Here is a 57,671-nt window from a genome sequence, read left to right on the forward strand (position 1 = left end):
ATGTAATCGTTAATGTACTATTTCTATTTTTGCCTGATAAAACCGCATTTGTTTTCTTCATATTGGGAACCATTATTTCGGTATTCTATTTATTCTATCAAGCGTGGCTTTACTTATGGAGTACATCAGATCAATGGGAGTACATTATTACTCACTTCCTGATGGTAGCAAACTTCTTCATTGTTTATATCTCAACACATCTATTAAAGAAAGTTATTCATGAGAATAAAGAATTAACTGAGCGTGTGAGAACGCTAGAACAATACATTGGAGAATCAAAATTATTAACGAGACAAGAATTCGAAAGAAGACAAGCATTATTAATAACTGCAATGAATCGTCGCAATGAATCAGGTATTATCATATACTTCGATTTCGCTTCCTTTAGTAAATACACGAAAGAAAGCGTCATGGACCGTGTAGCTTCATTATTAGTTGAAACGGTAAGAAATGACTTTGACCTTGCTGCTGAATACGATAGCAATACACTGGTTATTTTACTACAAAACACAAATGAAGCCGGTGCTAACATTGTAATGAACCGCCTACAGCCAAAAATGGGGCAATGGCTTGCTGCTGAAGCAATTCAAGATATAAAAATTTCGCGAGAGCAAATCGGAAGTAAAGGACCGACATTATTATGATGACGCTTGTTATACTCCTTTTATTTCTTTTATTCTGTGTACTCGTTTTTTGGATTAGCATCGCATTTTCAATTAAATACGTACTTATTTTTACAGCCTTTCTATTCTCTGGCTTACTCGTTTATTATTCTTTCTTAACACTCGCAGGCTTAATTCACCGAAATAGTAAACGAAAAGATCGTACGCTAGAACATTATCCGAGCGTTGATATTTTAATACCCGCCCATAATGAAGGGGTCGTTATTAAAGATACATTAGAGGCGATGGCAAAGATTGAATATCCAGGCAAACTAACTGTTTATTTATTAAACGATAATTCTCAGGATGAAACACCTGAAATTGGTGATGACTTTGACAAAGCTTATGCTCATATCCGTCACATTCTTGTCCCGCCTGGTGAACCAAAAGGAAAATCACGTGTATTAAACTATGGGCTTAGTATTTCGAATGGTGAATATTTCTGCGTTTACGATGCGGACAATCAACCTGAACCACATGCTCTGCGAATGCTTGTCGAACATGCTGAAACAACCAAAGATGCCGTTGGGGCTGTTGGACACGTTCGTACAGTCAATGAAAACAGAAACTGGCTGACACGAATGATTTCACTAGAGTTTCAAATCTTCCAGCTCCTTATGCAATCTGGACGCTGGTTACTATTCCAAACAGGTTCACTAACAGGAACGAACATGCTTCTTCGTCGCTCTGCCTTAGAAGAGCTTGGTGGCTATGATCCTTATGCAATTGCAGAAGACGCTGAATTAACATTACGAATTACACAAAAAGGCTATCTCTTACCAATCGTTCCAGAATCGATTACATGGGAACAAGAACCTGAGCATTTAAAAATTCTTATTAAACAACGTACACGTTGGCTCCAAGGAAATCTCTATATTTTAGAAAAGATGTTTTCTTCATTAAGTTTCTTTAAAGGGAAACTTCTTGTCCATTCCTTACAGCAAGTGTTAGTGTATGTCGTATTTTGGCTATTTTTAATCATTTCAAACGTTTGGTTTGTCATTGGACTACTCGGGATATTCCAGATTCAATATAGTATTCCGTTACTATTTATGTGGTATGTTGCATATATTACATATGTTTCGCAATTATTTAGTGCCCAGAGCGTCGAACGAACCTTTACACCGACGAATATTTTTATTAGCGTCATCATGTACTTTACGTACGCACAGCTCTTCACGTATTTATTTATTCGCAGTCTAATCTTATACTTACGTGCAAAGAGCAAGAAACAAGTCATCGGCTGGGATAAAACCGTTCGATTCAAAAAAGATAAATAATAAAAATAAGCACAGAGCGCCGTATGCTCTGTGCTTATTTATTGCCGTATAAATTATATATCAGACAATACCCCTTAGCTGAAAGTAATTTCACGTCCATCCCCCAACGAACGATCGACCTTCATTTATATACGAAAAAGTGATTGCTATTTTTGTAGAACCAATTGCTTCTCTTGCTGATCTTTGCGCGTTTCAGTCTTAGGTTCCGTGCTTTCTTGCACATTTCGATGTGCCACACGTTTCAAACAAATATGCTTCCACTTTCTTTCGTAACGTTTCATTATTCTAGATGTCCCCCTTGAATGCGCTTTAAAACTATTTGAAATCGCTTACAGGAAATAATATAGCACATATACATAAAAGTGACAACACATTTCCGACATATTTTTGACAAAAATATGAATAGAATTCATAAAATATCGAATGTTGTCGAAAGTTATCATTTTTTCTTCGTATAAAAGGCATACTACTTATATAGTACAGTATTTTATTTCCCTGATTTGTATTTAAAATCTCTTCTATATAAAATGAAACTTTAATCAGTGGGGCTTTATTCATCCCCCACTTAACTTCTTTGCTTTTGCTGAATTTTGAGGTGGGTGTCTTACTGCCACAAATAGAGGGATAAAAAAGGGCTGATATGAAATCAGCCCTTTTCCTTCTATTATTTATGTTGCTTCATACGTCCTTCTTTTTGCAATTCTTTAAATAATGCTGCCATCATAAAGAAAATAACAAAGACGAATGGGAATGCCGCAATAATAGCTGCCGTTTGCAATGCTTCTAATCCACCAACATATAATAAGGTAGAAGCTATCGCGGCTAGAACGATACCCCAAACCATTTTAATGCGGTTCGGTGGATTTAAACTACCATGCGTCGTTAACATTCCTAAAACAAACGTCGCAGAATCTGCTGATGTAATAAAGAATGTTGCAATAAGTAGAATACCTAAAACTGATAAAGCTGATCCAAAGCTACCCATCTGATCGAACATAGCGAATAATCCTACTTCTGTTCCCATCTCTTTCACTTTGTCGAAGATATGCGCATCACCAAACAGCTCCATATGAATACCAGTCCCGCCGAAAACAGAGAACCAAAGTGCACCAATTACGGTCGGAACAAGTAACACACCAATAACAAACTCACGAATCGTACGCCCTCGTGACACACGAGCAATAAATGTACCTACGAATGGTGACCATGCAATCCACCATGCCCAATAGAAAATTGTCCAAGACTGGATCCATTGATTTCCGCCTTCATCCAATGGACTTAAACGGAAACTCATGCCTGGCAATTCCTGAATGTAAGAACCAATCGTTGAAGTGAAGTAATTCATAATAAAGTTTGTTGGACCTGCAAATAATACAATTATCATAAGTGCAAATGCCAAAATAATGTTCGTATTACTTAAATATTTAATTCCTTTATCAAGACCGGTTTGCGCAGATAACATGAAAAGAACTGTTACGATTGCGATAATAACTAACTGTGTCGTTAATGAATTAGGGATAGATGTTAAATAGCTAACACCACCTGCAATTTGTTTTGCCCCAAGACCTAATGATGTCGCAACACCAAACACAGTCGCGAACACAGCTAACACATCAAATGAATGAGCAATACGCCCATGTTCCCCGCCCTTAAATAACGGACCTACTGTCGCACTAATTGTACTTGCTTTTCCTTTTCTAAAAGTGAAGTACGCAATACATAACGCTACAAACGCATATAGTCCCCAAGGATGTAATCCCCAATGGAAAAATGAAAAACGCAGTGCAAGACGCGCACTTTCCTCAGTTGCACCATCTCCAAACGGAGGTGCGTATAAATGGTTTAATGGTTCCGCAACACCCCAGAAAACTAAACCGATACCCATACCAGCACTAAATAACATAGCAAACCATGTCATATAACTATAATCAGGTTCGTCATCATCTTTACCTAAACGAATAGAACCGTATTTCGAGACAATTAAAAAGATGGACACACCTAAAACGATAGAAACAGAAATAATATAAAACCATCCAAACTTACTAACTAGTGCAGTTTGAATTGCAGTTGTTACATTTCCTAGGCTACCTTGTCCAATAATAGATTCGGGAATAATCCCCCAAATTGTAAATGCAATACATAATGTTAATGAAACGATGAATGTCTTTGTCAGTTTCCTCATCAAATCCCCCTTCGTAGGTTTCACTTTTGTAAATAACATAAATTCCGATATGTTAAATCGGATAGAAAACTATAATTTTTGCGGTGATTTTCTTTCAAATCTCTTACTTTCACCTTCACCAATTAGAATTCTTATAGACAGCCTTACCTTCCGTATAACCTTTTCACTCTGCAAGAGCTACAAGGTAGAAATACTGCTGCCAAATTGTGCGAGAAAAATGCGGATGGGAATGTATTTTCCCAAAAAAGGATGTGTTACATATGTAAAAAAGGGCAAATTCCTTCCTTGCAACCTTTTCTTCTTGTAACAATTATGCGGTTTTTTTACTAGTATATAGCACATGTTTATAGCTTCACAAACGAAATGTTTATGTTTATATAACTATATTACCCATAAAACGGTAAAATACTCAAGGAATGTAACTGTATAGTAAACGTTTTGTAATACTGTCGTAACATTTTTATTTACGACGAAAAAAATATGTTGTATTAAATATTTTGAATATAACTAGAAACCTACTAATCATATAGAATGAAAAACGCTTTCCTATATTTTTTGTTATATTACAGGATGTTAACGACTGATTACGAATGGTTTGTAATTGTGTGTTTTCCCCAAATCCGAAAAAATCTGTTGCTATAATGAGGACACGAAAACAAACGCAATGGAGGCTATCATGAAAAAATTAATTGGTATAGCAACAGCAGCAGTTTTTGGTCTTGGGATTTTCACATCATCTGCCAATGCAGAAACTGTTGTAACAACAGACGTACTAAACGTACGCGAAAACCCTACTACTGAATCAAAAGTTGTCGGTAAATTACTAAACGGTAATAAAATAGATGTTCTAAATACAGAGAACGGATGGTCAAAAATCACTTTAGATGGTAAAGACGCATTCGTAAGTGCAGAGTTCACAAAAAGCATCTACTACGTAACAGCTAACGTATTAAACGTACGTGCTGAAGCGAACACAAACTCAGAAATTCTTGGAACGTTGAAGAAGGACGATATGATCGAAACAACGAACCAAGTACAAAATGAGTGGTTACAATTTGAATATAACGGGAAAACAGCTTATGTTCATGTTCCTTTCTTAACAGGTACAGCACCTGTTATTGAGAAACAAGAAACACCAGCTCCTGCTAAAGCTGCAGCACCAGCTCAAGCTCAAGCACCTGTAGCACAAGCAAAACCAGCTGCTAAGCCTGCTGTGAAAGCTGCTGAAACTAGCGAACCTTCTGGTGGTCGTGAGTTAACAGTTGTAGCTACAGCATATACAGCTCACCCGAGCGAAAACGGTGGCACATATGGCGGCCGTGTATTAACTGCAATGGGTCATGATTTAACTGCGAATCCAAACATGAAAATGATCGCTGTTGATCCGAAAGTAATCCCATTAGGATCTAAAGTATGGGTTGAAGGTTATGGAGAAGCTATCGCTGGAGATACTGGCGGTGCAATTAAAGGTAACCGTATCGACATTCTACTTGGATCAGATAGCGCTGCCCAAAAATGGGGACGCAAAACTGTTAAAGTGAAAATTTTAAAATAACCAATGACTGCTAAATAAAAGCCGGTTCTCTTTGTTGAGAGCTGGCTTTTATTTATTTATAATAGCTATGAGGAGGCTATTATCATGAATGTACAAGTAAAAGTAGACTGGATTGGTACACCAAAACCTTATATATATAAAGACGAAGTAACATATGATGCTACTTCCATTGATTTTTCACTCGCCGGCGATGACAATCGCTATAAATTAATTGTGCTCGGCCATGAAGGAAATATACATTACAAAATTGTACAATACGGGATAAAACCAGGCTCACAAAAGCCATTTCCTATCGATATTCCATTCGAACAAGCAATGCTACCGCTAGTCGAACAAATAGTAAAGGATCCGTATGTACAAGCGACATTAAAGCAGACACGCTTCTGACCGCAAAAAGACTATCTCAATTACAAGAGATAGTCTTTCTTACGTTAACGAGTCGGACCAGATACTTCCCCTGGTTTCAACGTATTATTTGTACCAAGAGAATGATACAGCATCTTCCCATTCACAGTTACGATATGATAATCTAAATTTCATTTTTTCTGTTTTGAGCATTTTTTGTTTATAATGGTAAAGGAAAGAAATATGTGTACGGAGGAATATTATGCTGCAACACTCAATTACGAAAGATGAAATTATGATGATTGCGAATGAGTTCGTTCAAGGACTAGATCCACAGCAAACAGCTGATCAGGAACATGTCGCTACAGCTCGGCACCTATATCGTAGTGGTGTTGTCTACAACGTTGACTTTGATGGTTACACGCTATCAGGAACTGTAGATGCTGAAGGCAGCGTATATAGCGTTCATATCCCGATTCGTAACGTCGCTGAAAGCTATTGCGATTGCTTCGCACCAACGCAATGTGAGCATATGCTCGCTGTGTTACTATCTGCAGCGTCTAGTTTCGGGCAAGTAGGAGATGTATTAACTTTATTTAAAAATAATACGAAACCTTCTCTTCCTCCTATTCGAACTGCAAGACAAGTATTGCAATCATCAGCTTTTGAAGAAACGGATTATAAAAGTTGGCAATCATATTTTGACAACGAATATGAATCATTTAAAAAAGAACAAGCTCGGCTTACTTATAAACAAATGTATTTTCTTATGAGTATTTTTACAGACTTCTATACGAAACTCGAGCGGAAAGCTCCGCGTATCATTGCGATACATGAATTGTTCAGACTACACGCGGCACTTTATTGCTTTCAAAAATTATTAGAAGAAATTCAGGCATTCGAAGTAAATAAAACGTATTCTTATCACCAACCTGTTAACGTCGTTCGCCTATTTGTGGATAAAGTGGAATCCATCGTTCGGGACCTACAATCAGAAGCGATTCCTTTAGAGTCTGAATCAATTTTACAAGAAACTGCTCGTCTCGTTCACGAAGTATTCTTCTCCACTGATGCCTATACACAGGAGAGATTTTTTATTTATCGTCACATATGGAGTGAACTGTTAAACAATAAAAATCAACTGCAAGAAGAAGAAAAACGAATTGTCACGAAAATAAATCCACTTTCCAAAGCATTAGCATCTTCTCATCTATTCTTTTTAAATGACGAAGACCTACTAGCAATGGACTTACTAAAAAAACAGCCTGCTTCTGTTGTAAGTCTTTATTTCTATTGGTTAGAAGAGCTATTAAGCGCCATGCAGTGGGATCGCGGAAAAAACTGGCTTTCGTTTACGTATAAACAAGTAAAGAAAACCATACATGAGCACGAGGATACAATCTTCATAAAAGATATCGTTCGGTTATTTGTAATCATGTACGAAACATATGCAACGCATACAAATGAACAAGCTGGATTCGAAATGATTTTACAAGAACTATTACCGTATAGTTTCACAAACTACGAACAATACGTACTCGCGAAGAAGCAGTATCGTACATGGTCCGAACTTCATCTCTTATATGGATTTGAAGCAATTGAACTATTGAAAGAGCCATTGAAAGATATTGAAAAAGAAGCGCCAGAAGCGGTACTTCCTCTTTATCATCTTGCTGCTGTAGAGGCCATTGAAGAACGAAACCGTAAATCATATAGACGTGCAGTTCGCTACTTAAAGAAATTACGTACATTATATAAACGTTTAAAACGCACCGATGAATGGGATGCTTTCATTATTCATATCGCCAATCTACATTCACGCCTTCGTGCACTACAAGAGGAATTACGGAAAGGAAAATTAATCGATGATCAATCAAACTGAAGTAACAATTAGGCTCCAGCATGTTAGTCAAGGTTGGTTCCTTTGGGGCGAAGATGACAGCGGTACTCCATTATCCGTAACTAGTTGGAAACGAAATGCATTTACATGGCACGCCACTTCCTTCTATGGCACGTTTCTAAAAGAAGCAACCTTTGAAGGGAAACAAGGTGTTATGCTAACAAACGCACAAGCATTTGAATACATCGCAAACAAACCGATGAACTCCTTTGCACATATTCAAATGAACGATCCTATTACAGCACTTACGAAAGATGCAAATGAATTATGGGATGCCTTCGTAAGCGGTAGCTTCGTACCCGATATGGAACATTGGTCCAAACAACCATCTTGGAAAGTTCAAAATACACCAATCGAAGATGACACATTAGCAACGCTTTTCTCAACCTCGGTAAATGAAAGTATATTGCAAGATAACCGATCAAATGACGGATGGGAAGATGCAAAGAGACTATACGAACATTACGACTTTACGAAAAGACAGCTGGAAACAGCGCTACATGAAGAAGATTGGCTTCGAAAAATCGGTTACATTGAAGATGACCTTCCCTTTACAATTGGACTAAGACTGCAAGAACCACAAGAGGAATTTGAAATGTGGAAGCTTGAAACGATTGTGGCACCAAAGCGCGGGGCACATCGCATATATGTATATGAAAACATTGATTCCTTACCGAAAAGATGGCACGATTACGAAGAGCGTATTACGGAAACGCAAGAAGGCTTTAGTAAGCTCGTACCGTGGCTAAAAGAAGGGGATACGTTCAGAAAAGAACTGTTTGAAACGGAAGCTTGGAATTTCTTAACAGAAGCAAGTGACGAGTTACTTGCAGCTGGTATTACAATTTTATTACCATCATGGTGGCAAAATTTAAAAGCAGCAAAACCGAAGCTGCGTGTACAGCTGAAGCAAAGCACAGCACAAACACAATCTTTCTTCGGCATGAATACGCTCGTTAACTTTGATTGGCGCATTTCAACGAACGGAATTGATTTATCGGAAAGCGAATTTTTCGAACTCATTGAACAAAACAAACGATTATTCAATATAAATGGTCAATGGATGCGACTGGATCCAGCCTTTATTGAAGAAGTAAGAAAACTAATGAACCGTGCCGATAAATACGGACTAGAAATGAAAGATGTCCTCCAGCAACATTTATCAAACACTGCTGAAACAGAAATTGTGGAAGAAGATAGTCCGTTTACTGATATTGAAATCGAACTAGACGGATATTATGAAGAGCTATTCCAAAAGCTACTCCATATTGGAGATATTCCAAAAGTAGATGTCCCTACTTCACTAAACGCAACACTTCGTCCGTATCAGCAACACGGCATTGAATGGTTATTATATTTACGACAACTTGGATTTGGGGCATTATTAGCGGACGATATGGGACTTGGGAAAAGTATTCAAACGATCTCTTACTTACTATATGTAAAAGAAAACAAGCTCAAAACAGGTCCTGCATTAATCGTGGCGCCGACATCCGTTCTTGGAAATTGGCAAAAAGAATTTGAGCGTTTCGCACCAAATTTACGCGTTCAATTACATTATGGAAGTAACCGCGATAAGGGAGATTCATTTAAAGATTTTCTTCAATCAGCAGATGTTGTATTAACGTCTTATGCGTTAGCTCAACTTGACGAGGAAGAACTTACTTCGTTATGCTGGGACGCTGTTATTTTGGATGAAGCACAAAATATTAAGAACCCACATACGAAACAGTCGAAAGCAGTACGCAACTTGCAGGCAAATCATAAAATTGCTTTAACTGGTACACCGATGGAAAACCGACTTGCCGAGCTTTGGTCCATTTTCGACTTTATTAATCATGGATATCTTGGCAGTTTAGGACAATTCCAGCGCCGCTTCGTCACACCGATTGAAAAAGACCGTGATGAAAGAAAAATCCAACAAGTCCAACGCTTTATCTCACCATTTTTACTGCGTCGAACGAAGAAAGATCAAACAGTCGCATTAAACTTACCAGATAAACAGGAACAGAAAGCTTACTGCCCACTAACTGGTGAACAGGCTTCCTTATACGAGCAACTTGTTCAAGATACATTACAAAATGTTGAAGGGCTAAGCGGGATTGAACGTCGCGGGTTCATATTACTAATGTTGAATAAACTAAAACAAATTTGCAATCACCCTGCTCTTTATTTAAAAGAAACAGAACCGAAAGATATCGTTGAACGTTCTATGAAAACAAAAACGGTAATGGAACTAATCGAAAATATTAAAGATCAGAATGAGAGCTGTTTAATCTTTACCCAATACATCAGCATGGGAAACATGCTAAAGAGCATATTAGAGGAAACATTTGGTCAGCGCGTCCTCTTCTTAAACGGCAGTGTGCCGAAGAAAGAGCGTGATAAGATGATCGAACAGTTCCAAAACGGAACGTATGACATTTTCATCTTATCCTTAAAAGCTGGCGGAACAGGCTTAAACTTAACTGCCGCTAATCATGTCATTCACTACGATCGTTGGTGGAATCCAGCTGTAGAAAATCAAGCAACGGACCGTGCATATCGTATTGGTCAAAAACGATTCGTTCATGTTCACAAACTTATTACAACAGGAACATTAGAAGAGAAAATTGATGAAATGTTAGAACGAAAACAATCTCTAAACAATGCGGTCATTACAAGTGATAGTTGGATGACTGAACTATCAACAGACGAATTAAAAGAATTACTTGGTGTATAAACAAAAGGAGCAAATCTCGAAATGAGATTAGCTCCTTTTTCTATTCCAAAACCAATTACTTATTATAATTCCTGTCAATCCGCCGCACGTATCAAGTAATGTATCTTGCCACATCGGTGTACGGTCTCCCGTAAACCATTGATGGATTTCATCCAATGTTGCATACCCTGCAACGAAAAGAAGGGCATATATAAAGCATCTTTTTCTCGAACAACCCGATCGATGAAAAGCATAATACGTCAAAGAACCGAGCATGAAGAACACCATAAAATGAGCACCTTTACGAAGGAAAAATTCAACAAATCCGCCCACACCTTTATTTGCAATACTAACAGGTGTACCTCCACCATAATCGATAGATACCCATGAAAAATGCTCTTTCACAAACTCAACATTTACATATTGTTCAATATCCGAGCGCATATCCTGTTTTTTATATGGTTGTGCTGAGGAATAAAAGATAAGCCCCATCCATAGTAATACAGGAATCCAAAATAACCATTTACGATTCATTCTTCCGAAACCCCTCTCTTAGTCTTTTAAGAGTACCAAAAAAAAGAAAAAATTTCACGCCAAAACATGACATTTGCCCCCTATTTATAAAGTGAAAGGGGGTGATAAACATGGCAGTTGAAACAATCGTAATGGATTTAACTCTACGTCTTGTATTAAACAATGGATTAGATAAGAATGGAAAAACAACTTTGAAGAACAAACAATTTAAACGCGTTAAAACAAATGCAAACTTAGAGCAAGTACACAACGTAGCCCGTGCCCTTGCTTCCTTACAAGAATCATCACTTCACGCTGTACAACTTGTAAGTACTTCAGATCTTGCTAACGTATAAATAATAAGGAGGGAATAAAGCATGCAAGTACTCGAATTGATTTTCACGAAAGAAGATGGAAAAACAGTTGTTTTTTCTATCGATAAGCCCATCACACCCGTCGATGCACAAGTCGTAAATCAAGTAATGGATACCATTCTTGCGTCATCTATATTTTCATCAATTGATGAAAATACCCGAAAAAAAGGAGCCCGTCTCGTAGAAAAAAATGTATCCGAAGTTCCAATTACTCTATAAAGTAAAACTTTAATCAGTGGGGATTTTGTTCATCCCTACTGATTATTAACCTTCACCAATCGGGCATTTACAGGCAGTAAGGCTCCCAACTAACTTCTTCTCTCCAGCCGAATTTTGAGATAGGAGTCTGACTGCCCACAAACAGCGGAATAAACGAAAAAGACGAATCTGCATTATTTTGCAGATTCGTCTTTTTTCTTCGGCATTTCAATCGGAATAAAAATCTTTGAAAAACCGACGCATACATATTTATAATTTTCTCCACCTAAATCGAAATCAGTCGTATATGTTGAGAAGAAAATATAATCATTTCGCTTTGTATAATGGTCGATTAATAATCCAACTTGTGGCTCAACATACTTTTTCGCCAACTTCTTACCTGCCGATGCTAAATCGCCAAGAAGACCCTCTTCATTTTCTTTTTGAACCTCATCTAGCTTCTTACTTACATCATTACGTTTCATAAACTGCTTCGCTGCCCAATCCGTATATTCTCCTTTACTCGGATTACTATTCGCTAAATAAACTAGGAGAACAACAGCTAGAACTATAATAATATACTTTTTCTTCATGCTATATCACCGCCTATTCTTTTCTATTTTCATATATATGTACAAGCGATGCAAATTAGAAAGACTATCATCTGTTGATTGTAAACGAATAACTAAAATTTACAATATAAAACAGAATATTAATAGTGACTTTACAAAATTTATATATAATTATATTCAGAATAAAAATTACAAGGGAGGCATTATACTAATGAACAATGAAAATGATATTTTTATTTCTAGTTCTACAATGATGTTAGAGCCATGTAAGCACCCCTCTTACCGTACAAAAATTATCGACAGTAGCGGGAAGCACCTTTACTCCCGCCAAACCGCTCTCCAGCTCATACAGAAATCTTGTCTAACAGATGTTTATTCTACTTATCAGGGCAGACGTAATGCAGTCCAAGCAAACTTTAAATTCAAACAAAACGTTCCGATTTCAATTAATCATAAGGAATATATTTGCGCTTTTCCAACAGAATCTCCTGCTTCTCCAAACTGTATTTGGTTGTTCTACAAGCATATCCATACAATAGAGTTTTTCAAAAAACTAAAAAAGCTAAAATTTTTTTCTCAAACGGATTTACCGTAACGATACAAATTAGTTCCCATAAGTTAAGTCAGCAATTATGGAAAGCTGGATATGTTTTATCCCAAATGAACATGCAAGATTCACTACACTCATAAAACCTCATGCCACATTTACTATCTTAAAACAAATAGAATGGAAGGTGATCTTTCTCTTATCTTCCATTCTATTTATTCTCTTTATCCCTTTACACTATCTCGCATTTTCTCAAGTGCCTGCCGGTATATCCACCTCACTTGATAATATGTCATTCCCATTTCACAGGCTATCTCACCCATCTTTTTCCCTACAAAAAATCGTTCCGAAATAATGTGTCTCTCCCTCTTATTTAACACACTCATAAAATCCTGTGCTCTCATTCCCGTTTCTTCAGACTCAAATTGTTCATCGTACTCTCCGACGCACACATACCTCTCCTGCATTACACATTCTTTCTTTAGTCTTTCCAATATATAACCACGTACCGTTATCACCGCATAAGCAGGAAAACTTCCTTTCCCCTCCTCATATCTTTCATACGCATACCAAAGACCAATTAAACCACATTGATAATACTCTTCATGATCTTGATAAATACTTAACTTTTTTATTTGATTTACAATCATTCCCTCATACAAAACAACCGTCTCTGTAAAAGTCGCTGGCTTCACATAGTACCTATTTCTAAAAGGTATACCCCTTTGTTATTCCGCGGTACCTTTACAATATAAAAATAAAGAAGAGACTTCACTGTGAGTAATTTCAAATACTACCGAAGGAATTTGAAATTACACTAGGCAGTATTTGAAACTTTGTTGGTGGTATTTGAAGTAAGGGTAAAAATAAAAAAGGTGACTCTAGAGAGCCACCTTTTTTATTTTATTTTATTATTATTGGAACATGCCTTTTACTGCGCCAAATCCAATAGTTAAGATAAAGAAGACAACCATAAGAATTGTTGCTTTCTTTTTACTTAAATCAGCCGTAATTTGAAGACCTAACCATGTAATAACAAATCCCCAAATTGTGAACACTTCAATGTTATTTGCAATACCTTTTGCAACACCACCACTTGAAGCGAAAATCGGTCCTAAGCCAGTATACATTTCTTGTCCTGATCCGCCTAAAACAAGTGCTAAAACTGTATTAATTAATAAACCAAGTAATGAAATAATGCTTGAATACACACTAATTGTTAATAATTTCTTATAAGAAGTATCATTGCTCATTAACATCATTAATACTTTATACACTGCTGCGCTAATAAAGAAACCTATCGCCATACCAATAGCACCGAATACTGCACCCGTACCAAACGACATTACAGGCGTAACAGTAATACCTAAATCCTTATTAACCTTAATCGCCTCCGGAGTTAAAGAGTAAACATAAGAAGCAAGTCCTCCTATGATCCCCGCTAATAAAACCAGTAACCAAAAAGCACCCCAAACCGCATTACTAGTCTTCATTCTCTCAAACTGCACACCAGGAGAAGTAATCATTCCAAATAATGATGGCTTCTCTCCGCCAACCTTTTGCGTATTCAAATTCGCTTCCATTATAACGCCTCCTTCTATTTATATAACCCGTTCTAACGGGCGGTTCACTTCCTCATTGTAAGAGGCTACGAACCGCCCACTAGAACGGTAATGTGTAGTTCTACTACACTATTAATTACTCATAACGTAATGCTTCAATTGGATCTAATTTCGCAGCTTTGTTTGCTGGAATTAATCCAAAAACAATACCAAGTGTCATAGAGAATAGCACTCCTCCAACGACAACTTCCCATGAAACGAGCGGTGGCCACTTCGCAAATGTGGAAACGATATATGCCCCGCCATATCCAAGACCAATTCCGATTAAACCACCTAGAAGCGTTAACATAACTGCTTCAATTAAAAACTGTAATAAAATTTTACTACGCGTCGCTCCAAGTGCTTTACGTACTCCAATTTCGCGCGTACGTTCTGTTACAGATACGAGCATAATGTTCATAACACCAATACCACCAACGACTAGTGAAATACCAGCGATACCGCCGATGATCATCGTCATAATGCCGGTCATCTTTGAAATACCTTCTTGAAGTTCTTTTAAATTCATAACTTCGTATTTACCAGTTGCATCACTCGGTTTACGACTGTTTAAGACATCTGCAGCTTTTTTACCTGCTTTTTCTAAGTTATCTACATTTTTTGCTTGAACAGAAATATTTTGAATTTCATCTTTTCCATACAGTGTCGGCCATAATGAAATTGGAATTAATGCTTCTGATGGTCCCATTCCCATAAACTCGTTATCTGATTTGTAGACACCAATAATTTGCATCGGTTGACCCTTCATTTCAATAATTTTACCGACTGGATTGGCATCCTTAAATACCTTTTCCTCCATTTGTTTACTAATCATGACAACGTTATTACCTTGATCCACATCTGATTCTTGTAAAGAACGTCCCTTTAACAACTTTACTTTATTTACTGAAAAATACTCACTGTCTAATCCAGTAATACTCACCATTTCTACTTTATCTTCAATATCAAGTGGTTCCATACTTGAATTTGTTGTTACAACATGTGAGATTTCTGGGATTTTTTTAATTTCAAAAATATCTTCTTCAGTTATTTTCGGTGCTTCTACCATCCCCATACCGAAAGGATCATTCATATCAGCACTATAATGAATCGGAACCGTTTGATTACCTGATCCAACAAATTGAGATTTCAATGCAGCTTCCCCACCTTGCCCAATCGCAACGACGGTAATAATAGAGCCTACACCGATAATAATCCCAAGCATCGTCAAAGCCGAGCGTAGTTTATGAGCTAAAATAGACGATAAGGCAATTTTCATACTATCTAGTAAACTCATACTGCACACCTTCTATCTTCTGTAACTTTCCCGTCTCGCAGTACAATGCGGCGAGACGAATAAGCCGCTACTTCCTCTTCATGCGTAACCATAACAATTGTCGTACCTTCTGCATTAAGCTTCGTAAAAATATCCATAACTTGCTCACCAGACTTCGTATCTAGCGCACCAGTCGGCTCATCGGCCATAATGAACGTTGGGTTATTCGCAATTGCCCTTGCAATCGCTACACGTTGCTTCTGTCCACCTGATAATTCATTCGGTAAATGATGTACGCGGTCTGCTAATCCAACTTTACCTAACGCCTCTAAGGCACGCTTACGACGTTCTGCTTTCTTCACGCCACCGTATACGAGCGGAAGTTCAACATTTTCCACTGCAGAGAGACGCGGCAGTAAATTAAAATGCTGGAATACAAAGCCGATATATTCATTACGAATTAAAGCGAGCTTTGACTCGTCTGCTGTTAAGATATTCACATCATTCAGCATATATTCGCCTTCTGTTGGACGATCTAAACAACCGATAATATTCATAAGCGTGGATTTACCAGAACCAGACGGCCCCATAATAGAAACAAACTCACCACTTTGAATCGTTAAACTAATACCATGTAAAATCGGCACTGCCAATTTCCCTTGATAATAAGTTTTAGAAATATTATTTAACGTAATCATTTCTCTTTCACTTCCATTCCGTCATACACGTTGTCGGAAGGATTTTTAACCACCTTTTGCCCCACTGTTACGCCTTCAACAACCTCTGTCCAGTCTCCATCAGTAGAACCTTTTTTCACATTTTGTTTACGAAGTTTTCCTTTGTCTTCAATATAAACAAATGCATCTTCGCCTTTTTCTACAATGCTCTTACTTGGAACAGCAATCATCGTCTTATTCTCTAAGTTTACTTGTAATGAAACATGGTAACCTGGAGATAAACCGTCTTGGCTATCAAGACTTGCTTTATATGTATATTGGGACATATTTTGAGTTGCTTCACCTACACCACCAGCTTGACCCATCTCTGCACTCGTTGGGAATTCACTTACCTCTGTAATCTTACCTGTCCACTTCTTCTTATTATTTGCTTTCGCAGTTACAGTGAATGTTTGATCCTTTTGGATTTGTGACTTCTGAAGCTCTGTTAAAGTCCCTTGAACTTGGAACGGGTCTTTAGAAGCAACTTGTAAAAATGCCTTCCCTTGTCCACCTAACGCTTGAGATGAACTTTGCGCCGCATCTTTATCTAACTTTTGAACAACACCAGCAAAATTACTATAAATCGTAAGCTCTTTCTGCTTTTTATTTAACTCTTCTTTCTGTAACTTCCCTTTCTCTTTCTCAAGGTCAGTTGTTTTTTGCGCTATTTCTAACTCACTTACTTGCTCTTCCATAGGATCTGTTACTTCTTTCCCAGCTCCGCTATCTTTCACCTTCTTAATTTCTTTCTTGAGCGAATCAATCTTCTTTTTCCCTTGATCATAACGCATATCTGCCATCTTCTGATCAAGCTCAGCTTGCTTCATTTGAAGATTAATCTCTTCATTATCATAAGAGAATAATTTCGTACCTTTCTCTACCTCTTGTCCCTCTTTTACCTCAATATCTTTCACTTTTCCTTTGGCCGGATCCGCATAGAAACTTTCAATATTCCCAGGCTTCACCTGACCAGAAACTAACTTCGTATTATTCAGCTTACGCTCTGTCACTTTCTCGAAACTTACAGCATCAGCCGTTGTTGATGCGCCCTTCTTCTTACCTTGCATAATAAAAATATTAACTGCTGCTACAATAACAATTAGTGCAATAACTCCGATAATAATCCATTTTTTCTTCTTATTTGGAGTACGAACCGTATTTGGTAACATATTCTCTCTCCCTTTATAACTTAATAGTTTAATATAAAAAAATTGTATAAAACTTTCTGAAAATACATTACATATTATTACATTATTTTTACAAAGTTTTACACATCCATTTATATTGTAACAAAAATTCCAATGATTAGAAATATGACATCTTGTCTTTTAAGATAGATTTAAGGAAATATTATATTATATAGAAAAAGCTATCCAATATAAAAATTGAATAGCTTTTCAAACAAAATATTACGCCGCTTTAGGATCTTTTCTCTCATGTCCACGTTGAACGATGAACAAGAAGACTGTTGATAAAATCGCACCTGTTAATAGTAAGATAAAGCAACCATCCCAGCCAGAACGATCAACAATAACACCAATTGCTGCGTTTGCTACAAGACTTCCACCCACATAACCGAACAGACCACACATACCAACTGTCGTACCTACCGCAAATTTCGGTACTAATTCCATTGCACTTAAACCGATTAAGAACTGTGGTACGTAAATTAAACATCCGATAATAGAAACTGCAATACTTACAACAAGTACGCTAGTTGCTTGCCAATATACAAACGTACCAATAACAACTCCAACCATACTAATAATACACAATGGCATACGTTTCCCTTTAAATAATTTATCACTTAAAAGACCAACGATTAATGAACTTGGAATTGCCATACCTTCAAAGATTGCGTATGCTGCATGTGCTTCATTTTTTGAAAAACCTTTAACTGTCGTTAAATAAAGTGGAACCCAGTTAATAACACCGAAACGAATTAAATAAACAAATGCATTCGCAATACATAAGAACCATACAAATTTATTTTTTACTACATATTTCATTAAAATCTCTTTTGGTGACATCTTGTTAGCATTATCTGCTTTTTCAAGATTTTCATAGTCATTACGATACTCATCAATTGGAGGAAGACCTTCAGACTCTGGTGTATCCTTCGCATTGATCCAAACAAGAACTGAAATTACCATTGCGATAATCGCTGGGAAAATAAATACGCCGCCTTGCCAATGACTTTCACCGAAAATACCTACACCAATTCCGACAAGTGGTGGCACAAGCATTCCGCCAACGTTATGTGAAATATTCCAAATACCTGTTTTCGTACCGCGTTCTTTCTTTGAGAACCATTTCGTCATAACGATACTACAAGGTGGTGCTCCCATACCTTGTACAATACCGTTCAGGACAAGTAATGTAACAATCATTCCAAATGAAGATGCAAACCCGAAACAAATATTTACAAGCCCTGATAAGAATAATCCGACTGCGATAAAGCGCTGGGCAAAAGCTTTATCTGATAAATTCCCCATAAAGAACTTACTAAATCCATAAACAATCGCCATTACTGAACCTAGTAGTCCAATTTCAGCTGTACTAAAACCATATTCTTGTACTAAATACGTACTTGATAACGTAAAATTACTGCGCACTAAATAATAAGCAGCATATCCAACAGAGATTCCGATTAGCACACGAATACGTAGTAACGTATATACTTTCGCGATCATATCCGCTGGTAATCTCTCAATTGCAGGTGCTGGCTTAAGCCATTTAAACATATACACTCGTCTCCTTTTCTCACTTTTGAGAGAGACGCTGTCTATTCCATATCTCGATTATTCCACTATTTGATATATTTTGGTTCGTCCTTCTAACCGGCTGTCCTTCTATTTCTTTCTCATTCTTCGCAAACATCGTTGGTACGCCAAACGAAACTTTTTCTAAAATGTGACCCGCTTCTTCTGATAAACAATAATCAATAAATAAATCCGCAATAATACCACTCGGTGCACGTTTTAGTTTCGAAATCGCATTGACAGACAAACCTGTTTGCTCAGGTTCGTTACTTAAAATAGGAAAGCCTCGTTTTTGAAGCATTCTCTGATCTCCCATAAAATTGATGCCTATCATATATTCACCACTTGCCACAAGTTCTGCTGGTATGTAACCATTCACCGTTACTTCTCCAACCTGTCCTGCAAGATGCTTCACATACGCCTTCGCTTCCTCTTCACCTAAAGTATCAATAAGTGATTGAAAAAACGTATATGCAGTACCCGAAACATTTGGATCTGGCATAACAATCTTTCCTGTGTACGCAGAGTTTAATAAATCTTGCCACCTGGATGGATACGGTAGGCCAAGCGGTGCTATTTCTTCGTTCCACCGCTCTTTATTAATTGCGATTGCCAATTTCTCTACTTCGTAACCGTACCAATAACCATCTTTATCTTTAACAGTTTTTGAAATACGATTCGCATGCTGGCTCGTCACAGGAATAGACAGATCTTTTTGCTTCATCATTTGATGTGCATCTACTGTACCGCCAATAATAATATCCGCTTTCGGATTTCCAGATTCTTCTTCCACTCTTCGAAGAAGTTCTTCTGTCGAAAGACGAATAAATTCATACGTACATCCACGCGGTTTACAAAATGATGAAAGCAATGCCTCACCAACTTCCTCACGGGCCGCTACATATGCAACAAGATGACGATCATCCAAAATAGGGAGACCACTTTTATTATATTTAATAGAGGTTGTATCTCGAGAGCAACTAGACATCGCTCCTCCAATTACTAGCAAAAAGAAGAAAAAGGCTATCTTTCTCATGACGCATTCTCCTTTACGAATAACTCTGCTAGAGAGCCTTTCATATACATGACATTCCCGTTATTATCACCGAGGTATTGCACAACAAAGTACGATGGATACACAGAAATCGTAAGAATATCTTCACGCTCATTCTTTACATGCTTACCTGATTTATAAGCTGTAATATAAGCAATCGGTTCATTCTGTGATTGTAATAATTTCTGAATTTCTCCGTAATCTGTAATTTGTTTTGCGTACCGAATAGAATCAAGCATGTGCGTAAGATTGATAGTACGTACTACATTCCCTTGACGTACTATGACATCCTTTGCTGAAGCGAAGAAATCACTAATACGCTCTGGCGTGTAATACAGGCTTAACAAATACGTTTGAAATGCCGAGATCATCGGATCAGTGCCCTTCTTCCCGTATACGTTCGCCTCATACTGGAACAAGTCACCTACTGCAAAAGTACGCTTATGTCCATTCAAGTACGTTACTTCTCCAGTAAATACTTGTTCTTGTCTCTCTGCCTCTCTCGGCTCTATTCGAATTCGGTCAAAGAATGAAACAATTGTATGTAAACGAACTTCATCCGTTACAACAATTTCTCCCCACTTTTCATGTCTTACTTTCACTTCAATTGGAAGAGATTCGTTCACTCTTTGTAAAACGGCTTGTTTGTCATTCACAATTGTGATTCGATTATATGTTTGTTTCTCCACAACATAAAACAAAACAAGAGAAACAATGATACAAAAGACAAACATAAGAATTTGAAATGATAGCCTTTTCATTTCTGCCTACCTCCAAGATAAAAAAACGTTGTTTCGAAAATACCGCATAATTGTTTCATAAATGTATCATTTAACCGCTTTCAAGTTTTTTATGTCTTCCATTCGTCTTGGAAGCAAAAATGTAATAAATATCGTAGTACCAATCTCTTCACTGCTCTCAATTCGCACACTTCCGCCTTGCTTATTCATAATCTCCTGACAAATATACAAACCATAGCCGTTCCCATAACTAGAAGGAAGCATTTTCCCTCCTGGAGACCCATTCCACTCGGCAAGTACATCCTCATCTATACCGATACCATCATCATGAACAAAAACCTTCGCCTCATGCTCACTTACAATTACATTCATGCGAATTTGCGTAGCATCACTATATTTAATTGCATTATCAAGTACATTTAAAAAGATTTGCTTCGTCTTATCAAAATCCGCAACGACATGTACATCCGTTAACTCATTTATCACTTCAATCTCAAATTGCTGCAGACGAGGTTTCACAATTGAAACTGCTTCTTCTGCTAATTCTTTTATATTCACAACTGTAGGTGACACTTCAAACGTACTCGTCCCGTACTTTGAAGACTTAAGTAATTCCTCTACAAGTGATAATAGACGCTCACTTTCTACAGCTACATACCGGAGACTCTCTTGCACATCTTCCTTCGAGTGTAACTTCGGAATTAAATCAACATAACCGATAATTGCCGTAAGTGGTGTCTTCAACTCATGCGTAATACGGTCCAAGAAATCTTTCTGTTTCTCTTTTTCTTCCTTCAATTGCTTAATATGCAGTTCAATTCCATCAGCCATCGCATTAAAGGATGCTGAAAGCTGTGCAATTTCCACATACTCATTTAGCTCAATCTTACTTTCATAATCGCCATTCGCAAGCCGCTTTGCCATTTGTCTCAACTGATCAATTGGCCTATGAAGAGACCTAGCTAAACGAACCGCAAAGAAAATACCTGCAGCCACTAAACAAAGAGATGTCATTAAAAAAGTCCAGCTCACATTTGTTAAAACTTCCTTCTCACCCGTTAACTCATCTATAAAACGAATACTCCCAATGACATCGTTTCCATAATAAACCGGGCTTGAAAACAAAATAATGGGTGCTGGCTCTCCTTCCGCAAAAACATAAGCTTTCTTACCCTTCAAAGAACTCTCAATATCAATATTTCGATGAAGTAACGCTCCTTTTTGTGTATCTGCAACAACATCTCCATTCTTTCCTATCATCTGTACACGGACATCCATCCGCTTCGCTAAGTACGAAGCAATTAAAAGCGAATTCGGACCTAACGTCTCGATTTCTGCTTCTTTCTCTAAATAATTCATCGTATAAATTTGTGCCTCTACACTTAACTTCTCAAGAGAATCTGCTGCATTATGATACATATTCTTCTCTAGTGAAATATAAACAACCGTATACAAAAGAAAAAGAATTGGAATCAACAATCCAACTATTCCAAATACCATATTCCGTTTTAACGACATATCATCACCACTTAACAATCCAGCTTATAGCCCACGCCATAAATTGTTTTAATATATTCTCCGCTCGTACCAAGCTTCTTACGTAATCTTTGCACCATAATATCAACCGCTCTCGTATTTCCGATATACTCAAAGCCCCACACTTTCTCGAGTAACTCATCTCTCATAAATACACGCTGTGGATTTGAAACAAACAGCTGACATAAATTAAATTCTCGGTACGTTAACTGAATCTCTTGTCCACTAACATGTAATTTTCTTTCCTTAGGACAAATTATTAACTCTCCAGCTCGAATTACTTCGTGGCTTGTAATGACCTCCTCCTTCTTCACACGCCGACTCATATTCTTCACACGAAGAATGAGCTCCGCATAATTGAAAGGCTTCGTTACATAATCATCCGCACCGAGCTGCAAGCCGAGCAATTTATCATTCATCTGACTCTTTGCAGTTAACATGAGTACTGGAATATCCCTATCCTTCTCACGGAACAAGCGAAGTAACTCATACCCATCTGTATCTGGAAGCATAACATCCAAAATCAATACATCCGGCCCTTCCTTCCACTTCTCTAGCGCTTCTCTACCATCAGCCGCTACTAATACTTCATATCCTTCCATCTCTAACTGCATTCGAATCAAATTACGAATACTCGATTCATCATCAACTACAAGTATTTTCATCCTTATCCTCCTTCCATCCTGTATTATAGTACAGTTTAGTATAGCAAAAATCATACAAAAAAAGAGAGGATATTGTCGAACATATGTTGAACGACAATACCCTCTCTTTCACTTATTATATTTACTTAGCATATCCATTCGGTTGTTTTTGATGCCAATTCCAAGCATGCTCAATGATTGTTTTCACATTTACATACTTAGGATCCCATCCTAACTTCTCTTTTGCCTTCTGAGAAGAAGCAACTAAACGTGCTGGATCTCCCGCACGACGCGGTGCTACCTCAGCAGGAATTTCATGATTTGTAACTTCACGAACTGCATCAACGATTTCTTTTACACTGAAACCATTACCGTTTCCTAAGTTATAGAAATCACTTTCTCCGCCGTTTTGTAGGTCTTTAAGTCCTAAGAAATGAGCTGCTACTAAATCTTCAACATGAATATAATCACGAATACAAGTACCATCTGGTGTATTATAATCTTCACCAAACATCATAATCTTCTCACGTTGACCTAACGCTACTTGCAATACAAGAGGAATTAAATGTGTCTCTGGACGATGATCTTCCCCAATAATACCATTTGGAGTTGCACCAGCTACGTTAAAGTATCTGAAGACCTTATATTTTAAGTTTGACGCTTGGCTATACCAATGAAGCATTTTTTCAATTGCTAATTTTGTCTCGCCATACGTATTCGTTGGATTTGTTACAGTTTCCTCAGTAATAAGATCCACATCTACTTCGCCATAAGTCGCCGCAGTAGAAGAGAAAATGAACTTATCTACTTTAAACTCGTCCATTACTTCTAATAAGCAAAGTGCGCCATACACGTTGTTGTTATAATATTGAAGAGGTTTCTCCATACTAACACCAACTAAAGAATCAGCCGCGAAATGCATAACCGCGTCAATATTTTCTTGTGTAAAGACGTCTCTTAAGAAACTTTTATCACGAAGGTCTCCGTTATAAAACTTTGCGCCTTCTGTAATGGCATCTTCATGACCTGTTTGTAAGTTATCCACTACTACTACAGATAAACCTTCATCTACTAATTTTTTCACAGCGTGTGAACCGATGTAGCCAGCTCCGCCACAAACCAAAATTGAACTCATGTTATTCCTCCTACTATACTCAATACAACAAATATATAGTTTCTCTCATACATTTTATGCTTACCTATATTTTACCATAAACATTCATTTAAAATAATATAATGTGAACCGTAACGACAACTAACTTCTTAAAGCGGCAAGCTTCTCTTCAACCTTCTCTAAATCCTCGACAGAATCTATTTCAAAGCTGGCATTGCTATCAATTTCATATAAATGAACATTCAGATGACCAATATTATCTTTCACAATATTATCCCAATACAGCTCACTAAAGTCTTCTTGCTCCACTGCTTTTTCTAACTCTTTTACGATATAATCCGCATCGTCCTTACACCAATAGGAAAGGCCACATAAAATGTAATCATCATGACCGTCACCAATTTCAATATCGTACACTTTCTTGCTCTCATCGTGCTTAATAATCCATTCATTGCGGAAGTCTTCTTTTCTTGCACTAAAGTATAAAGATGACTCTGGTTTTTCAATAAATATATTACGATGTAAATACACATCAGCATCTACCACATACGCATCTGCCAAATATTCACGCACTACATACATCGTATAAATATTGTTATACACATTATATTTATCGTTATATACAAGACGTATATTTTCATATTTATCAACAAGATAATTGAATTTTTCCGATAAATATCCAGTAACAACAATAATTTCATCTATACCAATCTCTTGTAAATATTCAATTTGTCGTTCTAGCATCGGTTTCCCGTTTACCTCTACTAATGACTTTGGTTTCGTTAATGTTAATGGGCGCAAGCGTGTCCCCATACCAGCTGCTAATAAAATCGCTCTCATGCTACCTCTCCTCTATATTTCTTTCTCTTAATAAATTCATTTGCATCCGCGACTGTTAAAACAGCCCCTACAATAATGAATAAACAACAAATAATTAATTTCCAAGAAAATGGTGTTCCCATTACTAATATAGAAATCCAAATCGCCCAAGCTGAATATGTAATATTCAGCCCCATAGCTTTCGTTGGGCCCAGTTCATGGATTGCTTTATAGTAAAAAATGTACGAAGCTGTCCCAATTAACGCCACAAATATAATTAAGATAAATTCACTACTTACCATAACTTCTTTCGTTAAAAAATGCCCGCCTAATGTCGGTAAAATGATTAATCCATATGTTACAGACGATACAAGTTGGCGAATTTGCAACGCCTCTTCTGGTGAAACTTCCCCATCCTTCATACCGTAGGCACAAATAACACATTCTAATCCCCAACCTATAATACAAATCAAAACAAAAATAAAACCTAACATATAATTTTGTGTTGCAAATCCATCACCGGTAAAGCCAAGAATAATAATACTACTAATGCTTATTACAAGTCCTAACCAATTCCAAGAGCGTAAACGTTCTTTTAAAAACATAAATGCAAAAAATGCTCCAACGGCTGGATATATGGCTGAAATTGCTGCCGTATACGAAGCCCCTATATACTTTACGGCTAATACATAAAACGTCATCCCTAAAGGTCCGCCCATTAAAGCACCTAACATTACGAAACGACCACTTCTTGTTTTTAATTTAGAAAGTGCTGTTCGTAATTGACCTTTAAGTCCCATATAGACCATCATCCACAATGTCGACATAAAATCATGTAAAAATGTGCTAACAAGCGGCGCAAGGAATATAACTTGCTCCGTTTCCAACATAACTGTCGAGGATAATATAATCCCAATTAAAACCGTATCTATAGCCCAAGCAAATCCGGAGAACACACCATAAAAAATCCCTCTACTTTGCTTTCGATTCATACTGGTATCCTCCATAGTACTCTAAAAATAACTGTAAATTTTCTTTTGCCCGCGTATAACGATCCATTCCATATGTTCCGAAATCACTACCCGCTGCTTCTTTAATCTTTGTCCAAATACTCCATAAAAAGTCTTGGAAAATTTTATTTAATAAGATTCTTTGTCGATGCATTTCTTCTACTTTTCCATTAAAATAGTAATCTAAAAATAACTCTTCATCTTCAGCTGAGAATTCACACTCTAAACTATGCGCTGCAATATCCCACATAGGATCATTCAAGCCGCCATACTCCCAGTCGATTAAATACATCTTGTTTTCTCCGTTTTTCACAAAGTTTTCAGCAACAGTATCATTATGGCAAGGTGTTAACTGAACATCCATTTTCTCATACATTGCTTTTAATCGCATAACTTGCTTCTTTACCTTTTTATAATCAGCAAAGTTTGAACCATTTGATTTACTTAATAAACCTTCATAATGCTCAATTTTCTCAAATACATTAAACGTATTACTCATCGCTGCACTTGATTCATGTAATTCCTTCAAAATAGCTGCCGTTAACTGCATGTTATCACTACGTCGCGCCGTTTTCGGATTCAATGTTTCTGCATTTGAAATAAGCTCTGCTAACTTAACACCTGTTTCTTCATTAAAGTATAGAAGCTCAGCGTCAATTCCTAGCTCACTTGCCAAATTAGAATTCACCATTTCATCATGACGACTAATCATTTCTTCCGTACCGCTTCCTGGAATACGAAGTACATATTCTGAATCCCCGACACTTACCTTGAAATTCGTATTTGTCATACCACCAAATGGTTGAATATTTGTAATAGCATCTTCTGGAATATTTAAAGCCTCCATAACGTGGCCTTTAATTTGTTTTTCTTTAAACTCTGCTTCTTTTCTCAATAAACGAGGGTAAATTTTATTCCTCACAACTTCATATTGCTGTTTTGTATCAATTTCTGCCCACACAATATTTTGTAATTTGATATGCCCAATATCATATGTTCTTGCAACATCAAGAAGTAAATATTCATAATTCACATACGGATTTTGATTATGATTAAACAACTCCAACATATTAAGAAAAACATCATAAGAAAGTTTTGAAATTCCAATCATCTCGCCATCAATACGATTTAATTGATGAACATCTTTCGAGATTTTATACAAATTCCCGTTTTGAATCTCTACAAATGCCTCATCACCAGAACCACTTTCATTCGTAATCAATACACAGTCCCGTTCCGGATATTGTAGCAATTGAGAAATCGCATCTTCTTCTATTAAAATATCATCTTCAATTAATAGAAAATCATCTGTAATTAAACTTTGAACACTTGAAAGTGAAGCCATAGAGCCTGTCCATTTATATTTCGGATTTTCTACAAAGTATACTCCTTGCTCTTTATTCCAAGAAGCAAATTTTTCTTTTTTATATCCAGAAACAATAACAACTTTTTCAATTCCGTTATTGTGTAATATCTCTAAATTTCGATTTAAAAGTATTTTATCACCAATGGATAATAACCCAGATGGTTTACCTAATTCCTTACGATTTCCTGCCGCAAGAATAACAGCTTGCTTAACTTTTTTATACTCTCGCTGATGAATACGAATCTTTTTTTTCTGCATTGTAGCTAACTCGCTCTGCAAAAATTTAAGACCCTGTTCTTTCACATAATAGCTTATATGTTTTCCATTTTTTTCACTAACAACATAATTTTTTTTCGTCAAATCATTTATAATATAATTCACTTTTCCGGTAGATATCCCACTACGTTCTGCAATTTTCTTCTGACTTAAATGTGGTTCTTTATTAATAATTTCTAATATATCAAGCATATGTTGCATATGTGGTCCCCCATAACATCGATAATACATTCAAAATTTGAACGCAACATTAATATTATCACTAATAAGGCGGAATGTAAATTTGTTGTAAATTTTTAGTAAATACAGCTTTACATTTCTCCTATCATCTAAAATAAAAAGAAGTGCCCCTGCTTATTTTGCACAGGGGCACTTCTTTTTATTTATAAATAGCCTCAACGTTATTGGCTGAAACAACCTTAATATTACTAGCAGAATTTGCAAAATCCCAATTCTCATCCTTAATCATATAATTAGGACCATAGTTTTCAATAAGGTACTCTTCAACATTTGAAGGAACAGGGAATTCTTCGCCCTTGAATGGCATTAATTTCGTTCCTAACAATGTAGAACTTGCTGTTTTCGTTTTCCACCCTGTAAGGATCTTGTCAGTTCCTCTTTCCTGCGTCGACATCTCATCCGTTCCTTCAAAGAAGTAACACCATACTTTATTAGGATCTTCCGAAAAATAATAGAAAAGATCGATATGAGTTCCTTTATAAGTGAAAGTTTGCTCTACAACATGACCATCAACTGTGAACTCCCTAAACGTCTTAACACCTTTATCATTTAACGTTTTCTCTAGTGCTCTTTTCTTCTCTTCACTTATATTAAAAGTACCAATATCCATATCTAAATCATGGCTTATGAAATCTTTTTCTCGCACAGCGCCAAGTAACGTGCCATAATCTAACCAAAATTCTTGATCATGCTCTTTAAAAGCTTCTTGCACTAATAGTAAACACTCTACTCCATATTGTTTAATATTGTTTCGTACTAATTGCAATTGCTTATTCGCACGATATTCTAAAGGCTTTTTTAACAATGTACGAACTAGCTTATTTCCTTCAATAAATTTTCTAATTTCTTGTTTAAATCCCATATGAAAATCCTCGCAATAACATCTATTTAAGGTAATATAACGGAATAAAATCACTCACATATCTCCGTTATTTTCTCCGTTTCCTACACCATCATACTATTTGACACCAAATTTTTCAAAGGGAAAGTCAGATTTTTGGAGTGATCGTGTTGTATAAATGAAAGCAAATTACTTATGCTATAACAAATAACCACCAAACTTGAACAGTAACTTACCACATATTATAAATAAAAGGCATACGATTTCTCGTATACCTTTTGTGTATCTTTCATTACTTAGCCACGAAATAATCCGTTACATATTGTGCCCAAACTTCATGTCCTTTAGCACTTGGGAAACCAAACTCTTCTTGTAGGTACGGTAAAATTGCCTTTGTTGCTGCATCAGGCCATGCTCCCCAATGATCAACATATGTATAACCATTTTGCGTCGCAAATTGCTTTAATGCCTCAATTGCTTTCGGATAATTCTTCGCACCATACACTGGGTTTGATGGTTGAATCATAATTGTAGCGCCTTTTGCACTAGTAGAAAGTGCTTGAACAAACTTCTGTGTACTCGCAACAGAGTTCCCATTACCAGTTTTACCGTTATCAGTAATAAATGGTGGCTCAAATAAAATCACATCTGGCTTGTCTTTCGCAATCTCTTTATCACGCTTATTCGCGATTAACTCTTCTGTGCTTTCACCCTTATATTCCTTTACTGTCACATTCCATAAACCTTTACCGTAAGCAGTTTCTAAATTAGCTGTTAACTTAGCTGCCCAAGCATCTTTTTCAGATGAAGAAGCCTCATCACCAACAATAACAAGATTCACTGCCTTTTTCTCTTTAGCAGCTTTCTTCAACTTTTCTTTCACTTCATCTGGCAAATTCTTCGCATATGCTTCATTAAAAGATGACTTCGCATCTTGCTTTTTCTCTGCTTTTTTCTCTTCTTTCTTCGCTCCGCTATCTTTCACTTCAGCCTTTGTCTTCGTTACTTCACTCGTCTGTCCCGTTGCATTTGCAACTTTCTTATTCCAGTACAATTTACCGCTCACAATCGAAGCAATAAACAATACAAAAACAACAAGAACAAGTACTGCTTTCTTATTCATCGATTCACCTCATCTATTAATCTCACAACATATAATATTAATATAAATCCATGCAAAAATAAACCCAACTCCTTCCAAAGGAGTTGGGTTATTACATATTACTTAGTCACTTCAAGATGCGCTCTTAACTTATTCGTTATATCTTGTTTCGCTGCATCTGGAACATAGTAATACCAAATGCCATCAGCGGCTTTGTGACCGTCACCTGGGATTTGAATCTCTTCACTATTCTGCATGCAATCTTTATAGTTCTTTTGAATATCAAACATTTGATCTTGCGTTAAACTTGTTTTTACGTTTTTCTCAATTGCTTTTAATACGTCACCGTAACTTGCTAGAGAAGAAACTGTAGCGCCTTGTTTAATTACCCCTTGGATTACTTGACGTTGACGCATCTGACGTCCGAAATCACCACGTGGGTCAAGTTTTCTCATCCTAGAATAATGTAATGCCTTTCTACCATCTAAATGAATATTTCCTTTTTCAAAATGAATTCCTTCATATGTGAAATCTAAATCATTATTTACATCTACGCCACCAACAGCATCTACAATATCTTTAAATCCATCCATGTTTACTTCAATATAATGATCAACTGGCACATTAAGAAAATTCTCTACTGTTTTGACAGCCATATCAATCCCGCCAAATGCGTAAGCATGGTTAATTTTGTCCTTTGTACCTTTCCCAACAATTTCTGTATAAGAATCACGCGGAATACTAATAATTTTCATAGATTTTGTCTTGGGATTTAATGTGAATAGCATTAACGAATCTGATCTTCCCTGATCTTCACCACGTTGGTCCACACCCATCATTAAAATAGATATTGGCTTCTTATCCGAAATATCTACTTTTTGTTCCCGTTTTTCAGATTTCTCGCGATTTAATGGTTTATGGACAGCATCTAATGTATTAGATACATTAGAATAAACAGTATATGCATATACTCCACCACCAACAACAATAATTCCAATAATACCCAGAACCCAGAATAAAATTTTCTTTTTCATCTTTTTAACCTTCTTTCGAAAATCGAAATCTTTTCTCAAAAAACATAGTTACAATTATAACTTAAATACATACTAAATATCTAATCTAACTTTTCATTTAATAAAACATATTCTTGATCAGTTATTTACAATTGGTTCATTATACTTGTACGTTTTCTAAACTTCTTAGTTCATATAGATTGTTAAAATTGTAATAAGAAATTTGTTTACTACTTATGTTCATACAATTACGTGTATCAAATATAATAGCCTTTCTTGCATTATCAATAATTATTTTTTCGTCTATTTGTTTAAATTCATTATGGTCTGTTAGTACCAAAATACATTCTGCATTTTTTACAGCATTCTCTAGACTATATAAATTAAAATGCACCTGATTTTCATGAACATGGGGATCATGTACAGCAATCTGGTAACCCTGGTCTTTAAGTAAATCTACAATTGTCATAGCTGGGCTTTCTCTGACATCATCAATATTACCCTTGTATGTAATTCCTAAGACTGCAACTTTTGCATTCTTATCTGGAATAATCTTTTCTAATTGTTCTACAACAAATACAGGCATAGAATTATTTATAAAGCGTGCATTAGAAATTAATTGAGACTCTTCAGGTGCCTTTTCAATAATAAAATACGGGTCTACTGCTAAACAATGCCCTCCAACACCTGGTCCCGGAAGATGTAAATTTACTCGAGGATGGTGATTAGCTAGTTTAATAACCTCTAAAGCATTTACGCCAAGTTTTTCAGATATTTTTGCCAATTCATTTGCTAATGCAATATTTACATCACGGAATGTATTTTCCATCAGCTTAGACATTTCTGCTGTTACAGCAGTAGTTTCAAGGATTTCTCCTTTTACAAAACTACCGTAAACTTCGGCTGCTTTTTGCGTAGATTTTTTATTAATCCCACCAACTATTCTTGTATTCTCTACTAATTCAATTAAAATACGTCCAGGTAACACACGTTCCGGACAATGTGCAAGGTAAATTTCTTCTCCTACTTCCCATCCCTGTTCCTCAATAATTGGAGCCACTGTATCATCAATAGTTCTTGGCGGAATCGTAGATTCTACAATTACAATACTTTCCTTCTGTAAGAATGGTAAAATAGACTTAGTAGCTTCTACGACATAGTCTAAATTTGCAGTATGATCAGCATTGTGTGGTGTAGGAACAGCAATAATAAAAACATCAGCCTTGGTTGGTTCTACACTGGCGATCAATTTCCCCTTTTCTACTACATCTTTAACTAATTCTCCTAATCCAACCTCTTCAATATGAACTTTACCTTGGTTAATCATTTCAATTGCAACTGGGTTAACATCTACCCCTATAACATCATATCCCGCTTTTGCAAATATAGCTGAAGTGGGTAAACCAATATAACCTAAACCTACTACACAAACCTTCTTATTCATTTTCACCAATCCTTATCTTTTTTATTATTTAGCTCATATATCAAAATTATAATAAATATAAAATCACACAAAGTTATACTTACTCAAATAATTTCATATAGATATACTATATTTTATTATTCTTTCAATTAATTAAATCCTATTATTACGTATCAATGATTATTATCTCTCTAATTATAAAGCCTCTTTGCACTACTTATAATTTTTATTTGGAATATAACCCTTCTATTGAAGATAGCATTTTTTCAATTGTAAAGGTTTCTTCAAATGTCCTAAAACTATTTTCGGAGAGCTTGTCATATAGAATAGGATTTTTTATAATATCTAATATTTTTTGTGTTCCTTCTTCAGCATTATCTTTATCAAAAAGATAACCATTATAATTATCAACAACAATTTCATTATTACCTACAACATCCGTCGCAATAATAGGTTTTTTATATGATAATGCCTCTATTAATGAATATGGCATACCTTCGTATAAGGAAGTAGATAAAAATATATCAAAATACATTAATTCTATATCTGGGTTTGAATGAAATCCTTTTAATTTAATAAATTCACTTAAATTATTTTTTTTAACATAATCAGAAACTTCTTTAAAATACTCTCCATCTCCAATGTATACAAACTCAACGTTTTGATTTTCCTTAATTACTTGTTCAGCTATACGAATAAATAACCATGGATTTTTTTGATAATCCATTCTCGCAATTGTTCCCACTACCAATTTCTCTTTACAACCTTTTACAGGCAATTTGCTATCTGTAGAGGATGAAGAAATACCATTATATACTACCATTGATTTATTTAACGAAATGACTTTATGCTCCAAAGCAAATGTTTCTTCACCTTTGGAAACATGAAGAACCTTTGTTGTTAAAAAACCTAGTAATTTTTCGATATTTTTATATACGAATTTTTTCTTTGAAGATAAATTCGGGTTTTGAAATACGTATGCATGTGGTGTATAGTATATCTTTTTCACCCCACATATTTTTGCCGCTATCCTACCTATTGCACCCGCTTTAGAGCTATGGCAATGGACAATTTGCGGCTTGATTTCTCTTAGTATTTTTATAATTGATTTTGTAGCCCCTATGTCATTTTTAGCTGATAATTCCCTCACCATTTCTGGGACTTCGTAAAAATAAATCCCTTTAAGCTTATTTTTTGCCAATAGGAATATATCATCTACTCGCTTAGTACCATGTACAACATGTACCTCATATTTATCTAGATCTAAATTGGAGAGTACGTCTACTAAATGTCTCCTAACTCCTCCACCTAACGCCTCACATATAAAAACAACCTTTTTCATTACTCATGACCCCTTTTATCATTAGTTAGAAGATCTACTTAGTAAAGACTTAATACCAATAATTAGTTTATTAGGAGCTATTAGCAAGATAAAAGACTTTACTATTCCCACATAACTTTCTAAAACTAGGGGGTTAAAATATTTTCTTTGAATTTTTATTCTGCTATACAACTGTCTTTTTCGCCTACTTAATGAGATGCTATTTGGATTGATTTCCTTACAAATAAGAACTTCATCTAAATTTGAAACCTCATATTTATTCATTATCCTGAAGAAAAACTCGTAATCTTCTGCTGCTGGAAAATTAGTGTGATATACACCAATCTCTTCAATAATCACCGTTCTAAACATAACGGATGGGTGTGGAAAACAACTATTAATATGCATCTTCTTTTTTATCTCATCTGTTGAAAGTGGCACACGCTCTATAAACACTTCTTTACCATTCATATCCGTATGCCTCACGTTTGATCCTATCAACATATAATTCGGATTATCTAACATATATTTTTTTTGCTTATAAAATCGATTAGGTTCAATTGTATCCCCTGCATCTATCCTGGCAACAAATTTATAGCCATTATCGCAAATATACTTTAATCCTAAATTTAAGACATGCTCAATTCCTTTATTAACTTCAGACTTTATAAAAATAATATGATGAATTCCAATAATCTTAGGGACACGAATCGGTTCCTTACTACCGTCATCAACAACTACTACATCTACTTTTTCTTTTGTTTCCTTCAATAAAGATTCTAAGGTTTGATTTAAACCAACTTGATCGTTATATACAGGAATTAATAACGCTATTTCTGCCATAAGACCTCTCCAATTCATACTTCGTATAATAAAAAACATAGATAATCATTACATAAAACACATGTAATAATTATCTATGTGTGAGCATTTTAAATTTTTATATAAATAAACATTTTAATTGTATTTAACAAATAGATTATTTAACTAAAAAAACCGTCAATATAACAATAAGACCAAAACTAACTAATCCCAAGAACAATAACTTCTCCCTAAATCTATTGATTACGACTCCTATTAACAGGCAATTTAACCATATCCACATATTATATAATCTAGGTATTGGAAGTCCGTATACACTTGTAATTAAAAAGATAAACAAAATAGGCATTATACAGCATAACAGCCAAATCCAAGTATCCTTTTGTTTTTTTCCAATAACCATAAGAATCATAATAGCTACAAAGCTGAACATTAAAATAAAATTTTGATAATAAAAGGAAGATAGATTCAAAAACTCCGAAAATGCAGATAAATCATAATTCTTTAAAACTGTTGTTTGTCCCAAAAAGCTATACAGTACACTATATATAGCTAAGTTCCACCCTTTAGAACGCTCTGCTATCCATGGCTGAGTTCCATCATTCAGTGTGAATTTATTTTGTACATTTTCGAATCCATAAACATAGCATCCTATAACCACAACAATCATCAAAATTGTTACCAATAAATAATTTTTAACAGGCTGTTTCTTTGAGAAGAAATACGCACAACTCAGCGAAATAATAGTAATGGGAGCGGCATATGACCTAAATAAAAACAGAAATATTAATGTAATTAAAATTTTAATAGTATACTTTACTTTATTTTCAAAGTTATTTCCAACAAAATATATACAGTAATAACATACTAGTATCACTAAAAAAGAGTTTATATTGTCTCTAGAAAGAGTGGATATGACCAGCAAATTGGCTGGGTATAATTCATATAACATTATTGAGAAAATAGCCCATTTATCATTTAAGTAGTTAATTACTATCTTATACAATACGTAATAACTCAAAATACTTACTTTTAATTTTAATAATATCAAAGTTAAAAGATTCGGACCAAATATACTAATTAAGACAGCATTAAGTATATTATAGGCATTATACGGGCCGTAAAATCCAAAATGCGGAAAATCTCCTGCTAACCAATATTTAAAGTTCTGACTAAAAAGTATCTGTACAAGTTGTTGGGATTCATCATAATAATTTTTTGTATCGGCGTAATAATTCTCCCCGATTTTCCCCAATAAATTTCCATCACTAAATCCTAAGTTGATGGCATTATAGTACTGAATATACACTATAATTACAAATATACTCGTCAACAATATCCCTAATAAACAAATTATTGGTTTATTCAAGTTCAAACGCCTGTATACCAGTATATTCAAAACAACTAGACTAAAGATTATTGTTATATTCTGTATTGCACCACTTACAAAAATTGCCAAAAATAATACTGCTATATACACTAGTAATAAATTATTGATTTTTACATTCATATTTTCTCAAACACCTTATATAAAATTGATAAATTCTTCATAAATCAAGAATTTTCCTTTTGAAGAATCCTATTATATTTACTTGAATTAACATTATAGCTATAAAACCCCTTCAATTCAGAGTAATCAAAATTAGAAGAGGTTTTACTAATCTCCACTAATTTTTTCGCGATTTTTTCCTTTTCATTATCGACATTATCAAATAGATCAGTTAAGTTTGACCCTACATTCAAAATTCTCGTATCTGCGTACAAGTAATCAATAATTTTACTAGGTATTTGACTTGTACTTTTATTATTTAAATTAATTAACAAATCCATATTTTTCATAATACTAATAATTTCACTTCTATCTTTAAAGGTGTTGACTGTAATAGGAATTGTTTTTATATCAAGCCCTTCCATTTCTAAAAATTCTTCTAATGCATTGACATTTCCAAAATAATGAAAATGTAGATTTGGATTTTTTTCACTGGCTAATACCAGACCATGGATAAATTCCACTGGACTTCTAATCCCTCTATAAAAAGATCCTGCATACATTATATTAAATTTTTCCTTATCTATACTATAGCTGCTTTCACCTTGTTGTTCTTCAAATAATTGAGGAATAACATGAATTTTCGACCTATTGACACCTAAATTAGTATAGCAATCTACTGCATTTTCTGTTGGTATTACTATGGAATTGACATTATTAAGTATCTTTGATTCCAGAAATTTATCGTATTTTCTTATTTCTCTATCTGGATTATAAGAGAATGGATCTCCGTAATCAGCTATCCACTTTAAATGAGTAGCATCTTTTTTTAATAGATGCCCTGTAATATGAGTAGAAACTGGCAACCCAACGGTCACCATAGCCTCACTATTACTATGCAGCTTATGTTTTTTTACATAACGATATGCATTTATTGCCCACTCAACTGTTCGATCTGGCCAAATAAGTACGTCATATAAACTTTTTAAGCCTTTAATGAAAAAATTACTCCGAGAATTGTTTAATATATTTCTATTAACATCCCATCTATTTTTTTCTTTATGGAGTATACTCCCTGGTTTCACTTGATGTATGGTTATGTTATCTGATTCTCTAGCATCTATTTCTTGATACATACTATTTCTAGGAATTATTAAATCAACATTATACCCCTCTTGTACCAAAGAAGATACGATACCCTTCACATGGAAAGCACGGGCTACATTTTCTGGATAATACCAATAACTAATTACCATTACTCTCTTCATATTATTGTAATAAATCCCTTCTAAAATTCATTTAATACACGCCATGTAATACAATATTCTCCACCCTCTAGCCCATTATTTCACTAGAGTTCTACCCAAAAATCTTATTATTAAATGCCCTTTATTTATTTTTCATAATTCGTCCGTAACCGTTTGAATAGTAATTGAATTCTTGATTAACAATACTTGTTCCAAAATCGGTTATTACTACTCGTTTGTCAAATATCTCTATTTTCCTATATACTTTTTGACCATAACCACTATGGCATCCTACAAAACTATTGTTTTTAAATTCCAAACACTGGCTATTTGTATTATTCTCTAAGCTAAACAAACCACTCAATCCATCATAAAAATTATTTTGTTCTATATCGCCCAATTGGATTGTAAAATGTGCTTTTGTGGATCTAAATAAATTTCTTTTCTCCGGTATTGGGGTGTATAGGTATGTTCCAGGATCTTTTATAATATTTTCTCCGTCAATTACCAATTCAATACTGAGCTGATCATTATGATCATGACTTCCTTTTCCGTTAGTACCTAACTTCCCACACCTAATAGCTAAATAAAAATCTGGAGATTTAAAAATATACATACCAAAGTCGGGATATGCTATCTTTTTTAGCCTCTCAACCAAATTAGATTTAGAATAAAAAATATATTGAACAAATTTTTCTTGTTGCTCTAATTTATTTATTTCATTTTTCTCTTGCTCATTTATGGAGATTTCTAAAGTATCATGTTTTAAACCCTGTGAAATAAATTCTTCATATGTTTTCATACGATTTTTCACCATATTTTTAATTAAGGTATGTTCTATAGAAGGCTTATTTACAAAGCTAAAAAATTTTTTCCTTTTAAATAAAGCATTAATTCCCGCTACTAGAAAGTGATGTTCTAAAAAGTCCTCATCCCAGTAATTTGCTTTATCACTTAATTCATTATAAGTACTTAAATTTAAATATTTTTGCTTAGCTTCCTGAACTGTTAATAAATTATAAGAGGGCTGTGTCTTAAAGAATCTTCCACTATCATTATCACCAAACTGCGCAACTTTTCCGTTAGGCTTAGTAATATCAACTGTAAATTCAGCCATTTTTTCTAATCTCTCCATATACCATCCAGGAAATATCCTCCCGTTATGGAAATCCCAAAATTTATCCGGATCAATTTCAAACCCTAGTTTTTTACAAACCCCAATATGATCTTGCAATTTGTAACTATGTAATATCTTTATTTTCTCTTTAGGCAACGCTAGGGCTACCGCTGTTGCATAAAGCATAAGTTCGCCAGATAAGCGATGATAAGTAGTAGAGTTTTCAAAGTTTGAACCTTCTTTATAAAATTGGAAACTCATTTCTTGAATTAATTCTTGGAATGAGAACTTTAACCATGTCGATACCTCTTTTGTAACAGGAAGATATGCAGAAATAAAGAATAATCCTACAATATTAGATAAATAATGATTATTTCTTATCCCTTTATTACGTTCTAGATGGTTAAAAATAAATTTCCCATGATCATATATAGAAAGTACAAATATTTTTTTAAATTCCTTATTAAATTCTACCCCTTGTACTTTAAGTAAATCATAAACTAAAATCCAATTAGCAGCTCTAATTGCAACGTCCATAGTGCACGTCCAATTTACTCCAAATTTAGGAGGATTTGCAGAGATAAAATCCAGAATTTCATCTTGGAATTCTCTTTCATATACCTCAGGATTTTCAAATTCTTTGTTTCCTTTACTCGCTAGCGTATATGCCCAAACAAATTGAATTAAATGTTGCATTCTGGAAAGTTCCCAAGGTACTTTAACATCAATTCCTGGCCCTGTATTAAGATTCAATTCAGAATAATGTTTTTTGGAATCCCACGTATATCCTGATTTAAAATCGATTCGCCAATCTATAGGTACATAACTACTAGATATATGACTCCTAACATACTCACTATAATTTTGATTCTCTTTATTAATTAAGTTTTTTATCCAATCACTATTCTCATCCACTTCAATTTTCTTTGAGGTATACCGGTGTTCTTCCAATCCCTGGAACTTCATGTTATATTTAACATTCAACCAACCTGATCCTAATAAATCAAAATAATGGTTCATATACAGTGAAGTTAAATCTCTAATTTGTACCACTTCATTTTTATCAAATTCATATTCCACGGTTTTTGATAAAATCTCCTCTAGTTCATAATTAAAAAATTCTTTTGAGTAACTAGAAGCTATACTATCTTTCCAACATTCAATCTTTCTTGATGACTTATAAACTATTTTTCTTTTCGCTTTCTCTAGGACTTCCTTTACAGACAACCCTTCTATTTTTTGAAAGTAGTTCAATATGCTATCACCTGCCTCTTTACTATAAAAACTCTCTACTTTTTCTAAAAACAACTTAAACGTATCTTCTCTCTTTCTTTATCACTATAAAAACAAAGACATATTGTATAACCAATACCAATAGAGCATTAAATACTTGCGCCCACGCTATTCCAATGATAGAAAAATGCTTTCCAATAAAATAATTAATTAACAAAATGATGGGGACAGAAATAAGGTTTACTAAAAAATTCTCTTTCATTCTTCCTAGGGCAATTAACATAATTGCTACAATTGCATAGGATGAATATATTACGTATTTAACCATTAATATGCCAGTATATGTGACAGTATTTATATAAGAGTTCCCATAAAAAATAGGAACAAATATTTTCGCCCCTAAATAAACTGTAATCCCTACAAAAATACTCAATACTAAAGTCTTTTTTTGTATATTAAAAGTCATCTGTTTTAATTTACTAATATCTTTAGTACTTTCAGTGAGATAAGGTGTATAGATATTCTGTAAAGTAGCAGTAACTTGCGTTGCTCCTAATAAAAATATAGTTGCTATTGCATAGTATCCCATCTCAACGCGATTTGTAATAAAACTATCCATAATAATAATATCTGTATAATTCCCTATATTATTGGTAAAATTAGCCAAAAAACTAAAAAATGCAATATTCCAAAATGTAAACGGTATTTTCTTGGACATATTATAAGATACTTTTATAGAATTTACTTCTTTAAACAGTGGAAATAGCCCTACTACTAATCCTAGAACTGTTGCGATAATAAATCCTTTAATACCGAAAAACCACGTACCAATAATAATAAATATTGCATTTTGAATTTTTATTATTGATTGTATAACAGCCATTCGTTTTACCCTTTTCAGAGCCAACAAATAATTCATCAAAATATTTGTCATAGTAAGCATTGGAATACAAAGTGTATATACCCCCCACTGAAATACAGAGTATTTCGGAGAAAAAACTAAAAACAAGTTAAATAATATTACAGAAATCACACAAAAAATTATACTTTTTCGAATCGCATATAAGAGAAGATATTTTTTTTCGCCCTCCTCCCTAGGTTCCGAACAATATTTCAATATTGCCGTATCGAGTCCAAAAGTACCTATTAGAACAGCTAATATTAAATAAGTCTGTAAGCTTTTTATCTGTGCCATACTTTCAGGAGAAATAAATTTTGCAACTAAAATAACACTTCCGAACCCAACAAACTGTACTAAAAATTTTGTTAATAATAAACTAAAAAAACCTTTTTTTCTTAGTTGAATTATATTATTATGGATTTTCCCTCTCATATTTGCTAATAGCTGCACCATGTCGATTTCTCCTTAAAATCCATATCTTCAATACATTTTTCAATATTGCATACCAAGTCATTTATATTTCGATTTTCAAACAATATCGTACCCTCTGGCCGATTGCAAACATTACTTGCAATAGCTCTACAATTAAAGTAAATTGCTTCTTCAATACTTATACCATAAGCATCACTATAAGTTGGTCGAATCATTATATCCGACTTTTTAAATAGAGGCCATAATTCTTTTTGTCCTGTAAGAAATAATATATTTCCCTCTATTTTGTATTCTTTAATTTTGTCTAACATACTTTTGAAATACTCTTCATCGCCTATTTCTGCCAAAGCAAAAACCAATCCTATTTTTGGATACTTGTTTTTTAAAATTCTTATTACTTCTATACACATATCAATTCCATACAAATCTATATTCTTATAAAATGTAATCTTTGAGGCATTGCCTATTAATATTTGTTCACTGTTATTTAAAAAACTTATAACCTCTTCGCTATACGTCGACAAAATATGTTCTTCATCCTCTAATGGAGGTGGTATAAAGGGCGATTTTACCACGACTTGTTTTGGGAGCTGGATGTTATTCTTTCTATATCCATCTTTTAAATGTTCTCCAACCAACACACACTGATCTACTTTTTTTATAAATAATTTAGTCATTATTTTTTTCACATTACGAAAAGTATCTAAAATTCTTATAGAATGGTTTTGTAAAATAATCCTACATTGAAATGGCCGTAATAATAAAGCTATCATGGTTAATGTATTAAATTCATTAAGGTGGAAAGTATGCTTTTGTGGTGACATTACACAATAATGTATTAAAAATTTCAACTTTTCTAAACGCCCCATTTTATCAAAATCAATAAATTCTACTTCTTTACCTTGTTTTTCTAAAAATTTACTATACCTATATATATATATACTTACGCCCCCTAATGGAGGAGGATAAGGACCTATAAGAAAATATTTTTCGCTCATATTTTACATTCCCTCTTAATTCCATTAAATGCACTAGATTTAATATTTACAATGATACATCTAATATTATTATTCAGCTTTTTGAAAATTTCACATAAAAAATAAATAGATCCCTCAGATAGAAAAGACTATAACTCTCTCAAGGAATCTATTTATGATTAATCTCGACAACGTGATTATTATGTTTAATACGCACCCTTACGTAATACAACCAATAAAACAGTTTTAAATAATATAATAATGTCTAATTTCAAGGATTGATTGTATACATAATATAATTCTATATCTACCCTCTCTGGGTACCCTACATCACTTCTACCACTTACTTGCCAATAACCTGTTAAACCAGGGCTCACAGATAAAAAGTCTGAAGTTTTAGAGCCGTATTCTTTTAATTCTTCCTGAATTACTGGTCTCGGACCAACTAAACTCATATCACCTTTAAGGACATTAATAAACTGTGGTAATTCATCTAAACTTGTTCTCCTTAAAAAGCGCCCTATGTTTGTAATACGTGGATCTTCCTCTGGCTCAAGTTTATAGTTATTATCTATATATTTCTTATATAAAACTTCATTTTTCTCTAATTTTTCTTCTGCATTAACTACCATAGAACGAAATTTATAAATACCAAATACTTTACCATCTTTACCAATTCTAGATTGTTTAAAGAAAACCGGCCCTTTCGCATCCCCACGCATGTAAAGGATAGGAATTATAATAAAGAATGGAGAAAATATTATTAAACCAACAATAGCACCTATAATATCCAGTGTCCTTTTTAAAAATGCATGGAAAATTGATGTTTTTTTCACTACACCTATTTCTTTCTCCACAGATTTATGTATCAATCCTCTTTCTTCCAACCTTTCTTCACCTCCCCTTTACACATGTACATTTTCTATTTTTATAAGTTCAGTCATATACTCCATTAATTCGTCCTTTAATTCTTCATGTTGTAATGCCATTTCAATTGTCGTTTTAATAAACCCAAACTTCTCACCAACATCATAACGAGTTCCTTCAAAGTCATAAGCAAATACACGCTGAATTTCATTTAATCGTTGAATCGCATCTGTCAGTTGAATTTCCCCACCAGCACCTGTCTGTTGGTTCTCTAAAAACATAAAAATTTCTGGTGTTAATACGTAACGACCCATAATCGCTAAATTGGATGGTGCTGTTCCTTGAGCTGGTTTTTCAACAAATTGACGTACTTGATAACGACGCTCGTTTTGTTCAACTGGATCGATAATACCGTAGCGATGCGTTTCATTTTCTGCCACTGTTTGTACGCCGATAACGGATGATTGTGTACCTTCATATTGATCCATCAGCTGACGTAAACATGGTGTTTTTGCTTGTACAATATCATCACCAAGTAATACCGCAAATGGTTCATTTCCAATAAACTTACGTGCGCACCATACTGCATGTCCTAAACCTTTCGGTTCTTTCTGTCTTATGTAGTGAATGTTAATTTTTGAAGAAGCTTGTACTTTTTCAAGCATTTCATATTTTCCTTTTTCTAAAAGGTTTTGTTCTAGTTCGAATGAATGATCAAAATGATCTTCGATCGCGCGCTTTCCTTTTCCAGTAACAATAATAATATCTTCAATTCCTGATTCAATCGCTTCTTCTATTATGTATTGAATTGTCGGCTTATCAACGATTGGCAACATTTCTTTCGGCATTGCTTTCGTTGCTGGTAAAAATCTTGTCCCAAGACCAGCTGCTGGGATAATCGCTTTTCTTACTTTTTTCAATGTTAGTCCCCCATATTTATTTATTTATTTATATGTAACAATAACAAAAACCCTACCTATAAAGTCATAGCTATAACTCCATAGGTAGAGTTTCTATCATAAATAAAATATGGGCATCTAACCCATCCTCACGTCATACTCCCGACGACAAGCGTCTAAGGTAGGTTCGAAAATAAATTTTCTACCCACAGCACGACCGAGTGCCTCCATTGATAACGGTTAGGAGACATCACCTATTCCTTATTTAAAAAATACCGAACAATTTCTTACGACGAATTTGTTCTGGATCTTCTTTATAAATCGCCTTCCCGCTAATTAATAAATATGGATTTTCTTTCAAATCACTCATAACACTCATACCGAATTCCTTCTCAATTAATTCGTAGCTTTCCGCTAAATGAAATCCTCTTGATGTCGTGTTATGTGCATCTGAAGCGACCATATGTGTTAAATTATGTTCCACAAGTTGTAGTGAAAACTTTTTAATTTTTTTACCGAATTTCCCTAATAAACTACCTGCTGTTACTTGCGTGAGTGCACCTTTATTAACAAGATTATATAACTTATCTGGCCGCTCGATTAACTCGGCATTACGTTCTGGGTGAACGATAATTGGAATCATTCCCTTAACTCGCAGTTCATATAATAGTTGTTCCGCATATCTTGGTACGTGATTAGATGGAAATTCAATGAATATATATTTATTTGTTTCGTTTAAAGTAACAATTTTACCAGCTTCGTAGTCTTCTAATAAATCACCATATAACCTGACCTCTTGCCCCGGTAAAATAGTAAGTGAAATATTATGTTGTTGTAGTTCATCATTTAGTTGTTTTACGTGATGAATAATTGAGGTACGTTCATTTATATATTTTCCATTTTGATGGTGCGGCGTTGCGACAATTGTATGTATTCCTTCTGCTACGGCTTGTTGCGCCATCGCTAAACTATCTGTCATAGTTTGTGCACCATCATCGATGCCATGTAAGATGTGACAATGTAAATCAATCATTTATTTTATCCTCCCTCTTTCCTAGTAATCTTTTTTCCCTTGAATATGAGACATCTCATATTCAAGGGAAAAAAGGAGATATGTTTCAACCATATCTCACTCTTTTAATTAGTTTGCACCGTAATAATAATATAAGCCTTCTTCACGTTCACGATCGTTCAGGACAACACCTAGCAGTTTACCTTTTGCCGATTCTAACAATCCTTTTGCTTTTACTGCTGTTTCTTTTTCTGTTGCTTCACTACGAACGACAAGAATAGAGGCATCACATACATTTGCCATAATTTGTGCGTCGGTAACAGCTAAAATAGGTGGCATATCAAAAATAACTAAGTCGTACATGCTGTATGCTTGTCCAAGAAGTTCTTTCATTGATTTTGAACCTAACAATTCTGCTGGATTAGGTGGGATTGGACCACAAGCTAAAAAGTGTAGATTATCAACTAATGTTGTTTGTACACATTTTTCTAAACGTTCACTATATGTTAATACATTCGTTAGTCCAAAAATATTATCAACTTGGAACATTTGATGCATCGCTGGTTTACGCATATCCGCATCAATTAATAATACTTTTTTTCCTTGTTGAGCAAACACAACTGCCATATTAGCTGTCGTTGTCGTTTTCCCTTCACTTGGATTTGCAGATGTTACCATTAATGAATGTAAATTCGTATCAATAGCTGCAAATTCGATATTCGTTCGAATATTACGATATTGCTCTGAAATCGGTGATTTCGGTTGTTGATGAGCAATTAATTGACGACGTTGACGATGGGTTTTTTTCTTTCTAAATAAATTAAGAGCCAATTGTTTGTCCCCTCACTTTTCTTGATGATGTAGCGTGTGATTTCACGTTCAATGTTTCTTCATCCATACGAGCTACAATACCTAACACTGGTAAACCAAGTAAGCTTTCGACATCTTCTTCTTTTTTTACTGTGTTATCTAAATATTCTAGTAAAAATGCAAGACCAACTGAAGCCATTAAACCAACAACGAAAACAATTGCTACATTTAACATTGGGCGCGGTTTAATTGGAGATAGATTCTCCGCAACTTCTGCCTTCGATAGTACCGTTACGTTATCAACATTCATAATCTTTGCAACTTCACCTTTAAATACATCTGCTGTTGCATTTGCAATATCACGAGCCACTTTCGGATTTTTGTCCTCAGCTGTTACAGAAATGACTTGTGAATCTTTTTCATTCGCAACATTAATCTTCTTTGTTAAAGATTGTGCTGTCATATTTAAATTTAATTTTTCATTCACTTGATCTAAGATTACTGGACTTTTAATGATAACCTTATATGTATTTGTTAATTGAATATTCGTTTGAACTTCACCAGCCTGAAACATTGCACCTTCTTGCTTCTTCTGATTAACAAGAATTTGCGTCGAAGATTGATAGATTGGTGTCATAAAGAAGAAGCTAATGATAGCACTTACAATAGCTGCACCAAATGCGATTACGAGGATCATTGCTAAACGTTTTTTTAAGATATGAAATAACTCTTTTAGACTAATTGTTTCTTCCATAGGTTCCTCCAACTTTCTAAAATTTACACATAGGAAAAATTATAACATATAAATCTTACATTTTTTATTTTTAATCATTCAGTTCTATATTTGTTCACAAGAAACAAGTTTAATCTTACAAAATAATCTTAAATATGACAACACATTCCAATCATTTCCCAAAAATTTTATCATATCATGTTTTTTATAGTGTGTAACTTGATAAATAATTTTCAGAAAACAATAAAAAGCCAACAAATTTTTTTGTTGGCTTTTTATATTTTAGTAATAACCATATTGCTCTTTTTCTTCTTTTTTATCGTTTAAAACAACACCTAGTAGTTTTCCTGATGCTTTATCTAATATTTGTTTCGCTTTTACGATTTTATCTTTTTCTGTCTTTTCGCTGCGTACAATGAGTACGATTCCATCGCATTTATTCGCTAGTATTTGCGCATCAGTAACCGCAAGGACAGGTGGTGTATCGATTAAAATAATATCAAACATGTTATATGCTTCTAGCAACGCTTCGTCCATTGCCCGGCTCCCTAATAATTCTGCTGGGTTTGGCGGGATTGGACCTGCTGCCATTAAATATACGTTCTCTATATCTGTTTTTTGAATGCATTGCATAAGCTTTGCTTGTCCTGATAATAAGTTCGTTAACCCATTTGAACTATGAATGGCAAATAAGTTTTGTATCGTCGGCTTACGCAAATCAGCTCCAATTAATAAAACTTTCTTTCCTTGTTGGCCGAAAACAACTGCTAAGTTTGCGATTGTCGTTGTTTTCCCATCACCTGGATCTGCCGAGGTAACGATAATAGAACGAACATGACTATCCACAGATGTAAATTCAATGTTTGTACGAATGTTACGATATTGTTCTGTAATACGCGATTTAGGTTCTTTATGTGTAATTAATTGTCGTAATGATTTTCTTTTCTTTCTCCCGAACATATTCATAATCTCCTTTTGTGAAATGCGACATTTCCCTTTTCTCTCTCTTATGCTCGATTTCATACGTCTAATTAATATTTTGTATTGCTAATTTCCCCACATCTCATCATAATCAATAACATTCTACTTTGTCTTATATAAGCGCCTTAACAATATGACAATGCCCTTACTTCTTCATTACCTTTATCACTTATCCTATTTTCTAAATAAATGATAAAGTAAATTATATGGTAATTACCATCTATTGACAAGTAATTTTCTGATTAGTTTGTATTTTATCGCTTCATCGTTATATAACAGAAACAAAAAATCTCCTTGTACGTTCACAAGGAGATTTTTTTATTTGTTCTCTATTCTTTTTTATCACCAATTGCAAATGTGATTTCAGCTTCACATGCAACTTCACCATCTACTGTCGCAATTGCTTTTCCTTTTCCGATCGGGCCACGTACACGTGTCATTTCTACTTCTAGGCGAAGTTGATCACCCGGGCGTACCTGTTTTTTGAAACGACAATTGTCGATACCTGCGAAGAAAGCAAGTCTTCCGCGGTTTTCTTCTTTCTTTAATACAGCAACCGCTCCGACTTGTGCTAACGCTTCTACAATAAGTACGCCAGGCATAACTGCATAGTCAGGGAAGTGTCCATTAAAGAATTCTTCGTTTGCAGATACATTTTTAATTCCAACCGCTCTTTTGCCTTCATCTACTTCTAATATTTTATCAACAAGTAAAAATGGATAGCGGTGAGGAATGATTTCTTTAATTTGTTCTATATTTAGCATGTAATGATCGCCCCTTTTGTAATATTGGTCTTACCACTTGGACATATTGTTATTATCCCATTTTGTTTATCGTTTGTCATTACAAAGTGAATTTTTATATTTAGTATACTTACTTCTCCATATAAAAAAATGCACACACTCTATTCCCTTAAAATAGTTGCACATTCCTGCAACTGACACGGAGGTAGAAAAGAGTGTATGCCCAGATTAGGGAAAGGCAATATGTATTGAAACATTATTTGCCTTAATGTCGTATTCGACTCATTATATTATAAACGTTTTCAAATAAGGAAATATTAAATTTAACCATATATATGAATATTTTACCTGTTTCCTCCGTTTTTCTTTATTTTTCTCTCATTTTCGCAAAAAAACGAAATAAAAAAATAGAAAAATAAAAAAGAACTAAGGTTTACACCTTAGTTCCTTCTACTTTATCCAGCTATTTTTGAAATAATAATCAGTTGGGTGCCCCACTGATGAAAGTTTCACTTTATTTCAAAGCACGACGTGGTAATTTGTCAATATTCTCTAACATAATACCTGTACCAACCGCAACACATTGCATTGGGTTTTCAGCGATTAATACTGGTACCTTTAATTCTTCTGCTAGAAGCATGTCGATACCGTGTAGTAAAGCTCCACCGCCTGTTAAAATAACACCGCGGTCGATAATGTCCGCAGATAGTTCTGGTGGTGTGCGCTCTAGTACGCCTTTTGCAGCTTGTACAATGATAGCCGCGTCTTCTTTTAGTGCTTCTGTAATTTCTTCAGAGCATACTGTAATTGTACGTGGTAAACCTGTTACCATGTCACGTCCACGAATTTCAAGCTCTTCACTACGTGCACCTGGGAATACTGTACCGACTTTAATTTTAATATTTTCTGAAGTACGTTCTCCAATTAATAGCTTATACTTACGTTTAACGTAGTTTAAGATCTCCATATCAAACTTATCGCCAGCCATTTTGATAGAAGAAGAGGTAACAATATCACCCATAGATAGTACAGCGATATCTGTTGTACCTCCACCAATATCAACAACCATGTTACCGCTTGGTTGGAAGATTTCCATACCAGCACCAACTGCGGCTACTTTTGGTTCTTCTTCTAAAAATACTGTTTTACCACCTGAACGTTCAGCAGCTTCACGAATTGCTTTTTGTTCTACCGATGTGATATTTGTTGGACAACAAATTAAAATGCGAGGTTTTGAAAAGAAGCTCTTTACGTCCAACTTGTTAATGAAATACTTTAACATCGCTTCTGTAATTTCGAAATCTGCGATTACACCATCTTTAAGTGGACGAATTGCTACAATATTACCAGGCGTACGTCCCACCATACTTCTTGCTTCTTCACCTACTGCTAATACTTTACCTGTATTACGATCAATTGCCACAACAGATGGCTCATTTAATACAATACCCTTACCTTTAACATGAATTAATACATTAGCCGTACCTAGGTCAATTCCGATATCTCGCGCAAACATTCCCGTCTTTTCCTCCTCGATATTCAAAATCAGGTTACACCCGAATTCTTTTACACCTAATTTCTGATTTTATCATAAATTTAACAGAAACGTAATATTCGCAAAAAGAATTCTTCTGAAAAATATTACCGAATGCACGCGGAATGTTTGCTAACGTATATTTATCTTATATTAACGGAAGGTAAGACTCTCATCTCAAAATCAATCCGACGAGTTTAGAAGAGTTGAGCGAAAGACAAAAAGCCTGCAAACGCCCGATTACTGAAGACTAATAATCAGTGAGGCATGCCCCACTGATTAAAGTTTCACTTTATTGACGTACAGGCTTTTCTACATCTTCTTTTCTATATTTTTGCTTTGTTGCTTCTCCGCCTCTTAAATGACGAATAGACTTATGATAATCAAGAATTTCTTTCACTTCATTTGCGAGCTCTGGGTTAATTTCTGGTAGACGTTCTGTTAAATCTTTATGGACTGTACTCTTTGATACCCCAAATTCCTTTGCAATTACACGCACTGTCTTTCTTGTCTCCACGATATACTTACCAATCTTGATAGTTCTCTCTTTGATGTAATCGTGCACACCACTCGCCTCCCTAAATTGGATGTGAGAAGTGTGAAATGAGCTTCGCTGCATACGACTAAGAAGTAAGTGTGAGTGCTGTTTGTAAGCGTTAAACATTCTTGGATTTATAATGAAATGATTCACGATTTCTCACCTCAAACACTCTCTTTGCTTTGGTTTATACCATTGTATTGCCCGCACTACTGATATATGCTACATGTTCACTATTTTTGCGGACTAAGTTAAGAAAAATTACGTTTTTTTGTGAGAAATACGTTAACAATGACTATTTTGGCAAAAAAATGACACCTTGTTTAAAAGGTGTCATTCTTCTCGATCATATTCTTCTTCTAACAATTGATGGTGGGGAACTTCCTTCTTACCGGCAATATAATAATACAAAGTAAATAAAACAAACAATAATATAATAGCAATCGACAGAACAAACAAAAACGACACAGTATCCCCTCCCTTTTGTAATATATATTCGAGAATCTCGTCATTTTTCCTTGTTAATGCAATTTTTTTCTCGAAATTGATTATTTTTATATATAGCTCGACTAATAATCGGACTTTTACGGGCAGTTAATCAACCCTAACTTCTTTGCTTTCGCTGAATTTTGAGATCGGGGTCTTACCGCCCGTAAATAGCAGGATGAAAATAAAAAAATCAGTTCTCTTAATGAGAACTGATTTTTCCACTTTCTTATTCTTGTGAAGAAGAATCGTTAGATGATTCTGTAGAACCATTTGTTGATTTTTCTTCTTTCTTCGGTTCTTCTTTTTTGTCACCAGTCGAACCGCTTGTTGATTTCTCTTCTTTTTGAGACTTATCTTCTGTTTTACTTTCTGGTTTCGTGCTCGTTGACTTCTCTTCTTTTTGAGATTTGTCATCAGCCTTTTTACCAGAAGCATTCGTTGCCTTTGTAGCACCTGCATCAGCTTTAATTTCTGCTACTGATTTATTTAAGTAGCGCTCAGGGTTCACAGCCACATTGTCTTTACGTACTTCAAAGTGCACGTGAGAACCTGCTTCTTTATTCATTGCACTTAGACCGGATTTTCCTAATACTTCACCTTGTGCAACTCTTGCACCTTTTTCTACTTTCACACTGCCTAAGCTTTGATAAGAAACTGCTACACCATTTCCACTATCAACTGTTACAACATAACCAAGAAGTGAATCTTTTTCAGCTTTTGTTACTGTGCCACTTAAAGCAGCAGCAACATTGAACTCTTTTCCATTTTTCGCAGCAATGTCAATTCCTTTATTCGGGGAATATGTGTTGTTATAAAAGACAAGTGCTTTTTCTTGTTCCGCCTCAGTTGCTGCATCTTCATAGAATTTCTTCTGCACGACTACTTCCGCATTAGCGGCTGCTGGCATTTTCACTACTTCTGAAGATTTCGTTACTGGTACTGCTGGATCTTCCGATTGTGTATACGGTGTTGCTTGATCGTGGTTCGGAGTCTTCTTTGGATTAGCTCCTTGGAACCATAGCGCAACCACTAGGATTACCGCTGCACAAGCAATGTACAGTGCCGGAAACACCCATCTTTTTTGAAATAAATGTACTACCTTTTGCGACTTTTTATTATTTCTTCCTCGCATTCCATCATCACCTCAGCAATCATTTTGAACAATATTCATGTATCCTATACAACGTATAACTAATTACTTTTCGACAAATTATGTAAAAATATGTATAGAAATTGTAAAATTTCCGAGGAAATGATGAAAAAAGAAAAAACTGAGCATTTTCAGCTCAGTTTTTAGTCCATTTGTTTCTTTTTATATACGATTAAACATGCAACAACCGAAAGAATAAGCCACACTCCAACATTCAAGACATGTCCGCTAATACTACTAAATCCCGCTCCCTCTACTAAGCTGTTAATCGCTTTGGCAATATGAGATGTCGGAAGATACTCGATCATCGTTTTAATTACTTTATTTTCAACCATTGGCTCAAATTGTACAGCTAAATACATCGTCATTAATATCGGCATTCCAATGAGTGATGTTTGCGGTACAGACTCAGCTAACAATCCAATCATTGTTCCAATCACAATAAATAGAATTGTTCCACATAAGAAAATAAATCCTAGTAATAAAAGATTTCCACCGAATTGATCCAAAATGAATAAGTTCACAATACAAATGCCCAACGTCAAACATGCTGTTAATATACTTTTCCCAAGAAGAACTTCAACCGAAGAAGCTGGTGATAGCATTAGCACACGTAACGTATGTTTTTCTTTTTCTTCTGCAATTACCATTGATTGAACAAACCCTGCAACAAATAGAAAGGCCATTAAAGTAATAATGCCAACCCCCATGCGCCCTTCTCCAAATCTGCTAAATATAAATGCAAATATAATTGGTAAAGATGCCATTAATAACACTTGTGAATTTGTCTTAAAATCTTGTACTTCTTTTCTAAAAATAGCTGATACACGTCTCATTGAAAATGTCATTATAATCCCCTCCCAGTAACTTCAATAAAGATATCGCCTAATGTTGGCTCGTGTGAATGAATAGATAGTAATTCACCTTTTTTCATCCATTCTGAAATACGTTTTGCACCTAATTCATCTTTTTGCACGACTTCTTTTTGCTTATCTTTTAATACGACTTGTATTTGATCTTTCGCGTATTGTAAGCGAAGGTTTTCTGGTGTATCAAGCGCTACAATTTCTCCGCCGCATAGAAAGGCGATACGGTTACAAAGCGTTTCTGCTTCTTCCATATTGTGCGTCGTTAAGAAAATCGTCGTTCCTTCTTTATTTAAGTCTTTTAAGATTTTATGAATGTTTTGTACGTTAACTGGATCGAGTGCGGATGTTGGTTCGTCTAAAAAGAGGATATCTGGTTTATGAAGGATCGCTCTCGCTAGTGTGACGCGCTGCTTCATTCCCTTTGATAGTTTCTTTACTAATGTTTTTTTATCATCTAATAGATTCACTTGTGCTAGCACTTCATCGATTCGTTCTTTTTTGCAATCGTATAAGTCGCAAAATAATAGTAAGTTATCATAAATGCTAAGTCTTTCATATAAGCCGCTGTTGTCTGTTAAAATACCAATTCGTTTATAATCGATGCTACTTGGTCCTGTAATGTCTTTCCCTAATACTCTTACTGTTCCAACACTATGAAGTAATTGAGAAGTTAATATTTTTACTGTTGTTGTTTTACCAGATCCACTCGGTCCGAGGAATCCGAAAATTTCTCCTTGCTTCACCTCAATATTTACATTTCGAAGTGCCGTTTTTTCGTTGAAACTTTTCATTACATCTTTCATTTCAATTGCCAATGTCATTTCGTCATCCCCTTTGTTTTTCTTTATAGATGAAATTTGCTTTCGCAAGTTTCGATTTGTATGTTTCGCTTTTCTTGACTCAATCATATGAAAAATAAAGGGTAGGCGCAGTAAAATACCGGTAAAAGGAGTATTTTTACCGGTGAATGAATCATATTTCGATCCTATTGGAGCACTTTTTATAGCCCAATTACACCTTTTAATTCATCCATTCGTCCTTTTGAAAGCGGAATTGAACTTTTTCTTTCGTCATCCAAAATTAAACTAAAACTGTTCCGTGTCCAAGTAATAACTTCTCGTACTCGTTGTAAATTAACGAGGTACGAACGATGACATCTAAAGAAACCGAATCCTGTTAATCTCGTTTCTAGTTCACTTAATGTTAATGCACATACGAAATCACCTTCACGCACATGAATATGTGTCACTCCATTTTGTGTTTCAATGAAATGAATTTCCATCGGATCAAGTAAAATGATTTTATCGTTCACCTTCGCTGGTATTCTTTCTAATTTCATCTGCGGAATCATTTGAACGACTTTTTCTTCATCAACTTCTTCCGCCTCTTCTTGCTCGATTTCGACCTTTTTCACACCATCGTTGTTTAATATGTATACATCTTCTGTTAACGAAAGAGCGTCTGATAGGAAAGAGGACGTAATAAAGATCGCCTTTCCTTTCTCTTTCATTTTCATAATTGCTTTTCGAATAATAATCGTACTTTCTGTATCTACATTTTGCTCCGGCTCTTCCAAAATAACTAAATCCGGATTATGAATCATAACTCGCCCAATATGAAGGCGACGTTTCTCTGAAAATGATAATTTTTCTATTTTCACGTTTAACTTATCTAAGAGACCGACATATTGTACTACTTCTTCTATACTTATCTTTGATTCATAAAGCCCTAACAAAAATTTAAAGTATTCCTTCACCTTCAAACGATCATATGCTTCATCTTTCAAAAAACAAAAACCGATGCGGGAATAATTTTTCTTTCCAATCGCTTCGCCTCCAAATAGCACATTGCCAGTTGAAGCTTCTTCCTCACCAATAATGATGCGATGCAAAACTTTAGCTGTATGGTTATTACATTGCAAAACAACACATTGTCCTTTCTCAACCTCTAGCTCAATTGCCGGTAACTGGTTCGTCTTCCCTAATTGTTTCAACTCCAGTAGCGCCATTTCGTCTCCCCCAAATGCTTTTTATCCTATTATACCAAACAATTAATGGAAAATTTTGATATTTTTATGAAACAAATAAAAAGAAGGCTATCCAAATGAACGGATAGCCTTATTCTCTATTTTTGTTCTACCATATAAGTTTTGAGTAAATCACGAAGTGCTCTTTTTAAAAACTTACCTACAAATAATGAAAAAAGGAGCTAATCTTAATTAGCTCCTTTCACGTTCTACTTCTTCACCATCAGTTTTCCCTCATAATCATTCATCGTTTTTATTTCAACGCCTTTATAATAATGAGCGACGATATCTGTATATTTCTTACCTTCCGCTGCCATACCATTCGCACCGTATTGACTCATGCCAACACCATGACCGAAGCCTTTCGTCGTGACAATGATTTTATTGCCCTCTTGTTTCCATGTAAAATCAGAAGAGCGCAAATCTAACTTTTCACGAACTTGTTTTCCTGTTAATGTTTTCCCTTGGAACGCTACATCCTTTACTCTTTTACCCTCCGTAAGATCTTTAATATTTCCAACCTTTCCATCCGCTAGCACTTTCACACCGAGACGTTTTTGAAAATCAGCTACTGTGAACGTTTGCTCGCTTGTAAACTTTGGAGAGGCTTGATCCCACGGGCTATCTACACTTTTCAAATACGGATAATCATTTCCCCAATAATCAGCTGCATTCTCTGTTCGGCCGTTACTCGTTGAGAAGAAAGACGCTGAAATCGGTTTTCCCTCATACGTTAAAACTTGTCCTGCGGTTTTAGAAACGGCTTCCTCGATTTTCTTTAAATTGTTTTCGTAGTTATTGCCCCATTGTTTTTTCAATTCCTCTTTGCTTTTGTACACTTGATCTTTCACCGTATCTACCACATCTGCATTGTTTTTCTTTTCTCCACTTAGCATACGCTGCACCACGAATGTTCTTGCTGCTAATGCCTGTGCCTTTAGCGCCTCTATTTCAAAACTGGCATTCATCTCAGAAGCTACTACACCGGTCACATATTCCTCCACAGGTAATGTTTCTACCTTCTTCTGTTGGTCGCGATATACAGCAACTTGAACTGCTGTATCCACTTTCCCTGGAGCTGGTATACTTTCTATCGCTGGAGGAGTTTTAGAAGCTGCTTCTTCTCCTATTTTTGCTTTCGCAAACGGAATTACAAGAGCAGCGGGTACAATGATAACGAGCGCTATTAAAAGCACTACTATAATGAAAAATGGCTTTGAAAATTTCATCCTATTCCCCCAATATAAAGTTGGCTTCCTTTCATTCTTATGGAACTACGGAATTTTTTAGAACATACTTGGGGGTATCGGTATAGACTGAAGTTTTAATGCGTTGGAGTCTTACTGCCCGCTAATGGGAGATAAAACGAAAATTTTCTAAATATTTTTACTGGTACGTGCATAAGTATAGAGTTTATTGACTATAACAGTAATAACCCCAAAAAAATAGTCTCTATATCAAAAGACATAGAGACTACTTCAATTAAGCGTGAAGATCAGAAACTTCTTGTTCTTTCACTTCTTCTACTTTTTCGTTTACACGTTCAATAGTTGCACCTAATGCAGCTAATTTCTTATGGAAGTCTACATAACCACGGTCAAGATGCTTTAATTCAGTTACACGAGTGTAACCTTCTGATACTAAACCAGCTAAGATTAATGCTGCAGCTGCACGTAAATCAGTTGCACCTACTTCAGCACCTTGTAAGCTGTTTGGACCGTTCATAATAACAGAACGACCTTCGATTTTAATATCAGCATTCATACGACGGAATTCTTCAACGTGCATAAAGCGGTTTTCGAATACCGTTTCTGTAATCATACTTGTTCCATCAGCTTGTAGTAATAATGCCATCATTTGTGATTGCATGTCTGTTGGGAAACCTGGGTGAGGCATAGTTTTAATATCAACCGCTTTTAGCTTATCTGGGCCGATAACACGTACACCTTCATTTTCCTCAATAATTTTAACACCCATTTCTTCCATCTTCGCTGTAATTGAGCGTAAATGTTCTGGAACAGCATTTTCAATTAAGATGTCTCCACCAGTAATTGCTGCTGCAACCATGAATGTTCCCGCTTCAATACGGTCAGGAATAATAGAGTGGTTTCCACCATATAATTTCTCAACGCCTTCGATACGAATCGTTCCAGTTCCAGCTCCGCGTACTTTCGCTCCCATCGCATTTAAGAAGTTAGCTAAGTCAACGATTTCTGGTTCTTTCGCTGCATTTTCAAGGATTGTTGTCCCTTTTGCTAATGTAGCTGCAGACATAATGTTTTCTGTCGCGCCCACGCTTGGGAAGTCTAAATAAATTTTAGCTCCTTTTAGTTCTCCCTCAACGTATGCCTCAACAAAACCGTTACCAACCTGTACTTTTGCTCCCATTGCTTCGAAGCCTTTTAAATGTTGGTCAATTGGACGTGAACCAATTGCACATCCACCTGGAAGTGCAATACGAGCACGACCGTTACGTGCTAATAATGGTCCCATTACTTGAACAGATGCACGCATTTTACGTACATATTCAAATGGTGCTTCAATGTTTAGTTCTTTAGAAGCATCGATTGTTACTTGGTTATTTTCAAATACGACTTCAGCATTTAAATGACGTAATACCTCATTAATTGTGTATACATCAGACAAAACTGGTACTTCAGATAGTACATTCTTTCCATCACTCGCTAATAGGGCTGCAGCGATTATAGGTAATACAGCATTTTTTGCGCCCTCAACACGCACTGTGCCGTTTAACCGCTTTCCGCCACGGACGATGATCTTTTCCAAATTATTCCCCTCCGTGTCCTTTTTTCAGTATCTATTCACTCAATACTCAGAAGTTATGATCGGTGTGCCAACCACAATTGTATCTTTGTTGTTTGTAGAACGTATTGCTATTTGCACATTTATTTTCTCTCTATTTGTTGAAAGAGCGTCATCCCACTTTTTATTGTATGCGGAGACTGACACAAATGCTCTTTCTTCTACTTGTTCGATCGCTCTTGCTGAAAGATCTTTCAAAACCTGATTGGTTTTATTTTGCAAAACACCTTCAATCTTATCATTCAGTACACCTTGAACACAAGTGTAAATTATAGGTTTTTCATTAAAAATTT

At 35.1% G+C, this 57,671-nt stretch carries 54 protein-coding genes and 1 pseudogene (2 of these 55 running past the window's edge); 9 read left to right on the plus strand and 46 right to left on the minus strand.

All coding sequences use genetic code 11. From position 1 onward, the window contains the following. Nucleotides 1-644, plus strand: partial view of a diguanylate cyclase domain-containing protein gene (locus ACUN26_RS22625; RefSeq protein WP_000794326.1) — the 3' portion only. It extends 112 nt beyond the left edge of the window; 644 of the gene's 756 nt are visible here — the last part of the coding sequence; its start codon lies off the left edge, out of view; it ends in the stop codon at nt 642-644. After that, nucleotides 641-1,942 carry a glycosyltransferase family 2 protein gene (locus ACUN26_RS22630; protein WP_000988736.1) on the plus strand — a complete coding sequence of 434 codons (1,302 nt, stop codon included), beginning with the start codon at nt 641-643 and terminating at the stop codon, nt 1,940-1,942. The genes ACUN26_RS22625 and ACUN26_RS22630 overlap by 4 nt, the downstream gene beginning before the upstream one ends. A 146-nt stretch (nt 1,943-2,088) precedes the next feature. Here the strand turns inward: ACUN26_RS22630 and ACUN26_RS22635 are convergent, their stop codons facing one another. Together ACUN26_RS22635 and opuD are read right to left on the minus strand one after the other, a co-directional pair. Continuing rightward, the gene (locus tag ACUN26_RS22635) at nt 2,089-2,223 is read right to left on the minus strand and encodes a hypothetical protein (RefSeq protein ID WP_000833064.1); all 135 of its coding nucleotides are present in this window, start codon (nt 2,221-2,223) and stop codon (nt 2,089-2,091) included. 383 nt (nt 2,224-2,606) lie between these two features. Then, nucleotides 2,607-4,124, minus strand: coding sequence for a glycine betaine transporter OpuD (gene opuD / locus ACUN26_RS22640; RefSeq protein ID WP_001230123.1), 1,518 nt, complete (start codon nt 4,122-4,124; stop codon nt 2,607-2,609). Nucleotides 4,125-4,800: 676 nt separating this feature from the next. Between opuD and ACUN26_RS22645 the strand changes: the two genes are divergently transcribed. The 4 genes from ACUN26_RS22645 to ACUN26_RS22660 all read left to right on the plus strand — a co-directional run bounded on the left by ACUN26_RS22645 (nt 4,801) and on the right by ACUN26_RS22660 (nt 10,646). Beyond that, nucleotides 4,801-5,679, plus strand: a complete 879-nt coding sequence (locus tag ACUN26_RS22645) for a cell wall-binding protein EntA (protein ID WP_000733308.1) — start codon at nt 4,801-4,803, stop codon at nt 5,677-5,679. A gap of 84 nt (nt 5,680-5,763) precedes the next feature. Next, nucleotides 5,764-6,066, plus strand: coding sequence for a DUF3910 family protein (locus tag ACUN26_RS22650; RefSeq protein WP_001102789.1), 303 nt, complete (start codon nt 5,764-5,766; stop codon nt 6,064-6,066). Between the two features lie 220 nt (nt 6,067-6,286). Further along, nucleotides 6,287-7,906 (plus strand): SWIM zinc finger family protein, encoded by a 1,620-nt coding sequence (locus tag ACUN26_RS22655; protein WP_000939155.1) that lies wholly within the window; start codon nt 6,287-6,289, stop codon nt 7,904-7,906. Further along, on the plus strand, nt 7,890-10,646 hold the full coding sequence (locus tag ACUN26_RS22660; protein ID WP_000610103.1) for a DEAD/DEAH box helicase: 2,757 nt from the start codon (nt 7,890-7,892) through the stop codon (nt 10,644-10,646). Before ACUN26_RS22655 ends, ACUN26_RS22660 begins: the two co-directional genes overlap by 17 nt. Nucleotides 10,647-10,673: 27 nt before the next feature. On the opposite strand, the gene ACUN26_RS22665 is transcribed toward ACUN26_RS22660, so the two are convergent. Continuing rightward, nucleotides 10,674-11,159 carry a VanZ family protein gene (locus ACUN26_RS22665; RefSeq protein ID WP_001080720.1) on the minus strand — a complete coding sequence of 162 codons (486 nt, stop codon included), beginning with the start codon at nt 11,157-11,159 and terminating at the stop codon, nt 10,674-10,676. Between the two features lie 110 nt (nt 11,160-11,269). Here ACUN26_RS22665 and ACUN26_RS22670 point away from each other — a divergent pair, with 110 nt between their 5' ends. Together ACUN26_RS22670 and ACUN26_RS22675 are read left to right on the plus strand one after the other, a co-directional pair. Next, a complete protein-coding gene (locus tag ACUN26_RS22670; protein WP_000257697.1) occupies nt 11,270-11,494 on the plus strand; it encodes a DUF1659 domain-containing protein in 225 nt (74 codons plus the stop codon). 21 nt (nt 11,495-11,515) lie between these two features. After that, nucleotides 11,516-11,731 (plus strand): DUF2922 domain-containing protein, encoded by a 216-nt coding sequence (locus ACUN26_RS22675; protein WP_001197606.1) that lies wholly within the window; start codon nt 11,516-11,518, stop codon nt 11,729-11,731. 173 nt (nt 11,732-11,904) lie between these two features. Here the strand turns inward: ACUN26_RS22675 and ACUN26_RS22680 are convergent, their stop codons facing one another. Next, nucleotides 11,905-12,303, minus strand: coding sequence for a DUF4359 domain-containing protein (locus ACUN26_RS22680; RefSeq protein ID WP_000731398.1), 399 nt, complete (start codon nt 12,301-12,303; stop codon nt 11,905-11,907). Nucleotides 12,304-12,493: 190 nt separating this feature from the next. Here ACUN26_RS22680 and ACUN26_RS22685 point away from each other — a divergent pair. After that, nucleotides 12,494-12,972: pseudogene (locus ACUN26_RS22685) on the plus strand (competence protein ComK). An 81-nt stretch (nt 12,973-13,053) separates the two neighbouring features. On the opposite strand, the gene ACUN26_RS22690 reads toward ACUN26_RS22685, so the two are convergent. From ACUN26_RS22690 to ACUN26_RS22895, 42 genes are all read right to left on the minus strand, one after another. Then, the gene (locus tag ACUN26_RS22690) at nt 13,054-13,524 is read right to left on the minus strand and encodes a sigma-70 family RNA polymerase sigma factor (protein WP_000801309.1); all 471 of its coding nucleotides are present in this window, start codon (nt 13,522-13,524) and stop codon (nt 13,054-13,056) included. 219 nt (nt 13,525-13,743) lie between these two features. Further along, nucleotides 13,744-14,412: a Yip1 family protein gene (locus ACUN26_RS22695; RefSeq protein WP_000387953.1), complete on the minus strand. Its 669-nt coding sequence runs from the start codon at nt 14,410-14,412 to the stop codon at nt 13,744-13,746. Nucleotides 14,413-14,527: 115 nt separating this feature from the next. Further along, complete coding sequence (locus ACUN26_RS22700; protein ID WP_000054399.1) at nt 14,528-15,727, minus strand: ABC transporter permease; 1,200 nt, start codon at nt 15,725-15,727, stop codon at nt 14,528-14,530. Next, on the minus strand, nt 15,724-16,404 hold the full coding sequence (locus tag ACUN26_RS22705) for an ABC transporter ATP-binding protein (protein ID WP_000631636.1): 681 nt from the start codon (nt 16,402-16,404) through the stop codon (nt 15,724-15,726). The genes ACUN26_RS22700 and ACUN26_RS22705 overlap by 4 nt, the downstream gene beginning before the upstream one ends. Beyond that, nucleotides 16,401-17,594 carry an efflux RND transporter periplasmic adaptor subunit gene (locus tag ACUN26_RS22710; RefSeq protein ID WP_000937340.1) on the minus strand — a complete coding sequence of 398 codons (1,194 nt, stop codon included), beginning with the start codon at nt 17,592-17,594 and terminating at the stop codon, nt 16,401-16,403. The genes ACUN26_RS22705 and ACUN26_RS22710 overlap by 4 nt, the downstream gene beginning before the upstream one ends. A 240-nt stretch (nt 17,595-17,834) precedes the next feature. Continuing rightward, nucleotides 17,835-19,169, minus strand: coding sequence for an MFS transporter (locus ACUN26_RS22715; protein WP_000477572.1), 1,335 nt, complete (start codon nt 19,167-19,169; stop codon nt 17,835-17,837). Between the two features lie 19 nt (nt 19,170-19,188). Beyond that, a complete protein-coding gene (locus tag ACUN26_RS22720; RefSeq protein ID WP_001225622.1) occupies nt 19,189-20,223 on the minus strand; it encodes an ABC transporter substrate-binding protein in 1,035 nt (344 codons plus the stop codon). Beyond that, nucleotides 20,220-21,002 (minus strand): DUF3919 family protein, encoded by a 783-nt coding sequence (locus ACUN26_RS22725; RefSeq protein ID WP_000826599.1) that lies wholly within the window; start codon nt 21,000-21,002, stop codon nt 20,220-20,222. Before ACUN26_RS22725 ends, ACUN26_RS22720 begins: the two co-directional genes overlap by 4 nt. Nucleotides 21,003-21,068: 66 nt before the next feature. Next, a complete protein-coding gene (locus ACUN26_RS22730; protein WP_000054063.1) occupies nt 21,069-22,499 on the minus strand; it encodes a sensor histidine kinase in 1,431 nt (476 codons plus the stop codon). 11 nt (nt 22,500-22,510) lie between these two features. Beyond that, a complete protein-coding gene (locus ACUN26_RS22735) occupies nt 22,511-23,182 on the minus strand; it encodes a response regulator transcription factor (RefSeq protein WP_000699587.1) in 672 nt (223 codons plus the stop codon). A 121-nt stretch (nt 23,183-23,303) separates the two neighbouring features. After that, nucleotides 23,304-24,296: a UDP-glucose 4-epimerase GalE gene (gene galE, locus ACUN26_RS22740; protein ID WP_000095045.1), complete on the minus strand. Its 993-nt coding sequence runs from the start codon at nt 24,294-24,296 to the stop codon at nt 23,304-23,306. Nucleotides 24,297-24,416: 120 nt separating this feature from the next. Then, entirely contained in the window at nt 24,417-25,115 is a 699-nt protein-coding gene (locus tag ACUN26_RS22745) for a sugar phosphate nucleotidyltransferase (RefSeq protein ID WP_001201614.1), read from the minus strand. Next, the gene (locus ACUN26_RS22750; RefSeq protein ID WP_001080586.1) at nt 25,112-26,086 is read right to left on the minus strand and encodes a DMT family transporter; all 975 of its coding nucleotides are present in this window, start codon (nt 26,084-26,086) and stop codon (nt 25,112-25,114) included. Before ACUN26_RS22750 ends, ACUN26_RS22745 begins: the two co-directional genes overlap by 4 nt. Continuing rightward, a complete protein-coding gene (locus ACUN26_RS22755) occupies nt 26,067-27,947 on the minus strand; it encodes a phosphocholine cytidylyltransferase/choline kinase family protein (RefSeq protein ID WP_001164447.1) in 1,881 nt (626 codons plus the stop codon). Before ACUN26_RS22755 ends, ACUN26_RS22750 begins: the two co-directional genes overlap by 20 nt. A gap of 178 nt (nt 27,948-28,125) precedes the next feature. Then, complete coding sequence (locus ACUN26_RS22760; protein ID WP_000505979.1) at nt 28,126-28,848, minus strand: LicD family protein; 723 nt, start codon at nt 28,846-28,848, stop codon at nt 28,126-28,128. Nucleotides 28,849-29,119: 271 nt separating this feature from the next. Continuing rightward, nucleotides 29,120-29,950 (minus strand): SGNH/GDSL hydrolase family protein, encoded by an 831-nt coding sequence (locus tag ACUN26_RS22765; protein WP_001034206.1) that lies wholly within the window; start codon nt 29,948-29,950, stop codon nt 29,120-29,122. A 98-nt stretch (nt 29,951-30,048) separates the two neighbouring features. Then, nucleotides 30,049-30,963: a polyisoprenyl-teichoic acid--peptidoglycan teichoic acid transferase TagU gene (gene tagU / locus ACUN26_RS22770; RefSeq protein ID WP_000727079.1), complete on the minus strand. Its 915-nt coding sequence runs from the start codon at nt 30,961-30,963 to the stop codon at nt 30,049-30,051. A 139-nt stretch (nt 30,964-31,102) separates the two neighbouring features. Continuing rightward, on the minus strand, nt 31,103-32,386 hold the full coding sequence (locus tag ACUN26_RS22775) for a nucleotide sugar dehydrogenase (RefSeq protein ID WP_001036870.1): 1,284 nt from the start codon (nt 32,384-32,386) through the stop codon (nt 31,103-31,105). 205 nt (nt 32,387-32,591) lie between these two features. Beyond that, nucleotides 32,592-33,707: a glycosyltransferase family 4 protein gene (locus tag ACUN26_RS22780; protein ID WP_000758172.1), complete on the minus strand. Its 1,116-nt coding sequence runs from the start codon at nt 33,705-33,707 to the stop codon at nt 32,592-32,594. A gap of 21 nt (nt 33,708-33,728) precedes the next feature. Continuing rightward, complete coding sequence (locus ACUN26_RS22785) at nt 33,729-34,529, minus strand: glycosyltransferase (RefSeq protein ID WP_000807688.1); 801 nt, start codon at nt 34,527-34,529, stop codon at nt 33,729-33,731. A gap of 136 nt (nt 34,530-34,665) precedes the next feature. Beyond that, nucleotides 34,666-36,018, minus strand: coding sequence for a glycosyltransferase family 39 protein (locus ACUN26_RS22790; RefSeq protein WP_001101149.1), 1,353 nt, complete (start codon nt 36,016-36,018; stop codon nt 34,666-34,668). A 44-nt stretch (nt 36,019-36,062) separates the two neighbouring features. Next, the gene (locus ACUN26_RS22795; protein ID WP_000832604.1) at nt 36,063-37,265 is read right to left on the minus strand and encodes a hypothetical protein; all 1,203 of its coding nucleotides are present in this window, start codon (nt 37,263-37,265) and stop codon (nt 36,063-36,065) included. Between the two features lie 121 nt (nt 37,266-37,386). After that, nucleotides 37,387-39,669 (minus strand): alginate lyase family protein, encoded by a 2,283-nt coding sequence (locus ACUN26_RS22800; protein ID WP_000478245.1) that lies wholly within the window; start codon nt 39,667-39,669, stop codon nt 37,387-37,389. 1 nt (nt 39,670) lies between these two features. After that, complete coding sequence (locus ACUN26_RS22805) at nt 39,671-40,948, minus strand: lipopolysaccharide biosynthesis protein (RefSeq protein WP_000250380.1); 1,278 nt, start codon at nt 40,946-40,948, stop codon at nt 39,671-39,673. Next, nucleotides 40,933-41,925, minus strand: a complete 993-nt coding sequence (locus ACUN26_RS22810; RefSeq protein ID WP_001291977.1) for a glycosyltransferase family 4 protein — start codon at nt 41,923-41,925, stop codon at nt 40,933-40,935. Before ACUN26_RS22810 ends, ACUN26_RS22805 begins: the two co-directional genes overlap by 16 nt. Nucleotides 41,926-42,110: 185 nt before the next feature. Further along, entirely contained in the window at nt 42,111-42,791 is a 681-nt protein-coding gene (locus ACUN26_RS22815; RefSeq protein ID WP_000392623.1) for a sugar transferase, read from the minus strand. An 18-nt stretch (nt 42,792-42,809) separates the two neighbouring features. Further along, nucleotides 42,810-43,691: a UTP--glucose-1-phosphate uridylyltransferase GalU gene (gene galU / locus ACUN26_RS22820; RefSeq protein WP_000757775.1), complete on the minus strand. Its 882-nt coding sequence runs from the start codon at nt 43,689-43,691 to the stop codon at nt 42,810-42,812. A 244-nt stretch (nt 43,692-43,935) separates the two neighbouring features. Continuing rightward, a complete protein-coding gene (locus ACUN26_RS22825; protein WP_000566175.1) occupies nt 43,936-44,703 on the minus strand; it encodes a tyrosine-protein phosphatase in 768 nt (255 codons plus the stop codon). A gap of 108 nt (nt 44,704-44,811) precedes the next feature. Continuing rightward, the gene (locus ACUN26_RS22830) at nt 44,812-45,513 is read right to left on the minus strand and encodes a CpsD/CapB family tyrosine-protein kinase (protein ID WP_001207195.1); all 702 of its coding nucleotides are present in this window, start codon (nt 45,511-45,513) and stop codon (nt 44,812-44,814) included. Then, nucleotides 45,503-46,246, minus strand: coding sequence for a YveK family protein (locus tag ACUN26_RS22835; RefSeq protein ID WP_000393140.1), 744 nt, complete (start codon nt 46,244-46,246; stop codon nt 45,503-45,505). Before ACUN26_RS22835 ends, ACUN26_RS22830 begins: the two co-directional genes overlap by 11 nt. Before the next feature lie 261 nt (nt 46,247-46,507). Then, on the minus strand, nt 46,508-47,185 hold the full coding sequence (locus tag ACUN26_RS22840) for a CpsD/CapB family tyrosine-protein kinase (protein ID WP_000467971.1): 678 nt from the start codon (nt 47,183-47,185) through the stop codon (nt 46,508-46,510). Nucleotides 47,186-47,535: 350 nt separating this feature from the next. Next, nucleotides 47,536-47,970, minus strand: coding sequence for a 3-hydroxyacyl-ACP dehydratase FabZ (gene fabZ, locus ACUN26_RS22845; RefSeq protein WP_000931959.1), 435 nt, complete (start codon nt 47,968-47,970; stop codon nt 47,536-47,538). Nucleotides 47,971-48,463: 493 nt separating this feature from the next. Further along, the gene (locus ACUN26_RS22850) at nt 48,464-49,465 is read right to left on the minus strand and encodes a rod shape-determining protein (protein ID WP_000457991.1); all 1,002 of its coding nucleotides are present in this window, start codon (nt 49,463-49,465) and stop codon (nt 48,464-48,466) included. Nucleotides 49,466-49,775: 310 nt separating this feature from the next. Continuing rightward, a complete protein-coding gene (spoIIID, locus tag ACUN26_RS22855; RefSeq protein ID WP_000544012.1) occupies nt 49,776-50,048 on the minus strand; it encodes a sporulation transcriptional regulator SpoIIID in 273 nt (90 codons plus the stop codon). 306 nt (nt 50,049-50,354) lie between these two features. After that, nucleotides 50,355-50,489 carry a hypothetical protein gene (locus tag ACUN26_RS22860; protein WP_000008898.1) on the minus strand — a complete coding sequence of 45 codons (135 nt, stop codon included), beginning with the start codon at nt 50,487-50,489 and terminating at the stop codon, nt 50,355-50,357. Nucleotides 50,490-50,736: 247 nt separating this feature from the next. Continuing rightward, nucleotides 50,737-51,642, minus strand: coding sequence for a M23 family metallopeptidase (locus ACUN26_RS22865; RefSeq protein WP_001214953.1), 906 nt, complete (start codon nt 51,640-51,642; stop codon nt 50,737-50,739). Between the two features lie 161 nt (nt 51,643-51,803). Further along, nucleotides 51,804-52,508 carry an ABC transporter permease gene (locus tag ACUN26_RS22870; RefSeq protein ID WP_000144458.1) on the minus strand — a complete coding sequence of 235 codons (705 nt, stop codon included), beginning with the start codon at nt 52,506-52,508 and terminating at the stop codon, nt 51,804-51,806. Then, entirely contained in the window at nt 52,508-53,350 is an 843-nt protein-coding gene (locus tag ACUN26_RS22875) for an ABC transporter ATP-binding protein (protein WP_000170852.1), read from the minus strand. The genes ACUN26_RS22870 and ACUN26_RS22875 overlap by 1 nt, the downstream gene beginning before the upstream one ends. A 179-nt stretch (nt 53,351-53,529) precedes the next feature. Then, nucleotides 53,530-54,537, minus strand: coding sequence for a LytTR family transcriptional regulator DNA-binding domain-containing protein (locus tag ACUN26_RS22880; RefSeq protein ID WP_001185923.1), 1,008 nt, complete (start codon nt 54,535-54,537; stop codon nt 53,530-53,532). A gap of 227 nt (nt 54,538-54,764) precedes the next feature. Next, nucleotides 54,765-55,784, minus strand: coding sequence for a stage II sporulation protein D (gene spoIID / locus ACUN26_RS22885; RefSeq protein WP_000672621.1), 1,020 nt, complete (start codon nt 55,782-55,784; stop codon nt 54,765-54,767). A gap of 253 nt (nt 55,785-56,037) precedes the next feature. Further along, on the minus strand, nt 56,038-57,342 hold the full coding sequence (gene murA / locus ACUN26_RS22890) for a UDP-N-acetylglucosamine 1-carboxyvinyltransferase (protein ID WP_000411271.1): 1,305 nt from the start codon (nt 57,340-57,342) through the stop codon (nt 56,038-56,040). 39 nt (nt 57,343-57,381) lie between these two features. Then, nucleotides 57,382-57,671 carry the 3' portion of a YwmB family TATA-box binding protein gene (locus ACUN26_RS22895; RefSeq protein ID WP_000767897.1) on the minus strand. Its footprint extends 415 nt past the window's final position, so only the last 290 of its 705 coding nucleotides appear in the window; its start codon lies off the right edge, out of view; the stop codon is at nt 57,382-57,384.

Source organism: Bacillus sp. WC2503 (assembly GCF_052682895.1).

Excerpts from the sequence above, each read along its gene's own strand:
- ACUN26_RS22675 (WP_001197606.1), top strand. The coding sequence starts at position 11,516 with ATGCAAGTACTCGAATTGATTTTCACGAAAGAAGATGGAAAAACAGTT.
- ACUN26_RS22835 (WP_000393140.1), bottom strand. The coding sequence starts at position 46,246 with ATGGAAGAAACAATTAGTCTAAAAGAGTTATTTCATATCTTAAAAAAA.
- ACUN26_RS22670 (WP_000257697.1), top strand. The coding sequence starts at position 11,270 with ATGGCAGTTGAAACAATCGTAATGGATTTAACTCTACGTCTTGTATTA.
- ACUN26_RS22695 (WP_000387953.1), bottom strand. The coding sequence starts at position 14,412 with ATGGAAGCGAATTTGAATACGCAAAAGGTTGGCGGAGAGAAGCCATCA.
- ACUN26_RS22725 (WP_000826599.1), bottom strand. The coding sequence starts at position 21,002 with ATGAAAAGGCTATCATTTCAAATTCTTATGTTTGTCTTTTGTATCATT.
- ACUN26_RS22880 (WP_001185923.1), bottom strand. The coding sequence starts at position 54,537 with ATGGCGCTACTGGAGTTGAAACAATTAGGGAAGACGAACCAGTTACCG.
- ACUN26_RS22875 (WP_000170852.1), bottom strand. The coding sequence starts at position 53,350 with ATGACATTGGCAATTGAAATGAAAGATGTAATGAAAAGTTTCAACGAA.
- ACUN26_RS22775 (WP_001036870.1), bottom strand. The coding sequence starts at position 32,386 with ATGAATAAGAAGGTTTGTGTAGTAGGTTTAGGTTATATTGGTTTACCC.
- ACUN26_RS22750 (WP_001080586.1), bottom strand. The coding sequence starts at position 26,086 with ATGAATCGAAAGCAAAGTAGAGGGATTTTTTATGGTGTGTTCTCCGGA.
- ACUN26_RS22735 (WP_000699587.1), bottom strand. The coding sequence starts at position 23,182 with ATGAAAATACTTGTAGTTGATGATGAATCGAGTATTCGTAATTTGATT.
- ACUN26_RS22715 (WP_000477572.1), bottom strand. The coding sequence starts at position 19,169 with ATGTTTAAATGGCTTAAGCCAGCACCTGCAATTGAGAGATTACCAGCG.
- ACUN26_RS22665 (WP_001080720.1), bottom strand. The coding sequence starts at position 11,159 with ATGAATCGTAAATGGTTATTTTGGATTCCTGTATTACTATGGATGGGG.
- spoIID (WP_000672621.1), bottom strand. The coding sequence starts at position 55,784 with ATGAAATTTTCAAAGCCATTTTTCATTATAGTAGTGCTTTTAATAGCG.
- ACUN26_RS22825 (WP_000566175.1), bottom strand. The coding sequence starts at position 44,703 with ATGATTGATTTACATTGTCACATCTTACATGGCATCGATGATGGTGCA.
- ACUN26_RS22650 (WP_001102789.1), top strand. The coding sequence starts at position 5,764 with ATGAATGTACAAGTAAAAGTAGACTGGATTGGTACACCAAAACCTTAT.
- ACUN26_RS22805 (WP_000250380.1), bottom strand. The coding sequence starts at position 40,948 with ATGGTGCAGCTATTAGCAAATATGAGAGGGAAAATCCATAATAATATA.
- ACUN26_RS22710 (WP_000937340.1), bottom strand. The coding sequence starts at position 17,594 with ATGTTACCAAATACGGTTCGTACTCCAAATAAGAAGAAAAAATGGATT.
- ACUN26_RS22730 (WP_000054063.1), bottom strand. The coding sequence starts at position 22,499 with ATGTCGTTAAAACGGAATATGGTATTTGGAATAGTTGGATTGTTGATT.
- ACUN26_RS22700 (WP_000054399.1), bottom strand. The coding sequence starts at position 15,727 with ATGAGTTTACTAGATAGTATGAAAATTGCCTTATCGTCTATTTTAGCT.
- ACUN26_RS22785 (WP_000807688.1), bottom strand. The coding sequence starts at position 34,529 with ATGGCAGAAATAGCGTTATTAATTCCTGTATATAACGATCAAGTTGGT.
- ACUN26_RS22790 (WP_001101149.1), bottom strand. The coding sequence starts at position 36,018 with ATGAATGTAAAAATCAATAATTTATTACTAGTGTATATAGCAGTATTA.
- ACUN26_RS22655 (WP_000939155.1), top strand. The coding sequence starts at position 6,287 with ATGCTGCAACACTCAATTACGAAAGATGAAATTATGATGATTGCGAAT.
- ACUN26_RS22850 (WP_000457991.1), bottom strand. The coding sequence starts at position 49,465 with ATGTTTGCGCGAGATATCGGAATTGACCTAGGTACGGCTAATGTATTA.
- ACUN26_RS22840 (WP_000467971.1), bottom strand. The coding sequence starts at position 47,185 with ATGTTCGGGAGAAAGAAAAGAAAATCATTACGACAATTAATTACACAT.
- ACUN26_RS22705 (WP_000631636.1), bottom strand. The coding sequence starts at position 16,404 with ATGATTACGTTAAATAATATTTCTAAAACTTATTATCAAGGGAAATTG.
- ACUN26_RS22630 (WP_000988736.1), top strand. The coding sequence starts at position 641 with ATGATGACGCTTGTTATACTCCTTTTATTTCTTTTATTCTGTGTACTC.
- galE (WP_000095045.1), bottom strand. The coding sequence starts at position 24,296 with ATGAGTTCAATTTTGGTTTGTGGCGGAGCTGGCTACATCGGTTCACAC.
- ACUN26_RS22810 (WP_001291977.1), bottom strand. The coding sequence starts at position 41,925 with ATGAGCGAAAAATATTTTCTTATAGGTCCTTATCCTCCTCCATTAGGG.
- ACUN26_RS22755 (WP_001164447.1), bottom strand. The coding sequence starts at position 27,947 with ATGCAACATATGCTTGATATATTAGAAATTATTAATAAAGAACCACAT.
- ACUN26_RS22760 (WP_000505979.1), bottom strand. The coding sequence starts at position 28,848 with ATGGGATTTAAACAAGAAATTAGAAAATTTATTGAAGGAAATAAGCTA.
- tagU (WP_000727079.1), bottom strand. The coding sequence starts at position 30,963 with ATGAAAAAGAAAATTTTATTCTGGGTTCTGGGTATTATTGGAATTATT.
- ACUN26_RS22745 (WP_001201614.1), bottom strand. The coding sequence starts at position 25,115 with ATGAGAGCGATTTTATTAGCAGCTGGTATGGGGACACGCTTGCGCCCA.
- ACUN26_RS22795 (WP_000832604.1), bottom strand. The coding sequence starts at position 37,265 with ATGAAGAGAGTAATGGTAATTAGTTATTGGTATTATCCAGAAAATGTA.
- ACUN26_RS22780 (WP_000758172.1), bottom strand. The coding sequence starts at position 33,707 with ATGAAAAAGGTTGTTTTTATATGTGAGGCGTTAGGTGGAGGAGTTAGG.
- ACUN26_RS22865 (WP_001214953.1), bottom strand. The coding sequence starts at position 51,642 with ATGCGAGGAAGAAATAATAAAAAGTCGCAAAAGGTAGTACATTTATTT.
- fabZ (WP_000931959.1), bottom strand. The coding sequence starts at position 47,970 with ATGCTAAATATAGAACAAATTAAAGAAATCATTCCTCACCGCTATCCA.
- ACUN26_RS22765 (WP_001034206.1), bottom strand. The coding sequence starts at position 29,950 with ATGAATAAGAAAGCAGTACTTGTTCTTGTTGTTTTTGTATTGTTTATT.
- ACUN26_RS22660 (WP_000610103.1), top strand. The coding sequence starts at position 7,890 with ATGATCAATCAAACTGAAGTAACAATTAGGCTCCAGCATGTTAGTCAA.
- ACUN26_RS22720 (WP_001225622.1), bottom strand. The coding sequence starts at position 20,223 with ATGAGAAAGATAGCCTTTTTCTTCTTTTTGCTAGTAATTGGAGGAGCG.
- ACUN26_RS22870 (WP_000144458.1), bottom strand. The coding sequence starts at position 52,508 with ATGACATTTTCAATGAGACGTGTATCAGCTATTTTTAGAAAAGAAGTA.
- ACUN26_RS22645 (WP_000733308.1), top strand. The coding sequence starts at position 4,801 with ATGAAAAAATTAATTGGTATAGCAACAGCAGCAGTTTTTGGTCTTGGG.
- opuD (WP_001230123.1), bottom strand. The coding sequence starts at position 4,124 with ATGAGGAAACTGACAAAGACATTCATCGTTTCATTAACATTATGTATT.
- ACUN26_RS22680 (WP_000731398.1), bottom strand. The coding sequence starts at position 12,303 with ATGAAGAAAAAGTATATTATTATAGTTCTAGCTGTTGTTCTCCTAGTT.
- ACUN26_RS22635 (WP_000833064.1), bottom strand. The coding sequence starts at position 2,223 with ATGAAACGTTACGAAAGAAAGTGGAAGCATATTTGTTTGAAACGTGTG.